The 41475-nt window shown below is 69.8% G+C and carries 28 protein-coding genes and 2 pseudogenes (1 of these 30 only partly in view); 15 read left to right on the top strand and 15 right to left on the bottom strand.

What is annotated here, in order from left to right; genetic code table 11:
- Positions 1-38: 38 nt before the first annotated feature.
- From JFB92_RS10430 to nrdR, 5 genes are all read right to left on the bottom strand, one after another.
- Positions 39-929, bottom strand: a complete 891-nt coding sequence (locus tag JFB92_RS10430) for an alpha/beta fold hydrolase (RefSeq protein WP_199037805.1) — start codon at positions 927-929, stop codon at positions 39-41.
- A gap of 20 nt (positions 930-949) precedes the next feature.
- Positions 950-1531 carry a TetR/AcrR family transcriptional regulator gene (locus JFB92_RS10425; protein ID WP_199037803.1) on the bottom strand — a complete coding sequence of 194 codons (582 nt, stop codon included), beginning with the start codon at positions 1529-1531 and terminating at the stop codon, positions 950-952.
- 66 nt (positions 1532-1597) lie between these two features.
- Positions 1598-2860 carry an Hsp70 family protein gene (locus JFB92_RS10420; protein WP_199037801.1) on the bottom strand — a complete coding sequence of 421 codons (1263 nt, stop codon included), beginning with the start codon at positions 2858-2860 and terminating at the stop codon, positions 1598-1600.
- Positions 2861-2988: 128 nt separating this feature from the next.
- Complete coding sequence (locus tag JFB92_RS25485) at positions 2989-7149, bottom strand: vitamin B12-dependent ribonucleotide reductase (protein ID WP_233162857.1); 4161 nt, start codon at positions 7147-7149, stop codon at positions 2989-2991.
- 48 nt (positions 7150-7197) lie between these two features.
- Entirely contained in the window at positions 7198-7662 is a 465-nt protein-coding gene (nrdR, locus tag JFB92_RS10400) for a transcriptional regulator NrdR (RefSeq protein WP_199037798.1), read from the bottom strand.
- A 315-nt stretch (positions 7663-7977) separates the two neighbouring features.
- Between nrdR and lexA the strand changes: the two genes are divergently transcribed.
- Positions 7978-8634, top strand: coding sequence for a transcriptional repressor LexA (gene lexA, locus JFB92_RS10395; RefSeq protein ID WP_307789102.1), 657 nt, complete (start codon positions 7978-7980; stop codon positions 8632-8634).
- A 1-nt stretch (position 8635) separates the two neighbouring features.
- Here the strand turns inward: lexA and JFB92_RS10390 are convergent, their stop codons facing one another.
- Together JFB92_RS10390 and hflX are read right to left on the bottom strand one after the other, a co-directional pair.
- Complete coding sequence (locus JFB92_RS10390) at positions 8636-10246, bottom strand: hypothetical protein (RefSeq protein WP_199037794.1); 1611 nt, start codon at positions 10244-10246, stop codon at positions 8636-8638.
- A 71-nt stretch (positions 10247-10317) separates the two neighbouring features.
- A complete protein-coding gene (gene hflX, locus JFB92_RS10385; RefSeq protein ID WP_199037792.1) occupies positions 10318-11730 on the bottom strand; it encodes a GTPase HflX in 1413 nt (470 codons plus the stop codon).
- Between the two features lie 161 nt (positions 11731-11891).
- Here hflX and JFB92_RS10380 point away from each other — a divergent pair, with 161 nt between their 5' ends.
- Entirely contained in the window at positions 11892-13280 is a 1389-nt protein-coding gene (locus tag JFB92_RS10380) for an NAD-dependent malic enzyme (RefSeq protein WP_199037790.1), read from the top strand.
- Here the strand turns inward: JFB92_RS10380 and JFB92_RS10375 are convergent.
- The gene (locus JFB92_RS10375) at positions 13277-16741 is read right to left on the bottom strand and encodes an NACHT and WD repeat domain-containing protein (RefSeq protein ID WP_199037788.1); all 3465 of its coding nucleotides are present in this window, start codon (positions 16739-16741) and stop codon (positions 13277-13279) included. The two genes, JFB92_RS10380 and JFB92_RS10375, sit on opposite strands and share 4 nt — an antisense overlap.
- Positions 16742-16775: 34 nt before the next feature.
- The gene (gene dapF, locus JFB92_RS10370; protein ID WP_307789101.1) at positions 16776-17567 is read right to left on the bottom strand and encodes a diaminopimelate epimerase; all 792 of its coding nucleotides are present in this window, start codon (positions 17565-17567) and stop codon (positions 16776-16778) included.
- 41 nt (positions 17568-17608) lie between these two features.
- On the opposite strand from dapF, the gene JFB92_RS10365 reads away from it, so the two are divergent.
- The 3 genes and pseudogenes from JFB92_RS10365 to JFB92_RS26930 all read left to right on the top strand — a co-directional run.
- Positions 17609-18637 (top strand): nicotinate-nucleotide--dimethylbenzimidazole phosphoribosyltransferase, encoded by a 1029-nt coding sequence (locus JFB92_RS10365; protein ID WP_199037784.1) that lies wholly within the window; start codon positions 17609-17611, stop codon positions 18635-18637.
- Entirely contained in the window at positions 18627-19364 is a 738-nt protein-coding gene (locus tag JFB92_RS10360) for a haloacid dehalogenase type II (RefSeq protein ID WP_199037782.1), read from the top strand. Before JFB92_RS10365 ends, JFB92_RS10360 begins: the two co-directional genes overlap by 11 nt.
- Before the next feature lie 69 nt (positions 19365-19433).
- Positions 19434-21215, top strand: a pseudogene (locus JFB92_RS26930) (thiamine pyrophosphate-requiring protein); the annotation flags it as partial.
- Between the two features lie 92 nt (positions 21216-21307).
- Here JFB92_RS26930 and JFB92_RS26925 read toward each other — a convergent pair.
- Positions 21308-23737: a glycoside hydrolase family 2 protein gene (locus JFB92_RS26925; protein ID WP_372451615.1), complete on the bottom strand. Its 2430-nt coding sequence runs from the start codon at positions 23735-23737 to the stop codon at positions 21308-21310.
- Positions 23738-24168: 431 nt separating this feature from the next.
- Here JFB92_RS26925 and JFB92_RS10350 point away from each other — a divergent pair, with 431 nt between their 5' ends.
- The 8 genes from JFB92_RS10350 (at position 24169) to JFB92_RS10315 (ending at position 33474) form a co-directional block, all read left to right on the top strand.
- The gene (locus JFB92_RS10350; protein WP_199037778.1) at positions 24169-25884 is read left to right on the top strand and encodes an ABC transporter substrate-binding protein; all 1716 of its coding nucleotides are present in this window, start codon (positions 24169-24171) and stop codon (positions 25882-25884) included.
- Between the two features lie 70 nt (positions 25885-25954).
- Complete coding sequence (locus JFB92_RS10345; RefSeq protein ID WP_199037776.1) at positions 25955-26953, top strand: ABC transporter permease; 999 nt, start codon at positions 25955-25957, stop codon at positions 26951-26953.
- Positions 26950-27831: an ABC transporter permease gene (locus JFB92_RS10340; RefSeq protein ID WP_199037774.1), complete on the top strand. Its 882-nt coding sequence runs from the start codon at positions 26950-26952 to the stop codon at positions 27829-27831. The genes JFB92_RS10345 and JFB92_RS10340 overlap by 4 nt, the downstream gene beginning before the upstream one ends.
- Positions 27832-27833: 2 nt before the next feature.
- The gene (locus tag JFB92_RS10335; protein WP_199037772.1) at positions 27834-28802 is read left to right on the top strand and encodes an ABC transporter ATP-binding protein; all 969 of its coding nucleotides are present in this window, start codon (positions 27834-27836) and stop codon (positions 28800-28802) included.
- A complete protein-coding gene (locus tag JFB92_RS10330) occupies positions 28789-29676 on the top strand; it encodes an ABC transporter ATP-binding protein (RefSeq protein WP_199037770.1) in 888 nt (295 codons plus the stop codon). Before JFB92_RS10335 ends, JFB92_RS10330 begins: the two co-directional genes overlap by 14 nt.
- A gap of 96 nt (positions 29677-29772) precedes the next feature.
- Positions 29773-30828, top strand: a complete 1056-nt coding sequence (locus JFB92_RS10325; RefSeq protein ID WP_199037768.1) for a LacI family DNA-binding transcriptional regulator — start codon at positions 29773-29775, stop codon at positions 30826-30828.
- A 139-nt stretch (positions 30829-30967) separates the two neighbouring features.
- A complete protein-coding gene (locus tag JFB92_RS10320) occupies positions 30968-31993 on the top strand; it encodes a LacI family DNA-binding transcriptional regulator (RefSeq protein WP_199037766.1) in 1026 nt (341 codons plus the stop codon).
- A gap of 86 nt (positions 31994-32079) precedes the next feature.
- On the top strand, positions 32080-33474 hold the full coding sequence (locus JFB92_RS10315; RefSeq protein ID WP_199037764.1) for a cellulase family glycosylhydrolase: 1395 nt from the start codon (positions 32080-32082) through the stop codon (positions 33472-33474).
- A gap of 59 nt (positions 33475-33533) precedes the next feature.
- Here JFB92_RS10315 and JFB92_RS10310 read toward each other — a convergent pair whose 3' ends face one another.
- Positions 33534-33725 carry a hypothetical protein gene (locus JFB92_RS10310; RefSeq protein WP_199037762.1) on the bottom strand — a complete coding sequence of 64 codons (192 nt, stop codon included), beginning with the start codon at positions 33723-33725 and terminating at the stop codon, positions 33534-33536.
- 200 nt (positions 33726-33925) lie between these two features.
- Here JFB92_RS10310 and JFB92_RS10305 point away from each other — a divergent pair, with 200 nt between their 5' ends.
- Both JFB92_RS10305 and JFB92_RS10300 read left to right on the top strand, forming a co-directional pair.
- A complete protein-coding gene (locus JFB92_RS10305; RefSeq protein WP_199037760.1) occupies positions 33926-35173 on the top strand; it encodes a transglutaminase-like domain-containing protein in 1248 nt (415 codons plus the stop codon).
- Positions 35174-35251: 78 nt separating this feature from the next.
- Positions 35252-36028, top strand: a complete 777-nt coding sequence (locus JFB92_RS10300) for a cytochrome c biogenesis CcdA family protein (protein WP_199037759.1) — start codon at positions 35252-35254, stop codon at positions 36026-36028.
- A gap of 157 nt (positions 36029-36185) precedes the next feature.
- On the opposite strand, the gene JFB92_RS10295 is transcribed toward JFB92_RS10300, so the two are convergent.
- The 4 genes and pseudogenes from JFB92_RS10295 to smc all read right to left on the bottom strand — a co-directional run.
- On the bottom strand, positions 36186-36776 hold the full coding sequence (locus tag JFB92_RS10295; protein ID WP_199037757.1) for a redoxin domain-containing protein: 591 nt from the start codon (positions 36774-36776) through the stop codon (positions 36186-36188).
- 362 nt (positions 36777-37138) lie between these two features.
- Positions 37139-37927: a phosphotransferase enzyme family protein gene (locus tag JFB92_RS10290; protein ID WP_307789100.1), complete on the bottom strand. Its 789-nt coding sequence runs from the start codon at positions 37925-37927 to the stop codon at positions 37139-37141.
- 25 nt (positions 37928-37952) lie between these two features.
- Positions 37953-39080, bottom strand: a complete 1128-nt coding sequence (ftsY, locus tag JFB92_RS10285) for a signal recognition particle-docking protein FtsY (RefSeq protein ID WP_372451618.1) — start codon at positions 39078-39080, stop codon at positions 37953-37955.
- Between the two features lie 94 nt (positions 39081-39174).
- Positions 39175-41475, bottom strand: a pseudogene (gene smc / locus JFB92_RS10280) (chromosome segregation protein SMC); its annotated part runs 1308 nt beyond the window's last position; the annotation flags it as partial.

The raw sequence follows: 41475 nt of genomic DNA, 5'->3' as shown, positions 1-41475 counted from the left end.
GACACCAACACCCCAGCCCTAACCGAACGGCATTGCGTCTACTCCCCCTTGACGAACCCGGTCACGCGCCGGTGGACCTCCGGGCTGACCAGTACCTTGCGGTGTCCCAGCCCCGAGGTGGCCATGAGCTCGGCGTTCGGCCAGGTCTCGGCCAGCGCCGCCCCGTGCCGGAAGGGGTTGGGCCGGTCCCAGGTGTCGTGCACGATCAGGGTCGGGGCCGCCGCGGTCGGCTCCATGAGCGTGAGCTTCGACAGCTCGACCTCGGCGCGCTCCTCGGCCAGCGGGATGACCCTGGAGAGGATGCGCGGCCCGACCGGGACGATCGAGCCGAGGGTGTCGCGGAAGCCGTCGGAGCCGCCGATGAACGGGGCGACGAACACCAGGCGCTCGGTCTCGGGCTCGATCCCGGCCTGGCGCATCCCCATCATCGCCGTCAGGCAGCCCAGCGAGTGCGCCACGACCGCGTGCGGCGGACCGAACTTGTCGATCACCGTCTCGAACGCGTCGGCCATGTGGACGCCCGAGGTGTAGTGCTCGCCCCAGGGCCCGGGCCCGGAGTTGCCGTGGCTCGGGGAGTCGAAGGCGACCACGCGGAAGCCCTCGGCGGCCAGGGAGGCGCCGATGTACTCGAAGTCGCCGGTCGAGCCGCCCCAGCCGTGGACCAGGTAGACCAGCGGACCGTCGCCCCAGTCGTAGCCCCACAGGCGGACGCCTCCGGCGTCGAGATCGAACACCTGGGCACCGGCCGGGGCCCGGCCCCGCAGGCGGCGCTCGGGGCCGCCTGGGACCTTGAACCACCGGCTGCCGAGCAGCTTCGCGGCCGGGGCGGGCGCGAAGCGCTCGGCGGCGAGGAAGGCGGCGCGGAGATACCAAGGAGCACGAACGGTCGTGCTTTTCTTGCGACCACCGCCGGTCGGGTTTTCAGCCATTTCGCATCAGGCCTTTCGGGTCAGACTCGGTAGCTTTCGATCAGCCGGTTGAACGCCGTCCAAGCGCGCTCGGCTGCGTCGGGATAGGAGAGAATGCGGCTCATCCAGTTGTAGGACAACAGGACGCCGAAGACCTCCTGGCCCACCTGGAAGACGTCGGTGTCCTCGCGGAGCTCGCCCTCGTCGACCGCGGTCGCGGCGATCCGGGCCAGGGAGTCGAGCAGGCGGCGCTGGTCGCTCACCATCTGGTCGTGCAGCGGACCGGTCATGTCGTCGAACTCGGCCCCGGCGGCCAGGAACAGGCAGCCGCCCGGGTGGGCGTACCACTGCATCCAGAACTCGACCAGGGCCTGGAGGCGGGCGACGCCGCGGGGCTTGGCCAGCGCAGGCCGCACGACCTCCTCGCTGAACTGCTCCGAGTTGCGCTCCATGACCGCCAGCTGGAGGGCCTCCTTGGACCTGAAGTGGGCGTACAGACCCGACTTCGACATGTCGCAGGCGCTGGCCAGGGACCCGATCGTCAGCCCGGACAGCCCGTTGAAGCGGGCCATGCGGACGGCGACGTCGAGGATCGCCTGCCTGGTGAGTTCGCCTTTGCGCACCCTCCGAAAATAGCACGATCGTGCTTTCAAGTGTCGGCCGCCGGTCCCGGGCCTCGGCCGGGCGGGCTACTCGAAGCAGCCGGAACCGTCGCTGTCGGTGTGGGAGAAGGTGACCGTGATCGTCTCACCGAAGGGCTCCGCGGAACCGGGGCCGGGGTCCTGCCCGACGACCTCGCAGTTCTCGTGGGAGAAGTCGAAGATCGACCGCTCCTCGACCGCGTACTCGACCTCGGCGAACCCGGCCGCCGAGAGCTCCTCGCCGGCCTCGGCGGCGGACAGGCCGATGAGGTCGGGCACCGCCCCTTCCGGGGCCGCCTCCGATGAAGAATCCTCCTGCTCGCCGGAAGGCGTCGAGCTCGCCTCGGGAGATCCGTGCTCGCCGGCCGGCCCGCTCAGGCCCTCGGGCCGCGGGGACTCCTGACCGCCGCTCCCACTCGAATCGGCGTCGTCCGGGGTGCGCGACTCCTCGCCGCCGGCCTCCGACCGCTCGTCCTCCTCCGGGGCCGCGCCACCGGTCTCGGACTGGGCCTGCGGCGACTCGTGGTCCCCCAGCCGCGTCCCGAAGACAGCCCCCGCCGCCACCAGCGCCAGGAGCGCCACGGCGAGCACGCCCGCACGCGCGAGAACGCGCCTGCGACCGGGCGGCGGCCCATCGATGGCAGCAACGGCCGCCGGTTCGCCCTCGGACCCGTCGCCGCGGTACGGCGGCGGCCCGTCCGAGAAGACCGCCTCGATCCCGAACCGACGGCCCAACTCGGCCGCCACCAGCGGCGTGCGCGCGGCCCCGCCGACCAGGAGCAGCCCGGACAGGTCGCCGACCGAGACGCTCGCGTCCCGGAGGACCTCCTCGACCAGGTCCACGGTCTGCTCGACCAGGTCGCGGATGCGGGCCTCGAGCTCGAAGCGGCCGATACTCGGCTCCATGGCCGCGCCGGGGATGGCGATCGCGGCCTCGGTGACGTCGGAGAGCCGCTCCCTGGCCCGCCGGATCTCCTCCAGCAGCCCGGCCCGAAGCGCTTCGTCGTCGGCGCCGGCCGGACCGTCGATCCGATCCCAGAACCCCGGGTCGGCGTCGCGGTGCCGACCGGATTCGTAGGCGAGCAGCAGCTCGTCGAAGTCGCGGCCGCCGATCTCGGCCCTCAGCTCCGAGGCGACCAGCCACCGGTCCCCCGCCTCCCGGAGCACGGCGACGTGGAAGGCTTCCGCTCCGAGCCGGTAGACCACCAGAGTGGCGCCGGTTTCGAGCTCACCGCCCCCGGCCTCGGTGTATCGGGCCGCGGCGGCCCCGGGATCCAATTCGGCCCCGGGAGATGTCGAGACGGCTTGCATAGACCTGAGTCTATGGGGTCGATTCGGGCCGACCCGACTCGTATCGGGCCCATGCGCAGACGCGGTTCCCTTGGGAGACGAGAAGGGGCCGGGCTCACGCCCGACCCCTTCACCGGCTGACGTTTCCTCTAGCTGCAACCGCTGGTGGCTCCGCAGCCCTCGCAGGCGTAGCAGGAGCCGGCCGGCCGCATCTTGGTGCCGCAGTTCATGCACAGCGGCGCGTCGTCACTGCGAGTCTGAGCCGAGTGCAGGAGGTCCAGACGCGAGCCGGTCGACTCGGCCTCGGCCCGCTCCCGGACCGCCTCCTCGATCGGCGCCGAGGACCGGAGCGCGTCGAAGTCCACGTCGTCCTCGTCGCTCGCGCGCACCTTGGACGGGTCCTCGCCGTTGACCTCGGCGGTCCGCTCCGCGGTGGTCATGATGCCCAGCGCCGCGCGCTCCTCGAACGGCAGGTAGTCGAGGGCCAGGCGGCGGAAGACGTAGTCGACCACCGAGGACGCCATGCGGATGTCCGGATCGTCGGTCATGCCGGCGGGCTCGAAGCGCATGTTGGTGAACTTCTCGACGTACTTCTCGAGCGGGACGCCGTACTGGAGGGCGATCGAGATCGCCACCGAGAGCGCGTCCATCACTCCGGCGAGCGTCGACCCCTGCTTGGACATCTTGAGGAAGACCTCGCCGAGGCCGTCGTCCGGGTACGACGAGGAGGTGATGTACCCCTCGGCCCCGCCGACGCTGAACGACGTGGTCTGGCTGGGACGCCGCTTGGGGAGCTTGCGCCGCACCGGAGCGTGCGCGGCCTCCTCGACGACCTTCTCCACGGCCTCCTCGACCGCCTTGTCGATCTCCTTCTTCTTGGCCGACAAGGGCTGTCCGACCTTGCAGTTGTCCCGGTAGACCGCCAGCGCCTTGAGGCCGAGCTTCCAGCCCTCGAAGTAGACCTGCTCGATGTCCTCGACCGTGGCCTGCTCGGGGAGGTTCACGGTCTTGCTGACCGAACCGCTGAGGAACGGCTGCACCGCGGCCATCATGTGGACGTGGCCCATAGGCGAGATGGAGCGCTCGCCCATGGCGCAGTCGAACACCGAGTAGTGCTCCTCCGCGAGCGCGGGGGCGCCGATGACGTGGCCGTGCTCGGCGATGTAGTCGACGATCGCCTTGCCGTCGCTCTCGATGTAGCCCAGGCGGGCCAGGGCTCGCGGAACCGTCTGGTTGACGATCTCCATCGAGCCGCCGCCGACCAGCTTCTTGTGCTTGACCAGCGCCAGGTCCGGTTCGATTCCCGTGGTGTCGCAGTCCATCATGAACGAGATGGTGTTGTGAGAGACCATTCCGTTCGCCACATAGGTGACGTTCTCCGGCACCGAGAGGTCGTAGGTGGGGACGATGCCGCCGTCCTCGTTGGCCTCGACACGCTCGAAGAGGTAACCGAGCGCGTGTAGTAGACGCTCATCCCGAGTGTGCGCGTAGAGATCCTGCACAACTTGCCGGGCCACCCCACCATGCTTACGGAGTGACTGGATGACCCTGCCGCGGTACTGGTGGTCGACCGGGACGAGTTCTTCCCAGACCTCGCGCGGCAGGAAAACTCGGTCGCGCTTCGCCGAACGGGCGGGCTCTTCCCACGCCTGGAGCTCATTCTTGCGATTGCCGATGAAACCGATGCGCTCGGCGAAGTTGAGCGCGTGGTCGATGTTCCGGAGTCGGACCACCGAGGCGTCACCGCCCCATCCGGTGGCTGTGGTGCGGGTCGTCGTTGAGAATCCGAGCACGAGCAGAAGTGTCCGAATCTCGTCGGCGAACTCAGGAGTGCAGGTGCAGACGCTCTGCACGCCTTCTCCAACGGTCCCGTCTGCCTCGAAAAGACCGCGGAGGAACGACTCATAGACGGATTCGGCGTTGGTCTCGAGGATCGCGGCGGGGACTCGCGGCTTCCATCCTTTGCCGCTGTGCTCTTCAGACGGTCGGCCCTTCGCGAACCCGGCCGCCTGCCACCAGCGCGCGAGACGGACCGACTGGAGCGTGACCTCGGAGTACCCCTGCTGCGCGGTGACTCGCGGTGTGAGATTGAAGAGCTTCTCACTGAGACTGCAGAGGTGGTCGACGACGTCCTGATCCTCCTGCGCCACGCACAGCCGGATACCCTTGGCGTGCAGGCTTCCGTCACCCATGAAGTACCCGACGAGCTCGGCAAGCTCCTCGCGGACTTCGTCGGGAACGGTGAGCTGGCCGTCTTCGGTGTAGTACGCCTGGTCGAGGACCGGGAGCGGAACACGGTTCGGCTCGCCGACGAGGGTCCGCATCTGTATCGGTACCAGATCTCCGGAGTTGATGTCGGCCAGACGCTTCCACTCCCATTGTCCGGTGGCCTCCTCCACGACCTTGATTCGGTGTGCGAGTGTGCCCTGGATGCGGTAACCGGACTCGGTCGAGATCCGGCGTGTCGGTTCCTCTCCGTTGACGAAGAACTTGGTGGTCTGCTTCGGCCCGTCATCGGTGGAGACCGTCGCATCGAGGTCTTGCCATTTGGCACCGAACGGATCACCGAGCGACTCGAGGCGTGTGAGCCCTCGATCAGTGGTGATGAGCGTGTCGCCGATGAGGCAGCCGGTCGGAGCGAGCACCGAGGCCTGCGCGTTGCGCCAGCCGTTCTGGGCGCCGATCGCGTTCCCGCTAGCCCATTCGGACCTCGCCGCTTCGAGGATCGTGGCGTCCACGTCGCCGAAGGTCTCGACCCGGTCGGCGGCCTCGGCGTGCTTGCGCATGACCCGCTGGTGCGGTTCGGCGTTGAGCTCGTAGCCAGCGTAGGGCCCGACCGCCCCGGCGATCTCGGCGGAGCGCCGATACGAGACTCCGGTCATCAACGCGGTGATGGAGGCGGCCAGCGCGCGGCCCTCTTCGGAGTCGTAGGCGTGCCCGGAGGCCATGAGCAGGGCGCCGAGGTTGGAGTACCCGATGCCGAGCTGGCGGTAGTCGCGGGTCGTCTGGCCGATCTTCTCGGTCGGGAAGTCCGCGAAGGAGATCGAGATCTCCATGGCGGTGATGACGAATTCGACGCACTTGACGAACCGCTCGACGTCGAACGAGCCCTCTTCGCCGAGGAACTTCATCAGGTTCAGGCTGGCGAGGTTGCACGAAGAGTCGTTAAGTGAAAGATATTCACTGCACGGGTTGGATGCGTAGATCCTGTCGGTATTGGTGTTGGTGTGCCAGTCGTTGATGGTGTCGTCGTACTGGATGCCCGGGTCGGCGCACTCCCAGGCGGCTTCGGCCATCTTGCGGAAGACTTCGCGGGCGTCGCGGCGGGAGATCTCCTTGCCGTCCATGCGGGCGGTCAGGGCGTAGTCGGTGCCCTCCTCGACCGCGCGCATGAACGTGTCGGAGACGCGCACCGAGTTGTTGGCGTTCTGGTACTGGACACTGAACATGTCCTCGCCGCCGAGGTCGACGTCGAAGCCGGCGTCGCGCAATGCCCGGATCTTGTCCTCTTCGCGGGCCTTGGTGTCGATGAACTCCTCGATGTCGGGGTGGTCGACGTCGAGCACGACCATCTTGGCCGCCCTGCGGGTCGCGCCGCCGGACTTGATGGTCCCGGCGGATGCGTCGGCGCCGCGCATGAAGCTGATCGGCCCGGAGGCGTTGCCGCCCGAGGAGAGCAGCTCGGCCGAGGCGCGGATCTTCGAGAGGTTGACTCCGGCCCCGGAGCCGCCCTTGAAGATCATCCCCTCTTCCTTGTACCAGTCGAGGATCGACTCCATGGTGTCGTCCACGCTGAGGATAAAGCACGCTGACACTTGTTGTGCTGCTTCGGTTCCGACGTTGAACCAGACCGGGGAGTTGAAGCTGAAGTACTGGTGGAGCAGGAGCCAGGTCAGTTCTTCGGCGAATATCTGGGCGTCTTGGCTGGACGCGAAGTAGTCGTGTTCCTCGCCGGCCTTCCGGTAGGTGTGGACGACGCGGTCGATCAGCTGCTTGAGGCTGGACTCGCGTTGCGGGGTTCCCACCGCGCCCCGGAAGTACTTCGAGGTCACGATCTGGGTGGCGTTCTGGCTCCAGAACTCCGGGAACTCGACGCCGCGCTGCTCGAAGTTGACCGAGCCGTCGCGCCAGTTGGTCATGACGACGTCGCGCCGCTCCCACTCCACCTCGTCGTACGGGTGCACACCCTCCGTTGTGAACACGCGTTCGATACTAAGTCGTTCTCCGCCGGCCTTGGCCGGCTTCTCGGCGGTCTTCTTCGCCGCGGACCCTGCGCCCGCGCCGCCGGTGGCCTTGGTGGTCTTCGGCATGTCTCCTCGCCCTGTTAGTTCGGTTTCCTGGCTGGTCGAGAGGGGGATCTAGCCGCTGTGGTTGGCGGCGTGCTGCTCGCGCAGCTGGCGGATGGCGGACTCGAAGTCCTCCAGGGACTCGAAGCTGCGGTAGACGCTGGCGAAGCGGAGGTAGGCGACCTCGTCGAGCTGGCGCAGCGGCTCGAGGACCGCCACGCCGACCTCGTTCGCGGGAATCTCGGCCACGCCTCTGGAGCGGATCTCGTCCTCCACGTTCTGGGCCAGCTTCTGGACGTCGTCGGCGTCCACCGGCCTGCCCTGGCAGGCCTTCATGACCCCCTGGGCGACCTTGGCCCGGCTGAACGGCTCGGTGGCGCCGCTGCGCTTGACCACGGCCATCACCGATTCCTCGACCGTGGTGAAACGCCGCTCGCACTTCTGGCAGACTCGGCGGCGGCGGATGATCTTGCCGTCCTCGCCCTCACGGGAATCGACCACGCGGCTGTCGGGATGGCGACAGTATGGGCATCGCATCGCTAGTCTCCTCTACGGCGATCATCTTCCCGGGGTCCGACAGTTCCGCGGCGGCGCCGCGCCGGGGCCGGTCTGCACCGCGAACCTCCGCGCAGCTCGCCAACCCCAACACCTAGTGAACGACGATACATCACACCACTAGATCTTGTGTCGATCCTAGCTCGAATTGGCACGTTCGTGATCTTGGACCGGACCCGGACGCGAGTGATGACCCCGCGACACGCCGAACTCGCACGAATGTTTGACTTGACGCAGAGCCTGAGTTACATTGTCGGAATCAGACATACCGTCCCATTTGTCATACAGGAGCTCCCTGTGACTAGCGAGACCACTACAGCCCGAACGAAGACGCGCAAGCTGACCCGTCGGCAACAGCAAGTCCTCGAGTACATCGAGGAGTTCATCAACAACAAGGGGTACCCCCCCAGCGTCCGGGAGATCGGCGCCGAGGTCGGCCTCGCGTCGGCCTCCAGCGTCGCCTACCAGATGAAGCAGCTCGAACGGAAGGGCTACCTCAACCGCCTGGCCGGGCGGCCGCGCGCGGTCGGGGTCAAGCAGTCCACGCCGGGGGGCGTCCAGACCTGCTCGCAGCACCCGCGTCCCCGCTACGTCCCGATGGTCGGCGAGATCGCCGCGGGGCAGCCGATCCTGGCCGAGGAGCGCGACTACGACGTGATGCCGCTGCCGGCGGAGTTCGTCGGCGAGGGCGTGCACTTCCTGCTGCGGGTCAAGGGCGACTCGATGGTCGAGGCGGCCATCACCGACGGCGACTGGGTCGTGGTGCGTCAGCAGCCCGACGCGCTGAACGGCGAGATCGTGGCGGCCATGATCGACGGCGAGGCGACCGTCAAGACCTGGAAGCGCAAGGGCGGCAAGCCGTGGCTGATGCCCGCCAACGCGCTGTACGATCCGATCGACGCCTCCGAGGCGGAGATCCTCGGCCGCGTCGTGGCCGTGCTCCGGAAGATCTGAGTCAGCGCCCCCGGCCGTTAACGTCAGGCGGACCCCAGTAGTCGTCATCCGACTCCGGGGTCCGTTCGCCGTTTCCGGCCCCGTACACGTTTCCGCCCGCGTCGCGCGTGGCGCCGTAGACGCCGGCCTGCTCGCGCGCGGCGCCGTAGGTCGTCCCGGCCGCGTTCCGCCGGGGTTCGGCCGCGAAGGACCGCCCGGCCTCGCCGTAGACGCTTCCCTGGCCGGCCGACTCGAACGCGCCGTACTGCGGCGGATCCTCTCGCGGGGGCCGGGGCGGCGGTTCCTCCTTGGGCGCGCCGTAGACCGCTCCGCCGCCGGGGCGCGGCTTGGGCGCGCCGTAGACGTTGCCGGAGGGCTCCTGTCGTGCAGCGCCGTACACCGAGCCCTGGGCGAGCTGGCCGACCTCGGGGTCGGGTTGCCCGGCGTCGAGTCCGATGTCGACGGGGTCTCGCCCGGGCGGGTCGTCCTTGAAGTCGTCGAAGGCCGGCTCTTCGGCGGCCCCCAGCTCCTCGCCGTCGTCGGCGGCCTCGCGGCGCCGGCGGCGGTGCTTGCGGATCACGAGGATGCCGCCGAGCATGACGCCGAAGCCGACTACGGCGATCCCGGTGAGGATTCGGATGATGTTGGTGAAGCCGAGGTCCAGGAGCCAGTCGACGATGCCGCCGTCGTCTTCGGAGTCCGAGGAGCCGCCGCCGGAGTCCGCGGCGTCGTCTCCGCCGTCCTCGGCGGGCGGGGCCGCCGGGGTGTAGGTGGTGATGGATCCGAGCGGGTCGCCGCCGTCGAGGGAGGCGAGTGTGACGAAGTTGCCGTCGGCGTCGTAGGTGATGTCCTGGGCCTGGCCCTCGTCGGCCAGGGGCGTGACGAGCGGTTCGCCTTCGGTCACGGCGGCGGCGACGTCGCCTTCGTCGACGTCGTACTCGTAGGCGGCGCTCTCGGTGCGCAGCACGATCTTGGTGGCGTCGTCGTTCAGGGCCGCGCCAGTGACCGTGCCGCCCTCGGGCAGGGTCGCGGTCCCGACCTCGTCCATCGGGGTGTTCTCGACGAGGTTCTCGCCCGGTGGGGAGTAGAGGGTGGTCTCGCCGTCGGCGGCCGAGAAGAACACCGGTTTCCGGTCGTCGCCGGGGAGGATGACGAATGCCTCCACGTCCACGGGCGAATCGGGGAAGACGTAGCGGAAGATGACGTTGTTGCCCGTCTGGTCCACCTCGATCTGGTTGAGGGTGATCCACGGGCGCTCGCTCGCGCCGCCGGTGTCGCCGACCCAGAGGAAGCCGTCGGAGACCAGCAGGGACTGGGGGTCGAGGGGCGTGTGGTCGACCCAGACTTCGCCGGACTGCTGCGGGTTGCAGTCGGTGCCCACGTGCTGGATCGACAGGGTCGAGTCCTGGTTCTCGCCGCTGGGGACGACCCACCAGCCGCCGTCTTCGGCGGCGGCGATCCCCGCCGGGCTCTGGAGGCGCGGGTCGTGGAGATCGCAGAGCTTCTCTCCGCCGCCGGACTCCTCGTCCTGGGCCCAGACAGGGGCCCCTACGGTCATCGCCAGGACAGCGCCGGTCGCTCCAGCGGCGAGGCGCGCTGCCCAGGCGTCATGTCCCCCATGGCGCTCTCGCATCAGGCAAGTGTTCCAGAACACGCCCACTCGATGGAGCGACCCCCGTGAGACATGTTCGGGACCACGGAAATTCACTCGCTTTCAAGGATGAATGGGCGCAATTCACCCGCCAGGGCCTCGTCGACCCGGGCGGACATGACCGTGCCCTCGCTCCGGTGCTCGGTCGACAGGACCTCTCCGCGCTCCCGGATCTTGGAGACCAGGTCGCCGCGCACATAGGGGACGCAGACGCGGAGCGTGACATCCGGTCGCGGCAGGGCCCGCTCGATGGCGTCGCGCAGTTTGTCGATGCCCTCGCCGCCGCGCGCGGAGGCGAACACCGCGTCCGGCCAGTCCGAGCGCAGTTGCAGGAGCCGGTCGGGCTCGACCGCGTCGAGCTTGTTGACCACCAGCAGCTCGGGGATGTCCTCGGCGCCGACCTCGGCGAGCACCTCGCGGACCGCGTCGGCCTGCCCGACCGGGTCGGGGTCGGAGCCGTCGACCACGTGCACGATCAGGTCGGCCTCGGCGACCTCCTCGAGCGTGGAGCGGAACGCCTCGACCAGCTGGTGCGGCAGGTGGCGGACGAAACCGACGGTGTCCGAGATCGTGTACTCGCGGCCCTCCTCGGTGCGGGCGCGCCGCGTGGTGGTGTCGAGGGTGGCGAACAGGGCGTCCTGGACCAGGATGCCGGCGCCGGTCAGGGCGTTGAGGAGGCTGGACTTCCCGGCGTTGGTGTAGCCGGCGATGGCCACGGCCGGAACCCGGTTGCGGCCGCGCTCCAGCCGCAGGGTCTCCCGGGTGACGGTGAGTTTGGCCAGGTCGCGGCGGAGCTTGGCGACCTTCGCGCGGATGCGGCGGCGGTCGGTCTCGAGCTTGGTCTCACCGGGGCCGCGCAGGCCCACGCCGCCGTTGGAGCCGCCTGCGCGGCCGCCGCCCTGACGGCTCATCGCGTCGCCCCAGCCGCGCAGGCGCGGCAGGAGGTACTGGAGCTGGGCCAGCTCGACCTGGGCCTTGCCCTCGGCGCTCTTGGCGTGCTGGGCGAAGATGTCCAGGATCAGGGCGGTGCGGTCGATGACCTTGACGTTGACGGCCTTCTCCAGGGCGATCAGCTGCCCCGGGGAGAGTTCGCCGTCGCAGATGACGGTGTCGGCGCCGAGCGCCTCGACGGTGTCCCTGACCTCGCGGACCTTGCCGGAGCCGATGTAGGTGCCCGGGTCGGGCTTGGAGCGGCGCTGGAGGAGCCCGTCGGCGACCTCGGACCCGGCCGTCTCGGCCAGGGCGGCCAGTTCGGTCAGGGAGTTCTCGGCGTCCTCCGCGGTGCCCTCGGTCCAGACCCCGACCAGGACGACGCGCTCGAGGCGCAGCCGCCGGTACTCGGCGTCGGTGACGTCGGCCAGTTCGGTCGAGGCGAGACCGGACACGCGCCGCAGCGCCTGGCGGGCCTCGAGGTCCAGTTCGCCGGTCGACGGGGACTCAGCGGTGGGACGTTCTTCGTTCTGCATTGCCTCAAGCTTGACACGGGGACGCGACCGGGGAGAAACGAATATTCGGTGTCGTGCCCAACGCCGGGGTCGGCAGTGGTGCCGACGCGCGGGGCCGGTGGCAGAATTACCGGTATTCGAACCGCTTTTCCACGATGATGTGGTGTTCTGCAAGGAGTGGCATGACTACTGCGCGACTGACCAGCGCCGGATTCTCCATCACGGTCCGCTTGGCGCTCTCGGCGGACCCCGGGGCGGCGGGTCGGCTCGCGACCGTCGTGGGGCAGGCCGGAGCGATCGTGACCGCCCTCGACGTGGTCTCCTCCGACTCCAAGCGGATGGTCGTCGACCTCACCTGCGACACCTCCGACTCCTCGCACGCCGAACAGGTCACCCAGATCCTGGAGTCGATGCCGGACTTCGAGGTCAAGAAGGTCTCGGACCGGACGTTCCTGCTGCACCTGGGCGGCAAGATCGAAATCCAGCCGAAGGTTCCGCTGAAGAACCGCGACGACCTGTCGATGGCCTACACCCCGGGCGTGGCGCGGGTGTGCATGGCGATCGCCGACAACCCCGACGACGCGCGGCGGCTGACGATCAAGCGCAACACCGTGGCCGTGGTCAGCGACGGCTCGGCCGTGCTCGGCCTGGGCAACATCGGTCCCGAGGCGGCCATGCCGGTCATGGAGGGCAAGGCGGCCCTGTTCAAGAAGTTCGCCGACGTCGACGCGTGGCCGGTGTGCCTGGACACCCAGGACACCGACCAGATCGTCGACATCGTGACCGCGCTGGCCCCCACCTACGGCGGCATCAACCTGGAGGACATCGCCGCGCCGCGCTGCTTCGAGATCGAGCGGCGGCTGCGCGAGCGACTGGACATCCCGGTCTTCCACGACGACCAGCACGGCACCGCGATCGTGGTGCTGGCGGCGCTGACGAACGCGCTGCGCGTGGTCGGCAAGGACTTCTCCTCGGTGCGGGCGACCGTGGTCGGCTGCGGCGCGGCCGGGACGGCGATCATGCGGCTGCTGGCCAAGGCCGGTATCGGCGACATCGTGCCGGTCGACCGGGACGGGGCCCTGTACCGGGGCATGGACACCGAGCACGAGACCTGGAAGGTCCTGGCCGAGGAATTCAACAAGGAGAACTACTCCGGGGACCTCTCGGGCGCGGTGGCGGGCTCGGACGTCTTCATCGGTGTGAGCGCGCCGAACATCCTCAAGGGCTCGGATGTGGCCAAGATGGCCAAGGACCCGATCGTGTTCGCGCTGGCCAACCCGGACCCGGAGATCAGCCCGACCGAGGCGGCCCGCTACGCGGCGATCGTGGCCACGGGCCGGTCGGACCAGCCGAACCAGATCAACAACGTGCTGGCCTTCCCCGGGGTCTTCCGGGGCCTGCTCGACGCCCAGGCGCGCGGCTGGAGCGACGACGCCGCGGTGGCCGCGGCCGGGGCGATCGCCGACTGCGTGGGCGCCGACAAGGTCAACGCGACCTACATCGTCCCCAGCGTGTTCGACCCGCACGTGGCTCCGGCGGTGGCGGCCGCGGTCAAGGAAGCGATGCGCTAGCAGATCTCGCGGCTGTCGATTCCCGGCAGGTACTCGCTCCACTCGGTGTCGGTGAGTTCGCGGCCGGTCCGCTCGCACAACGCTGCGTGGGGGTCGTCGAGGAACCCGAGGTCGAATCGGTAGCCGACGCCGTCCTCGCCCACGCCGAGCACCGCACTGGCGCTCGGTAGGTGCGTCTGGATGAGCGGGCCGCCTGTCATCGCGAGGGTGCCGACGTGGGCTCGGGTGTCGGCGTCCCAGACTTCCACGGATCTGCGGTTGCCGCTCAAGTTGAGGACGTACCGGCCGTCGGCGGTGATGCCGGGCGAAGCCGAGATGTCGAACAGCGCGCCGGAGGAGGGTTCGTCCATGACGCGCAGTTCGTCGTCGCCCAGGTCGTAGACGATCGGCGCGTCGTCGCCCAGGCCGACGACGCGCTCCGCGTTGAGGCTGAACGCGACCGGAGTGACCCCCGAGTAGTCGCCGGTGGCCTCGGCGACCATCGCTCCTTCCTCGACGTTCCAGATCCGCAGCCGCTGATCCATCGCCGAGGCGACGAGGGATCCGTCCGAGCTAAAGGCGATCGCGTCGTACCCGAACACCGCGACCTCGCCGTTGATCGGCTCGATGACCAGTTGCTCTCGGCCCGTCTCGGCGTCGATGATGGTGGCGTGGTCGTCGAGTTCAAGGGTGACGTCTTCTCCCCTGGAGAGGTTCTCACCGTCGACGACCGTGGTCCAGCGCCCGTCGGGGCTGAAGCCGACGTGCGTCATCCAGTCGTCGGCCTCCCAGGCGACGTCGCGCTCCTGTCCGGAGGCGATGTCGAAGAGCCGGTAGGTGCCGGCGTCCACGATCATGACCGTGGACTCGTCGGGGAGGATGCGGACGAGGCGCCCGGGCAGCTCCGGCTCGGCGAACAGCGGCTCCTCGGCGAGTTCGGTTCCGTCAAGCTCCCATATCCGAGTCCCTTCCTCGCCGGTGACCGCGAGCAGGGTGCCGTCTGCGTTGAAGCTCGCGTCGATTCGGCCCTCGTAGCCGGTATCGAACGATTCGACCGGGGTCATCGATTCTGTTTCGATGTAGTGGACCCCGACTTCGCTTGAAAGGGCGATCGTGGACCCGTCCGCGTCGACCGCGGCACCGGAGAAGCCGATGTCCACCGTGGCCGTGCGGATCGGCGCACCGGATTCGAGGTCGTAGAGGGTGAGGGCCCCGTGTGCCCATTCGACGACGAAGCGGCCTCCCGGGGCGACCCTGTAGTAGCCCGACGAGGAGGTCCAGGTCTGCTCGGCCTCGGCTTCGGGGCCCGCGCTGGACCAGAGCCCGCCGTCGCCGCTGATGAGGAACCGACCGGAGGCGACCTGGAAGCCGAAGTCTTCGACTCCTTCGATGCCCCAGGCGGGCGGGGACGTGCGTTCACCGGTTGCGAGGTCGAAGCGGATCAACTCCTCGTCGGTCGCGGCGAGGAGCGAACCGGAGCCGTCGAAGCCGACGGTGCGGAATGCTTCGGTGGACCTCTCTCGCTCGAGTAGGATCGGCTCCTTCGAGAAGTCCGCGGTTTCGACGACTTGGATCTGGCCGACGCCCGCCACGGCCAGACGTCCTCCGTCCGGGCTGAACGCGATCGACTCGGAGCCGTCGACCCCTTCGAGCCGGTCGGTCTCCTCCCGCTCGGCCAGGTCCCACAGCACGAGGTCGCTGTCCGCCCCGAAACTCGCGAGGTAGTCGCCGTCCGGACTGAACGCGATCGACTCGGCGCCGCCGACGTGGGGTTCGCCGGTGTATCGGACCGGATCGGTCACGGCGGTGACCATGGCGTCGAAGTTCGCCTCAGACGGGTCCATCTGCCAGGCCGCGGCCGCGAGCAGGCGGGAGAGGTCGCCGTCGAGTCCGGCGTTCTCGGCGCTGGCCTCGGCGAGGTCCTCGGCCAGCAGGCGGTCGCGTTCTTCGGTCAGCTCTTCATTGGCATCGGCGGCGATCCGGTTGAGGTTGAGGGCGATTCCGGTCGCGGTGAGCGAGACGACCAGCAGGACTGCTAGGGAGGCGGTCACGGTCCGCCGGACGCGGGCGCGGCGTGTGGCGGCCGCTCGGGACGCGTCCAGGAACGACTCGACCCCGGAGTTCCACTCCCGGTAGGTGTCGGGATTGGAGTTCCAGGCGGCCCTGGTGGCTTCGGCGGCGGTGAACTTGGCGCCGCGGTACAGGAACGAGGGGTCCTTGCCGTGTTCGAGCCAGGCGGCGGCGTCGTCGGCGACCTCGGTGAGCAGGGCCCGGTGCATCCGGTCCTCGAGCAGCCAGTCGTCGAGCCGCTTCCAGGAGCGCAGCAGCACGTCGTGGGCGATCTCGACGGTGTCGCCGACCATGACGACCAGTCGGGCGGCGGTGAACGCCTCCAGCACCGGCGCCAGGCCGGGCAGTTCGGCCAGCATCCGGGAGCGGCGGGCGCGGCGGCGGGAGACCTCGCCGCGGCGGTCGACGACGGTCAGGCGGCGGAACAGTTCGGCGGCCCGCGCCTGCTGCGGCGGGTCGAGCCGCTGGAATACCTGCTCGGCGGAGGCCTCGATGGCGCGGCCGACGCCGCCGATGCGCTCGTAGGCGGCGCGGGTGAGGCGGTCGCCGTCGCGGTGCTGCCAGATCGAGAGCATCGTCTGCGACAGCAGCGGGAGCGCCCCGGCGGTGTAGGCGCCGGTGGAGGCGCTGCGCAGGTCGGCGAGGATGTCGTCGGCCAGGCCCTGGTCGAGGGCGAGCCCGGCCGCGGCCGCGGGGCCGGTGATGACCTGGCGGAGCTCCTCGGGTTCGGGCGGGCCGACGACGAAGGCGTGTCGGCGCAGGACCGGGATCAGTTCCGGGATCGCCGAGCACCGATCGATGAAGTCGCCGCGGACGCCGATGACGACCACGCCCGACCGCTCGTCGCCGCCGGAGGCGATCGCGAACAGGGCGGCGGTGAACGCGCCGCGCTCGGCCTCGTCGCGGCAGAGGGTGAACAGCTCCTCGAACTGGTCGATGAACAGCAGCAGGCGGCCGGATTCGCGGACGCGGTCGCGGCGTTCGGGCTCCATGCCGTCGGTGTGGGTGAAGACGGCCTGCCTGGCGTAGAGGTAGGCCTCGCGAGGGCGGGCGGCGAGGGTGTTGCGGATCGATCCGGCGTCGGTGCCGCTGAGCTGGGACAGGCGCTGGGCGAGCGCTTCCAGCGGCCGGGGACCGGGAGTGACGATGGCGACCGGCCAGTCCGTCGAGCCTTCGACCGGCATGCGTCCGTCGGCGATGGCGGGTATGAGTCCCGCCCTGATCAGGGAGGACTTGCCGGCCCCGGAGGCGCCGGTGACCAGGGCCATGCCGGTGTCGGTCAGGCAGGCTTCGACGTGAGCGGTGAGTTCGGCGGTGAGGCGGGTCCGGCCGTAGAAGACCTCGGACTGGTCGGCTTGGAAGGGCCACAGTCCGCGGTATGGAGGTTCGTCGACGGGGGTGGAGGGTGGCATGCCTTGAGCATGGCAGACCGCGTCAAGCGGGCTTCTAGAGGCGGGCGGTGCCTTCGGCGACGATCACGGCCGGGCCGGCGAGGTGGACCGTGCGGTCGGTGACGGTGACGGTGAGGGTGCCTCCGGGGACCGCTACTTCGCAGGTGCCGGTTGGGGTTCCGGCGTGGCGCAGGGCGACGGCCCCGACGGCGCAGGCGCCGGTGCCGCAGGAGAGGGTCTCGCCGACGCCGCGTTCGTGGACGCGCATGCGGACCCGGGGCGCGGTGCCGACGACGAATTCGACGTTGATGCCTTCGGGGAAGAGCACGGTGTCGTAGCGCGGCTGCCGGTGCAGGTCCAGGGCGTCGAGCCGCTCCTCGTCCTCGAGCCGGCACACCAGGTGCGGGTTGCCCATGGAGACTGCCCGGCCGGTCCAGGTGGCGCCTTCGACGGTCGTCTGCGATTCGGGGCCGAACTCGGCCGGGCCCATGTCGACGCTGAGGCCGTCGCGGGTGACGGAGACGGTCTTGACGCCCGCGCGGGTGTCGACCGGGATCCGGTCACCGTCGGCCATGCCCTGTTCGAGCAGGTAGCGGGCGAAGACGCGCACGCCGTTGCCGCACATCTCGGCGATCGAGCCGTCGGCGTTGCGGTAGTCCATGAACCATTTGGCTTCGCCCTGCTCAGAGGGCGCGACGCGCAGCAGGCCGTCGGCGCCGATGCCGCGGTGGCGGTCGCACAGGGCCGCGACCTGGGCGGCGCCGAGCTCGAGGCGGTCTGCGGGGTCGGGGACGATGATGAAGTCGTTGCCGGTCCCGTGGCCCTTGGCGAAGTCGATGGCGGTCACATCGCAATTGTGCCGCACACCGGACGCGCTAGCCTTATCGCGTGACTGATTCGACCGATGCCGGACCCCTCGACGACCTGAAAGCGAAGTTCCCCAACGGGGTGTGGACCACGCGGGCCAACGCGCGGCTGCAGAACGCGTTGATCGAAGGCTCCGGGTTCGGAAGCCTCCAGCCCGGGGTCGGGTGGTCGGCGCGGGTGCAGGCCACCGACGCGCCGGAGCCGTTCTCGTCGCCGCGGATGCTGCTGTTCGCGGGCGAGTACCCGGAGGGCTGGGCGGCCGGCGAGTCCGAGCCGCTGGCCGATCAGGTCGCGGCCGCGCGGCGCGGCGAGGGCCTGGTGGTCGGGGAGGCCATGCGGGCCGGGTTGACCGTCGAGGTCGTCGAGACCGGCGCGAGCGGCGGAGAAGAGGGCCCTCTGCTGGACGAGGCGGAGCTGGCCGACTGCCTCCGGCTGGGGCGGGAGACCGCCGACCGGGCGATCGACGGCGGCGCGGACGTGCTGCTGGTCGCTGGTATGGGCGCGGGCGCGGCCACTGCCGCGGTGGCGATCTGCTCGTTCATCGTCAAGGACGACATCACCTCGTTCATGCCGCAGCTGCATGCGCCCGGCGGGATGGTCGACGACGCCTCCTGGATGGCGCGGGTGGCGGCGCTGCGCGACCACCTGGCCTTCAACCACGGTTTCCGCCGCAAGTCCGACGCGCTGGTGGCGCGGCTCGGCGGGGCCGAGCTCGGCGCGATGGCGGCGACGATCCTGACCGCCGCGACCCGCTCGACGCCGGTGGTCCTGGACGGCCCGGCCGCGGCGGCAGCGATGATGATCGCCCGCGACTTCGGCCTGGCGTCCCCGAAGTGGTGCTACATGCCCAACCGCTCCCCGCACCCGGTGATCGGCAAGCTCGCCAAGCAGGGCGGCCTGGCCGACGACTTCGGGCTCGGGCTCGACCTGGGCGAGGGCACGGGCCTGGTGGTCGGCTGGTCGCTCCTCCAGGAGTCGCTGCGCCTGACCCGGGACGTTCCGCTGGCCGACGCCGAACGGGACGAGGACGACGAACCCGATGAGGACTGACCGGGGTCTCGGGTCCGCTCCGGTCGGGATCGAGGCGATCGTCTTCGACGTCCTGGGCACGATGGTCGACGAACCGGCCGGACTCCGGGCCGCCATCGGCGGCGCCGCCCCCGAGGCCGACGACGCTGCGGTGGAGGACCTGCTCGCGGTGTGGCGGCGGCACGTCGAACGCGAACAGGACCGCATGGCGCGAGGCGAGCGGGCCTACGCCGACACCGCGGTGCTCGACCGCGAGGCCGCCGAGGCGGTGGCCGAGCGGGCCGGGATCGCCGAGGCGGAGGCCGTCGCCGCCTTGGCCGAGGCCGGGCGGTGCCTGCCGGCCTGGGACGACTCGGCCGCCGGCCTGGAGCGGCTCTCGCGGCTTTTCCCGGTGCTGGGGCTGTCCAACGCCTGCCGCGCCGCGCTGCTGCGGCTGAACGCCCATGCCGGGCTGCGCTGGCACCAGGTGCTGTCGGCCGACCAGGCGCGGGCCTACAAGCCGGCCCCGGAGGTCTACCGGCTGGCCGTGGACGCGGTCGGGTGTCCGCCCGAGCGGCTGCTGATGGTCGCCGCGCACGCCTGGGACCTGCGCGGGGCGCAGAAGGCGGGCATGCGCACCGCCTACGTCGAGCGGCCGGTCGGCGACCCGCCGACCACCGGTGACGCCTTCGACCTGCACTGCGACGGCCTCGACGAACTGGCGGCACTGCTGGAGCGGGCCGAGGCGCCGTTCACCGGCCACGGCTGAGCGGTTGACCGCATCGGCGCTGGGTACTCCCCGGTCCACGCGTCCGCGAAGCGATCAAGGGGGCCGACCATGGCGGCGACAGTGGGAGACTACGCACTCGAACGCCTGCGAGACTGGGGAGTCGAGCAGGTCTTCGGTTATCCGGGCGACGGGATCAACGGCATCCTCGTGGCCCTCGGCGAGGCCGACAACCGGCCCAGGTTCGTCCAGTCCCGGCACGAGGAGATGTCGGCCTTCGAGGCGGTCGGCTACGCCAAGTTCTCCGGCCGGACCGGGGTGTGCCTGGCGACCTCCGGGCCCGGCGCGGTCCATCTGCTCAACGGTCTCTACGACGCCAAGCTGGACCACGTGCCGGTGGTCGCGATCGTCGGGCAGGTCGCCCGCTCCGCCATGGGCGGGAACTACCAGCAGGAAGTCGACCTGCACACCCTCTACAAGGACGTCGCCTCCGACTACCTCGCCGAGGTCGAGGTCCCCGAGCAGCTGCCGCTGGCGATCGACCGGGCCTTCCGCACCGCCGAGGCCCACCGCGCGCCCACGGCGGTCATCATCCCGGCCGACCTCCAGGAGGAGCCCTACTCGCCGCCGAGGCACGAGTTCAAGCACGTGCCCTCCTCCGAACCCGACCACGTGAGCCGGACGGTCGTGCCGTCCGCAGAGGAGCTCGCCCGCGCCGCCGAGGTCATCGACGCCGGGGAGCGGGTCGCGATCCTGGTCGGCCAGGGCGCGCGCGGCGCGGACGCCGAGATCAGGTCGATCGCCGACGTCACCGACGCGGGCGTGGCCAAGGCGCTGCTGGGCAAGGACGTCCTGGACGACGACCTGCCGTACGTCACCGGCGCGATCGGCCTGCTCGGCACCCGGCCGAGCTATGAGCTCATGCGCGACTGCGACACCCTGCTCATCGTCGGCTCCAACCTTCCCTACACCCAGTTCTACCCGGAGTTCGGCCAGGCCCGCGCCGTCCAGATCGACCTCGACGGCTCGATGATCGGCATGCGCTACCCGACCGAGGTCAACCTCGTCGGCGACGCGGGGGCCACGCTGTCAGCGCTCATCCCGAAGCTCGACCGCCGCGGCCGCCGCGGCTGGAGGGAGAAGATCGAGCGGAACGTCGCCTCCTGGGAGGAGACGATGGAGCAGCAGGCGATGGTCGAGGCCGACCCGGTCAACCCGATCCGCGTGGTCCACGAGCTGTCCCAGCGCATCCCCGACGACGCGATCGTCACCGCGGACTCGGGCTCCTCCACCAACTGGTACGCCCGCAACCTCAAGTTCCGCGGCACCATGCGCGGGTCGCTGTCGGGGACCCTCGCCACGATGGGGTGCGCGGTCCCCTACGCGATCGGCGCGAAGTTCGCGCACCCGCAGCGCCCGGCGATCGCCCTCGTAGGCGACGGCGCGATGCAGATGAACGGCCTGGCCGAACTCATCACCATCGGCCGCTACCGCCACCTGTGGGAGGACCCGCGCCTGGTCGTGTGCGTGTTCAACAACGGCGACCTCAACCAGGTCACGTGGGAGCTGCGCGCCATGGGCGGCGCACCGAAGTTCGAGGAGTCGCAGACGCTACCGCGGATCTCCTACGCCGAGTTCGCCCGCACCGCCGGGCTCGAGGGCATCACCGTCGACCGGCCCGAGCAGCTCGGCGGGGCCTGGGACCGCGCGCTCGCGGCCGAGAAACCGGTGGTCCTCGACGTCCACTGCGACCCGAACGTGCCGCCTATCCCGCCGCACGCCACCCTCGAGCAGATCAAGTCCACCACGCAGGCCCTGCTCAAGGGCGACCCCGACGCCTGGAAGGTGTTCATACAGGGCGCCAAGACCAAGGCGCAGGAGATGATGCCCGGCCGCTCGTTACTCCGCACCGGACGTCGCGATCAGGCGGTTGCGGCCCGATCGGGCCGGGCGCGGGAGGGGTGCCGCGCCCGGCACTCGGCGCTTCAGTCGTTGACGGCCCGCAGGACCGGCTTGGCGCACAGGGCTTTGGCCAGGTCGGGGTCGTCGTGGAGCCGGTCGCTGGTGACGGTGAAGGTGGCCTTCTCCCCCGGTATCAGGGTCAGCATCGCCTTGTCGACTTCGGCGTCCGGGTCGAGGCGGTCGGCGAACAGGCACAGGTCCCGCAGGACGGTCTCGGCCTCGACGGTGACGGCCACGCCGCCCTCCACCGGCTCGACCTCGGCGCCGAAGCGAGCCTCGGCCCACTCCATGTCCTTGTCCTCCTTGGTGAACCAGGTGGCCCTCGGCATGTCGTGCGGTCCGGTGACGAGGAATTCCCCGTCGACCGGGACCACTTCCTCGCCCAGTTCGGCCTCGGCCGCCTCTCTCGGGCCGATCTCCAGCCCGAGCATCGCGCGCCCGAGGATCCTGCCCTCGCCGCTGCACTTCCAGAACCCGACCGTCTCGTTCCAGTCCTGGTCGGTGTCGTTGATCGCCACCAGCTTCACGCCCTCGCCGGCGGGCTGGAAGGTCACCAGCCGGTCGGCGAAGGCGTCCCGCAGCGCGTACCACAGCGGCTTGAGCCGCTCCTCGCTGTCGACGGCGGCCCAGGAGGTCACCGGCCAGCAGTCGTTGAGCTGCCACATCACCGCCCCGGAGCAGTACGGTTGCAGCGAGCGGAAGTACTCGATGCCCAGCCGCAGCGCCCGGGCCTGGTTGAGCTGGGTGAAGTACAGCCAGTCGTCGAAGTCGCGCGGCTCGGGCAGGTGCGCGTCCAGGCCGCGCTGGAGTTTGCCCTGGCCGTTCTGGGCCTTCTGGTGCCACAGCATGTTGTCCGAGGCGATCTGGAGCGGTTCGTCGGTGACCATGCGCCGCACCGTCGCCCACGTGGCCGGGGCCTGGTAGCCGAATTCGCCGACGAAGCGGGGCTTCCAGTCGCGGTAGTGGGAGTAGTCCAGCTCGTTCCACACGTCCCAGACGTGGACCGAGCCGTTGGCCTGGTCGTTGGGGTGGATCGAGCGCTCGCCGGAGTAGGGGCTGCCGGGCCAGTACGGCCGGGTGCCGTCGACCTCCTCGACAAGTTTGGGGAGCAGTTCGAGGTAGTAGCCCTCGCCCCAGGTGCGGTCGCCCAGGCGCGGGCGCCAGAACCAGTCGTGCCAGCCCCAGATGTTCTCGTTGTTGCCGTTCCAGGTCACCAGGCTGGGGTGGGGCGCGAGGCGGGCCAGGTTGTCACGGGCCTCGGCCTCGACCTCGGACCAGAACGGCTCCTCCTCGGGGTAGGCCGCGCAGGAGAACAGGAAGTCCTGGGCCGCCATCAGGCCGAGCCGGTCGCAGGCCTCGTAGAACTCCTCGGCCTCGTACAGGCCGCCGCCCCAGACGCGCACGTAGTTGACGTTGGCCTCGGCCGCCTGCCGCAGGCGGCGCTCGTAGCGGGCGGCGTCGACGCGGGTGTGGAGGGTGTCGTCGGGGATCCAGTTGACGCCGCGGACCCAGACAGTCTTCCCGTTGACCTTGAGGTTGTAGGGGCGGCCGTCGGCGTCGGGCTCGGTGTCGAGTTCGACGGTGCGGAACCCGATCCGCTTGCGCCAGGAGTCGAGTTCGGCGCCGTGGGCGCGCACCGCGACCGAGGCGTCGTAGAGGGGCTGGTCGCCGAAGCCGCGGGGCCACCACAGTTCGGGGTCGTCGATGTCGAGGCGCACCACGGCCTCGGAGGCGTCCGCGGCGATCCGCACGGTCTTCTCCGCGTCGCCGACCGAGCAGTGGAGTTCCACGTCGGTGTCGACGGCGCGGTGCAGCCGCACCTCCAGTTCGACCACGCCGCGTCCGTCCTCGACCCCGACGCGCGGGACGACCTGGTCGAGGCGCGCGATGTTCCAGGTCTCCAGCCGGACCGGACGCCAGATCCCGGCCCCGGCCAGGTTGGGGCCCCAGTCCCAGCCGAAGTCGCTGGGGGCCTTGCGGATGAAGTTGTTCGGCTCGGGGGCGTAGGAGTTGGGCCGGTCGCCGAGCCGGTCCCGCTGGGCCTCGGCGTAGGCGTAGGGGCTGGTGAAGGCCACCTCCAGCTCGTTGGCGCCGTCCCTGATCGCCTCGCGCGCGTCGAAGCGGTAGCGGCGGTGCATGTTGGCGGTCTCTCCGAGCACCCGGCCGTTGAGGGTCACGCGGGCGACGGTGTCGAGGCCGTCGAAGCACAGTTCGACGCCGTCGCGCGGTTCGGCGCGGTATTCGAAGGCGGTCCGGTAGGTCCAGTCGGTCCGTCCGATCCAGGACAGGTCACGTTCGTTCCGGTCGACGTAGGGGTCGGGGATCAGCCCGGCCTCCAGCAGGGCGGTGTGCACGCTGCCCGGCACGTCCGCGGGCAGGTCGTCGACGTCCAGCCGGCTGCCGCCGCCCGCCGTCACGCTCCAGCCTTCGTGCAGGGTTCGCTTGGCGCTCAATGGGACTCCTTATCGACTCTGAGGTCGTGTTGCTTGATCGGCCGCGCGTCATCGTTCGGTTCAGGGTAAGGGGTCGCTCCGGCCCAGACTTAACCGGATAAGTTGACCGCAAACCTATGATCAGCAGCGATGCCTGTCAATATTCAATTTTGTTCGTAATGGAATCGTGATGATGTGTGTCTATATCGTTGCCGCCCGTCGTTATCGGTAGACCACGCATGGGAGCGATGGCATTTTCCAGCGCCAACAGCCTGATAACCGCTTGACATCCGGCCGGGAATTCCTCATTTCCAGCGCTTGACAGTCAGATTAAGGCATGGTTCAGTGTCAAAACTGACCCGGTTAAGTTGTGGTTCGTCACAGAAGCGCCATCGCTTCACGACCTCTCCAGGACCGCACCCGGTCATCCCTCGACACGAAAGCGGAGCACCATGAGACACCCACGCACCGCGGTCGCCATTGCGGCGGCCGCCGTCATGGCACTCGCCGCCTGCACCGATGACGGTGGCGGCGGCGAAGACCCCGACGACCTCTCGATCGACCAGTTCCCGCGCGACGAGACCCTATACACCACGGGCGCGGCCTGGGGCCCGCCCGCGGACTGGAACCCGGTGTCCGGTGGCGAGGTCACCGGACTGCGCGGGCTCGGCTACGAGCCCCTGTACCTGTTCAACCCGAACACGCAGGAGATGGAGCCCTGGCTCGCCGAGTCCGGCGAATGGACCGGGGACCTGACCTACCAGGCGACCCTGCGCGACGGCATCACCTGGAGCGACGGCGAGCAGCTCACCGCCGAGGACGTCAAGTACACCGTCGAGCTCGGACAGCTCGACGGCGTCCCCTACTCCAACGTCTGGGACTGGCTCGAGTCGGTCGAGGTCGTCGACGATCTGACCGTCGAGTTCACCTTCCTCGAGGCGCGGCACCAGGAATGGGACAACTTCCTGTTCAACACCACGATCGTGCCCGAGCACGTGTTCTCCGAGTACTCCGAGGACGACATCGTCACCGGCGCCAACGAGGATCCGGTGGTGTCGGGCCCCTACACCGTCCACAGCCACGACCAGGACCGGATCGCCTGGGTCAAGCGGGACGACTGGTGGGCCACCGAAGCGCTCGGCCTGGAGGTCCAGCCGACCTACATCGTCGACATCGTCAACACCAGCAACGAGGTCACTCTCAACATGCTGATGCAGGGCGAGGTCGACCTGTCCAACAACTTCCTACCCGGCATCTCCGACCTGCTCGAGGGCGACCCGAACCTGAGCACCTACTTCTCCGAGCCGCCGTACATGGCCCCGGCCAACACGGCGATGCTCATCCCCAACACCACGATGGAGCCGCTGGACGACGCCGAGTTCCGCCGGGCGATGGCCTTCGCGATCAGCCCCGGCGAGATCGTCGACTCGGTCTACTCCGGCATCGTCGCCGAGGCCAACCCGACCGGCCTGCTGCCGATCTGGGAGAACTACTACGACCAGGAGGCGATCAGCGAGTCCGGCTTCCAGTTCGAGCCCTCCGAGGCGGTCTCCGTCCTCGAGGAGGCCGGTTACGAGGACAGCGACGGAGACGGATTCGTCGAGACGCTCTCGGGCGACCCGGTGGAACTGACGCTCAACGTGCCGGCCGGCTGGACCGACTGGGAGGAGGCCGCCAGGGCGATCGCCAGCGACCTGCGCGACGTCGGCATCAACGTCACCGAGGAGTTCCTCGACGCCGGCGCCGTCGACGAGGCGCGCGACTCCGGCGAGTTCGAACTGGTCCTGAACAACCAGAGCGGCATCACCAACTCCCCGTGGGGCCACTACCGGTACCTGTTCCAACTGCCGGTGCAGGACGTCCAGACCGGTGCCAACTTCGCCCGCTTCGAGAGCCAGGAGGCGTGGGACCTGACCCAGCAGTTGGCGGCGACCGCGACCGACGATCCCGAGTACGCCGAGATCATCGCCGACCTGCAGCGGATCTCCCTGGAGGAGATGCCCTCCATCCCGATCTGGTACAACGGCGCCTGGGCCCAGGCCAGCAACGCGGTCTGGACCAACTGGCCGACCCAGGAGGGCGACAACAACGCCTACCCGGTCACCTGGAATGGTTTCTGGACCATGGGCTCGATCTACATGCTCACCGAGCTCGAGCCCGCCGGATAGTAAGCCCCGCGGCCGGGGCGCCCTCCCGTGGAAGGGGCGCCCCGGCCCGATTCGACTGCAAGGAGCACCGATGGGCCGCTATTTCCGGCGCAAACTCCTCATCTACGGCGTCACCTTCGTCATCGCCGTCACCATCAACTTCGCCATTCCCCGAATGATGCCCGGCGATCCGATCGCCCGCATGCTCGCGCAGAACAAAGTGTCCAACGTGGAGTCAGCGGCACGGATGCACGCCTACTACAACGACCTCTTCGGGCTCGACGTCCCGCTGTGGCAGCAGTACCTCAACTACTGGGGAGCGCTGTTCCAGGGCGACCTCGGGGTGAGCCTCTTCGCGTTCCCCTCCCCGGTCTCCTCGGTCGTCCTCGACGCCCTGCCCTACACGCTCGGGCTGCTGCTGCCGGCCATCCTGCTCAGCTGGTTCGTCGGCAACGGTCTCGGGGCGATCGCGGCCCGCAGCAAGTGGCTCGACAACACCGCGCTGCCGGTCAGCTACCTGCTCACCGCCGTCCCCTACATGTGGCTGGCGATCCTGCTCGCCTGGGTCGGCGGGGTCATCCTGGGCTGGTTCCCCGTCGCGGGCGGCTACAGCTTCTCGTTCAGCGGGCCGCAGTTCAGCTGGAACTTCATCGTCGACGCGCTGCACCACTGGTTCCTGCCGTTCCTGTCGCTGTTCCTGGTCGCGCTCGGCGGCTGGGCCATCGGCATGCGGAACCTGGTCATCTACGAGCTGGAGTCCGACTACTCGAACTACATGCAGACCCTCGGGGCGCCGCGCCGCCTGGTGCGCCGCTACGCCTTCCGCAACGCCATGCTCCCCCAGATCAGCGGGCTGGCGCTCCAACTGGGTGTCGTCGTCGGCGGCGCCCTGGTCACCGAGGTGGTCTTCGCCTACCCCGGGCTGGGCAGCCTCGTGCTCGACGCCATCCAGAACCAGGACTTCTTCCTGCTCCAGGGCATCCTGCTGTTCATCGTCATCGGGGTGCTGGTGTTCAACTTCCTGGCCGACGTGGTCTACGTCCTGGTCGACCCCCGCACCCGGCTCGGTCTCGAAGGAGGGGCCTCATGACCACCGACGCCACCCTCAAGTCCGACTCGGTCGGCGAAAGCCGCGAGCGCCTCTACTTCGCCTTCCGCAACCCGAAGGTCGTCATCGGCCTGGCGATCGTGCTCGGCCTGCTGCTGGTGGGCCTGATCGCCCCGCTGCTGCTCTCGGCCGAACCGACCCAGCAGTTCGACGCCAAGTCCGCATCGCCCTCGGGCGAGCACTGGTTCGGCACGACGTACTTCGGGAACGACGTGTTCACCCAGTTCGCCTACGGCATCCGCTCATCGTTCATGGTGGGCGCCCTCGGCGGCGGCATCGCCTTCGTGATCGGACTGACCGTCGGCTTCACCGCCGGATACCGCGGCGGCCTGGTCGACGAGTTCCTCAACATGCTCACCAACGTGGTGCTGGTCCTGCCGGCGCTGGTGGTGCTCATCGTCCTCAGCACCTACCTCGAGAACCGCGGACCCGTCAGCCAGGCGATCATCATCGGGGTGTTCTCCTGGCCGTGGGTGGCCAGGGCCGTCAGGGCCCAGACGTTCACGCTGCGCAACCGCGACTACGTGGACCTCGCCAAGCTCTCCGGGAAGCGGGCCCCGCAGATCATCGTGCGCGAGGTCATGCCGAACATGGCCTCGTACCTGCTGATGTCGGTGATCCTCCTGTTCGGCGGGGCGATCCTGTTCGCCGCCATGCTCGACTTCATCGGCCTGGGACCCACCGACTCGATCTCGCTGGGATCGATGATGCAGCAGTCGATGGCGTGGAGCGCGCTCCACCTCGGGCTCTGGTGGTGGTTCGTGCCGCCGGGCCTCGCGATCACCGCGATCGTCGGCGGCCTCTACATCACCAACGTCGGGCTCGACGAGGTCTTCAACCCCAAGCTGAGGGAGATGTAGCCATGTCGCTGGAAGTGAACGATCTGCGGGTCCACTACCGGACCCTCAAGGGCGACGTGCGGGCCCTCGACGGGGTCAGCTTCGACGTCGCCGACGGCGAGATCGTCGGTCTGGCCGGCGAGTCCGGGTGCGGGAAGACCACGCTCGGCAAGAGCCTGATCCGGCTCGACGGGCGCATGCGCCATGTCGGCGGCACCGTCGCCCTCGACGGCGAGGAGCTGCCGATCGGCGACGACCGCGCCATGAACAAGCGCCGGTTCAAGGACGTGTCGATCATCCCCCAGTACTCGATGAGCGCGATGAACCCCACCCGCAGGATCGGCAGGATGATCGCCGACCTGCTGGGCTCCCGGGGCATCGCCTACCGGGACCTCAAGCGCGAGCTCGTGCAGCGCCTGGAGCTGGTGGGCCTGCCCGAGAAGGTCCTCGACAACTACCCGATCGAGCTGTCCGGCGGGATGAAGCAGCGCATGGTCATGGTCATCTCGACCCTGCTGGACCCGAGCCTGCTGATCGCCGACGAGGTCACCTCGGCGCTGGACGTGTCGAACCAGAAGGCCGTGGCCGAGACCCTGGTGCGCTTCCGCGACATGGGTTTCGTCAAGAGCATGATCGTGGTCACCCACGACCTGTCGCTGGTCTACCAGATCGCCGACACGATCATGGTCATGTACGCCGGGCGCATCGTCGAGAAGGCCTCGGCCGAGACGATCGTCAAGGCTCCCCAGCACCCCTACACCAAGGCGCTGATCTCGGCGCTGCCCGAGGTCGGCCTCGAGTACGGCGACCGGAAGCTCAAGTCCATCCCCGGCAAACCGCCGCAGCTGCTCAACCCGCCGACCGGCTGCCGGTTCCGGGCCCGCTGCCCGCTCGCCGGCGACGAATGCGCCGAGCAGCCCCCGCTGGTCGGCATCGACCGCGGGCACGAGGCCGCCTGCTGGAAGCTGGAGGAGTCGAATGCTCGAGCTTGAGAACGTGTGGAAGTCCTACCGGGTCGGCTCGCTGGGCTCGAAGCGCCTGACGGCGGTGCGGGACGTCAGCTTCACCATCGCCCCCGGCGAGGTGCTGTCGGTGGTCGGCGAGTCCGGCTCCGGCAAGACCACGGTCGGGAAGATGGTGCTCCAACTGATCTCGGTCACCCGCGGCACCATCCGCCTCGACGGCCGGGACATCACCGCCGCCGGCAAGCGCGGCCTGAGGGAGTACTACCGGAAGGTCCAGGGGGTCTTCCAGGACCCCTTCAGCAGCTACAACCCGATCTTCAAGGCCGACCGGGTCCTGGAGATGGTCAGGCAGACCTACTTCCCGCGGGTCGGCCGCTCGGAGTGGCAGGCCAAGGTCGAGGAGTCCCTCCAGTCGGTGGGCCTCGACCCGGGCGCGGTGCTGGGCAAGTACCCCCACCAGCTCAGCGGCGGGCAGTTGCAGCGGATGCTCATCGCCCGGGCGCTGCTGCTGGACATCGAGGTGCTGGTGGCCGACGAGATCATCAGCATGCTCGACGCCTCCACCCGCATCGACGTGCTCAACCTGCTGGGCGAGCTCAAGGAGCGCGGCCTGGCAGTGCTCTTCGTCACCCACGACCTGTCGCTGGCGAACTACATTTCCGAACGTGTGATCATCATGCGGCACGGCGCGGTGGTGGAGACCGGTGCGACCGCGAAGGTGTTCGGCGACCCGCGGCACCCGTATTCGCGGAATCTGCTCGCCTCGGTCCCGCAGTTGCACACAAAGTGGGCTGACAACCAATTCCACGCCGAGGAGCTCGAACCGGACGGCGACCGCGACCGTCCGCCGGCGCCGCTGACGAAGGTCGACGAGAACCATTGGGCGGCGGCCGCCGGCTGACCGACCACGGGGCCGCCGCGCGGCGTTCTCGGTGATGCCCGCGGAGCCGAGGACGGCACGCGGCGGCCCGCCCGACCCCCTCCAAGAGGAGCGACCATGTCCAGACGCCCGACCATCGCCGACATCGCCGAGGCCGCAGGGGTCTCCAAGGGCGCCGTGTCGTACGCGTTGAACGGGCGTCCGGGCGTCTCCAAGGCCACCCGCGAGAAGATCCTGGCCATCGCCACCGAGATGGGCTTCGTCCCCAACCGGGCCGCCCGCTCGCTGTCGGTGGCCTCGGCCCAGGCGGTGGGGATCGCGCTGCGCCGTTCGGCCCGCACGCTGGGGATCGAGCCGTTCTTCATGGAGTTGATCAGCGGCATCGAGGTGGCCCTGTCGGCCGAGTCCTATGGCCTGACCCTCCAGATCGTCGGCTCGCTCGAGGAGGAGCTGGAGGTGTACCGGCGCTGGTGGGGCGAGCGGCGCGTCGACGGGGTCCTGCTGTGCGACGTGGGCGTGGACGACCGCAGGCTCGAATGGGTCGCGGACCTCGGGCTCCCGGCGGTGGCCATCGGCGGCCCGGTCGAGAACACGAGCGTCCCGACGGTGTGGAACGACCAGTCCGAGCCGTGCCGGGAGGCGCTGGACTACCTGTTCGCGCTGGGGCACCGCCGGATAGGGCGGGTCGGAGGGATGCCGCGGCTGCTGCACACCGCCGTGCGCGACGAGGCGTTCGACTCGGCCTCGGTGGCGCTGAACTTCAAGTCGGTCACCACGATCCACGGCGACTTCACCGGCGAGCAGGGCGCCCGCATCACCAGGCGCCTGCTGACCCTGCCGGAGCGGCCGACCGCGATCGTCTACGACAACGACGTGATGGCGATCGCCGGGCTCGGGGTCGCGCACGAACTGGGCTTCGAACTGCCGCGCGACCTGTCGATCGTGTCCTGGGACGACTCGCCGCTGTGCCGCCTGACCCATCCGGCGCTGACGGCGCTGAGCCGCGACATCCACGGCCACGGCTCCACGGCCGCCGAGATCCTGCTGCGGATCATCACCGCCGGATCGACTGCGGTCGATCCAGCGGCGCTCTCGGTGCAGTGCCCGCAGTCGCACCTGACGCCGCGGGCGTCGACCGGATCGGCGCCCGAGTCGGTTTCGGCCGGTTCCTAATCCGCGTAGGATCTGCGCGGACCGTCGCCGCGGATCTGGGAGCGATGCCTGTCGTGCCGGTCGCACGGGTCGGAGAGAATCGCACCATGCCGAGACGCGGACCCGGCCCGGCAGACCGATGCGCAGACGAGGAGCCACCATGTCGAGACGCCCGACGATCGCCGACATCGCCAGGGCCGCCGGGGTGTCCAAAGGCGCCGTCTCCTACGCGTTGAACGGGCGGCCGGGCGTCTCCGAGGCCACCCGCGAGCGCATTCTGGCCATCGCCGCCGAGATGGGCTTCGTCCCCAACCGGGCCGCCCGGTCCCTGTCGGTGGCCTCGGCCCAGGCGGTGGGGATCGCGCTGCGCCGTTCGGCCCGCACGCTGGGGATCGAGCCGTTCTACATGGAGCTCATCAGCGGCATCGAGGCGGCTCTGTCGGCCGAGTCCTACGGCCTGACCCTCCAGATCGTCAGCTCGTCGGAGGAGGAGCTGGAGGTGTACCGGCGCTGGTGGGCCGAGCGGCGCGTCGACGGCGTGCTGCTGTGCGATCTCCGCATCCGCGACGAGCGTATGCCGGAGCTGACCGGCATGGGGATGCCGACGGTGGCGATCGGCGGGCCGCTGGAGCGGGAGGGGGTCTCGGCGGTGTGGCACGACGAGGTCGAACCGGTCGTGGAGCTGCTGCGCTACCTGCACGCGCTCGGGCACCGGCGGCTGGTGCGGGTGGCGGGCCTGTCGGGACTGCTGCACACCGCGACCCGCAACGGGGCCTTCGCCGAGGTGCCGGACCTGGACTTCGAGAAGGTCACGATCTATCCGAGCGACTACACCGGCGAGGAGGCCGCGCGGCTGACCCGCAAGGTCCTGACGACGCGGCCGCGGCCGACGGCGATCCTGTACGACAACGACATCATGGCGGTGGCCGGGCTGGGCGTGGCGCACGAGCTGGGCCTGGACGTGCCCGGCGAGCTGTCCATGGTGTCGTGGGAGGACACGCCGCTGTGCCGGTTGACCCATCCTTCGCTGACCGCCTTCAGCCGCGACATACCGGGCTACGGCAAGCGGGCCGCCGAGATGCTGCTGTCGCTGATGGGCGAGGCGGAGGGGGCGCCGGTGCGGTCGGAGCAGATCCCTTCGGCGCGGCTGATCCCCCGCGGTTCCACGGGTCCGGCCTCCCATTAGGCCGGTAGGTTGACATTCATAATTATCTATGATTGCCTATCCATGAGCTCATATTAACCGGTTCACCAATGGATAGGAGGAAGTACATGGACGACAAGAATCCGGCGCACCCCACCGGCCGCCGGAAGCGGCCGCTGCGCCGCCTGCTGGCGGCCGCAGTCGCGGTCGCCGCGGTCGCTGCAACCGGGCTGTGGCAGCTGATGCCCGCCGGCGCGCAGCAGCAGGAGGGCGGTTTCCACATCGACGGCACACAGCTGATCGACGGCAACGGCAATCCCTTCATCATGCGCGGTTCGACCCACCCGGACGTCTGGTACGAGCAGGAGTTCGAGAGCTTCGGCGAGCTGAGCGACCTGGGCGCCAACACCGTCCGCGTCGTGCTCGGCTCCGGGCACCGCGACTGGGGCACCACCACGCCCGAGCGGGTCGCCCAGATAGTCGAGGAATGCAAGGCGCAGCAGCTGATCTGCGTCCTGGAGGTGCACGACACCACCGGCTACGGCGAGGAAAGCGGCGCGGCCAGCCTCGACGAGGCCGTCGACTTCTGGGAGGGCATGTACGACGTGCTCGACGGAGAGGAGCGGTACGTCCTGGTCAACATCGGCAACGAGCCGATCGGCAACAACGACGCCGCGCAGTGGACTCAGGCCACGGCCGACGCGGTCGAGCGGATGCGCTCGATCGGTTTCGAGCACACGCTCGTCGTCGACGCGCCGAACTGGGGCCAGGACTGGGAGCAGGTCATGCTCAACACCGCTCCCGAGGTGGCCGCGGCCGACCCGGACGGCAACACCCTCTTCTCGGTCCACATGTACCAGGTCTACAGCGAACCGCAGACCGTCGTCGACTACTTCGACACGTTCGAGCAGATGGGACTGCCGCTGATCGTCGGCGAGTACGCCGACGCCCACCAGGGCGAGGACGTCGCCTGGGAGACCATCCAGACAGAGGCCCACGAGCGCGGCATCGGCTGGATCGCCTGGTCCTACTCGGGCAACACCGATCCCGTCATCGACCAGTTCCTCAACTTCGACCCGGCACAGAAGACATCCTGGGGAGAGCACGCGTTCGATTCCGAATTCGGCATCGTCAACACCGCCGAGCGCGCCAGCGTCTACGACGGCGACGAGCCGCCGGAGACGACCACGCCCGGAGAGGAGACCACCACGCCCGACGACGGCGACGGCGAATGCACCGCCGAGATCAACGTCGCCAGCGACTGGGGCTCCGGCTGGCAGGGCAACGTCACCGTCACTGCCGGCTCGTCCGACCTGAGCGGCTGGGAAGTGACCTGGGACTGGCCGGGAGGCCAATCCATCACCAGCCACTGGAACGCCGACCTGACCGAATCCGGAGGCCAGGTCAACGCCGGCGACGTCGGCTGGAACGGCTCGATCGCCGGCGGCGAAAGCCGCGAGGTCTTCGGGTTCATCGCCTCCGGCGGCGGGGCCTCCCCGGAGGTCTCCTGCGAAGCCGCTTAAGACAACTCGATAGGCGAAGAGCGGCGGGGATAACCCCGCCGCCCTTCGACCCGGATGCTTCAGCCGTTCTTGGTCGGCAGCTGGAACTTTCCGACCGCGCCGGTCGGAAGCTGCGACCGGAGCTTGCCCTTCTTGCCGGCCACCGGCTGCTTGGCGACGCTCTTGCCCTTCTTGCCGCGGGCGAGCGCGCGGCGCTGCTCCCGGTTGAGCGGCTCTTCGGGCTCGTGATGTTCGGAGGATTCAGCGGTCATGGGAGACCCCTTCTCGGGTGAAGTCTGGACGACGCGAGCGCGCGACGGAGCCTGGCTCGACGTCGGAAAACGGAAAAGCGCACTCAGCCGCTGCGGAAAGCGGCAATCGCATCTAAAGGATCATGGTCCATACTCTAGCGGTCCCCGGTGCCGAAGGCAACGGGGTTTTCGCCGTCGCGCCCAGTGATTACCCTCATGGCATGACCACACCAGCTCGGCGAGTCTCCCGCGCCGACCACCGATCCGGCACCGCCAAGATCGCCCGGGTCCGCACCATCGCGCAGGACGCGATGAGCGGGGCCCGCTGGTGGACGCTCATCGACCTCGAGTCCACACTGCGGTCCGACACCGAGTTCTGGAGGGACCTGTGGGCGCCGTGCCTGGCGATCGCCGCCCGCAAGGTCGGGCTGCCCGACGCCCGGCGGCACCTGGAAGAGGCCATCGACGAGGGCTTCCACCAGCTCGACCAGTTCGAGCCGGAGCTGGGCAGGGCCTTCGGCGCCGACCCGGACTGGGACGAGGTGGTCGAGCGCGCCCGCGCCAACGTGCCCGGGCCTCCCCTGCGCATCACGGACTGGCCCGAGCCGGCCCCGGCCGCGCCCCTCGAACTCGACCGCGTCGAGCCCCACCGCGAGGAGTCCCTGCGGCGCCGCCTGCCTCGGCCCGCCTCCGGCGCGTGGATCACGGCCCGGATGATGACCGACTGGGTCGCGGGGCTGTGGCGGCACGCGAACGTCCGCATCAACGCCGGCGACTCGCTCGACATCCTCGAGCAGGTCGCGCTCGGCGCCAGGTACTCGTGCGTGGAGTTCTCGGCGGTGCTGGCCCAGGGCCTGAACGCCCTGCGCATACCGGCCCGCCGGGTGTACCTGCGGCGCGGGGACTACCACGACGGGGTAGGCAAGGGCCACGTCGTGGCCGAGGCGTGGATCGACGACCTGGACTCCTGGGTGGTCCTGGACGGCCAGCACGGCGCGTACTGGGTCGACGAGGAGGCCCGGCCGCTCGGGCTGCCCGAGCTTCAGGCCCGCGAGGCTCCGGCGCGTCCGGTCGCGGCGGGCCAGCGGGGCGGCATCAAGGAGCCGGGGATGTGGTTCGCCTACTTCAGTCATGCCTCGGTCACCGGCGCCACCTGGGCGCCGAAGGGCTTCGTCCCGACCTTCCAGCGCCGCTTCGTGCTCGAGACGGACCGGCTCCTGCGCGACTCGGCCGCGGCCTATCCGCGGCTGTCGGACATGGCCGTCGCGGTCGCCACGGTCGACGCCGCCCCCGCGATCCGGATCAGCCCGTGCCACCCGTACGCCACCGGCGGGGCGATGGACGGCAAGGAGCGGAACGAGGCCACCTGGCCGCTGTCGCTGACCGGCGGCGAGCACCGCGCCGAATTGGCCACGCGCACCCCGTACGGGCTCCTGACGCCCCGCGAGCTGCGCTGGGTCGCCTCCTGAGGCCCCGGGGCGCGAAGTAAGCGAATTGTAAGCGCGGTCGCAGACCGATTCGGGCCGTGTGATGCCAGTCTGGTTCCCATGCAAGAACTCCCTTTCGCGCTCGCCCTGGTCGCCGGCGCCGTGGCCGCGGTCAACCCCTGCGGGTTCGCGCTGCTGCCGATCTACGCCGGGTTCCTGATCACCGGGGAGGCCGACGAGGAGGTCTCGACGTGGCGAGCCCTGGGCCGTGCCGGCATGTTCACCCTGGCGATGACCATCGGCTTCGTGGCCGTCTTCGGCGCCTTCGGCCTCATCGTCTCCACCGCCGCGGTCGGCATCAGCTCGCTGCTGCCGTGGATCACCATCGTCGTCGGCGTGGCGGTGGCCGCGGCCGGGGTCTGGCTGCTGCTGGGCCGCGAACTGCCCACGTTCATGCCCAAGCTCGGCGGGCGGGAGGTCAAGCGGTCGCTCGGCTCGATGACGGTCTTCGGGCTGTTCTTCGCGCTCGCCTCGCTCTCGTGCACGATCGCCCCGTTCCTGGCACTGGTCGCCCAGACCTTCCGGTCGACCTCGATCCTGGGCGGGACGGCCATGTTCCTGGCCTACGCGCTGGGGATGGCCCTGGTGATCGGGGTGCTCTCGCTGGCGATCGCCCTGGCCAGGGAGGGCATGGTCACCTGGATGAAGCGCCACTTCCCCAAGATCCTGCGCGGGGTCGGCGCCCTGCTTCTGGTCGCGGGCGCCTATGTGGCCTACTACGGCTGGTGGGACCTGCGGGTGATCAGCGGCGGCGACCCGAACGACCCGGTCATCGAGGCGGCGATGTCGGTCCAGAGGTTCCTGGAGGACCTGGTGAAATCGGTCTTCGGCCGCTGAGGCGACCCGGGTGGGGCGCATGTCCGGTGGGGTGGCCCGGGCTCCCCTTGCCCCTTCTACCCACCCTGGGTGGGTAATGAATGAAGAGGCGGCAGCGCCCACGATCCCGGCCGGGTGTGACGATCTCCGCCCGGGATCGCACGCGCTGTAGCGAGGTTCACAAGGTGGAGGCCACCGCGTCGTTGAGGTCCGATTCGCTCAGCGAGCCGTTCTCGACGACCTCGCCGTCGGCGTCGAGCACGACGTAGACGCTCTGGCTGACCACTTCGAAGGAAGTGCGCAGCTCGTAGTCCACGTCCTCAAGATGGACGAGAGAGCCGGTGCCGGTCTGGTCCACGAAGCCCTGCCGGTCCTCGGTGCTGCCGGTGGCGTAGAGGCCGGCGCCGGCGACGCCGACGATGTCGACCTGGTCGCCGTAGGTCTCGAACAGGCCCGAGACGGCGCCGCCCTGGCCCTGGCAGACCGGGCAGTCGTGCTCCCAGAACCACAGGACGGTCGGGTCGCCCGCCAGCGAGGAGCCCTCGAAGTCCTCGCCGTCGAGGGTGACCGCGGTGAAGTCGAGGAGTTCGGGGACCGCCATGTCGGCTTCGGTCGTCTCCTCCTCGCCGGTCGTCTCCTCGGCGTCCTCGGTCGCCGCCTCGGAGGTCGTCGGGTCCGGCTCGGCGGGCTCCTCCTCCGCGCCGCAGGCGGAAAGGGAGAAGGCGGCGGCCAGTCCGGCCGCGGCGATCGCGATCCCAGTGTGTTTCAAGGGGGTGTTCCTTTCAGAAAAGTTCGCTGTCCGCCCCCAATGTTCCAGCCATCGGAGGCGAAAACCGCCGGTCTAGGGCTTACAGAATGATGAAATCGTGGCAGCAAGCGCTCCCATCGGGTGATTTCCGGACCACAAGGCATATTGATCTACGACGATGTATTGACAGGCAAACGCTAACCCGATAGGTTCAGTGGCAAATCCCTCGAAATCCTTCCACACCAACGAAGCCACTGGGGCGATCATCCCGGCACTGGGAGCGCTCCAGTTGCGGCGCGGCACATCTGGTTCCCATTCACCAGCGGTGTCACGCGCCCCGAGGTGCGGGCTCCGGCGGCTCCCGGCTCGTCGTCGGAGCCCGCTTACCTGAGGGCCTCGTCCAACTTGTAGCGCTCGGCGTCCAGCAGCCGCAGGTCGCGCGCCGGGCGCCGCAGGTGCCCCTTCTGGACGATCCGCTCGAAGGTCGGGTCCCCGGCCTGCGCCATGCGGCGGATGCCCTCGATGTGGTCGACCACGCGCTTGCGGATCACCTTGATGAACCGGGCCCGGTCCCGCTCCGACAGCCCGTAGGCGTCGGCGAACAGCCGCAGCCGCCGCGGCCGGTCGGGCTTCTTCCAGCCCAGGGTCATCGAGTCGCGGTCGGTGAAGATCGGCACCCAGGTCCAAGCCGCGTACGCGACGTCGTAGATGCGCGCCCCCGGGCTGGCCAGGTCGAAGTCGATCAGCGACAGCGTCCCGTCCGGCCGCCAGACCACGTTGTGCGGAGCGGCGTCGTGGTGGCAGATGACCTCGGTGTCCGGCGGCGGGGGCCCGAATGACCGCCACCTGGCCCCGGGCGGGGGCTGGAAGCTGTACTGCGCGTCATGGAACATCCGCAGCATCTTCCCGACCGCCACCAGGGTCTCGTCGGTGGTCCAGTGCGGCGCGAGGGGGTACTTGCCGGGTTCGCCCTCGACGAACGACAGCACCTCGCGGTCGTGCTCGTCGATGCCCAGCGGCCGCGGCGCACCGGTGAACCCCGCCGTGTGCAGGTGGCGCAGCAGCGCGTGGACCGCGGGCGTCCAGGGCCCGGTATTGCGCCGGACCGTGTCGCCCAAGCGGACCACGGTGCTCGTGTTGCCGCCGATCAGCGGAATCTCGTCTTGGCTCACCGGTCTCCGCCGTGCCCGTCCCTAGTCAGTCCTCGGTGCCATCGACGATGGCGTCGACGAACTCCCCTACCTCGAAGGGGGCCAGGTCGTCCGGACCCTCACCGAGTCCGACCAGCTTAACCGGTACTCCCAACTGCCGTTGAACCGCGATGACGATCCCGCCCTTGGCGGTTCCGTCGAGCTTGGTGAGGACGACGCCGGTGATGTCGGCGACCTCGCCGAAGACCTTGGCCTGCTGGAGCCCGTTCTGGCCGGTCGTGGCGTCCAGGACCAGCAGCGTCTCGGCCACCGGCCCCTGCTTCTCGACCACCCGCTTGACCTTGCCGAGCTCGTCCATCAGGCCGGTCTTGTTCTGGAGCCGCCCGGCGGTGTCGACCAGGACCACGTCCGTCCCGGTCTCGGCCCCGGTCTTGACCGCCTCGAAGGCCACCGACGCCGGGTCGGCCCCCTCGTCGCGGCGCACGACTCTGGCCCCGACGCGGCCGCCCCAGGTCTCCAGCTGGTCGGCGGCGGCCGCGCGGAAGGTGTCGGCCGCCCCGAGGATGACCGAGCTGCCGTCGGCGATGAGCACGCGCGCGATCTTGCCGCAGGTGGTGGTCTTTCCCGAGCCGTTGACGCCCACGACCATGAACACGGCCGGGCCGTCACCGGAGGGCGATCTGGTGGCCAGGGACCGGTCGAGCCCCGGGTCGAGCACGGCCGTCAGCTCCTCGGTCAGCAGGCTCCGCAGCTCGGAGGTGGTGCGGGTGCCGAGGACCTTGACCCGCTCGCGCAGGCGCTCGACGATCTCGGTGGTGTCGGCGATGCCGACGTCGGCGGTCAGGAGCGTGTCCTCGACCTCCTCCCAGACGTCGTCGTCGAGCTTGTCGCTGGCGAGCAGCGCCAGCAGGCCCTTGCCGAGGGCGTTGTTCGAGCGCGACAGGCGCGAGCGCAGGCGCACCAGTCGGCCGGCGGTGGGGGCGGGGACCTCGACCTCGGGCGACTCCTGAGCGCTCGGAGCCGCCTCGGCCTCGGGCTCGACTTCGGGTTCGTCCTCCGGCCGCTGCTCGGCGGGCGCGGCGATCCGTTTCGCCTTCGCCCGGAAATAGGCGATCAGTGCGCCGCCTGCGGCGGCCACCACGACGGCGATGGCCACGATCAGCCAGATGGACAGGTCGTTCACGGGGCACCCTCCAGTAAGTCTCAATGCACCACCACTGTACTGACAGGGCGCGGGAGCGCTTCGCGAGCTTCACGCGGTGCGGTAAGTCCTCCTCGCGGGAGAACTTCTGGCTGATCACCTGCGTCACGCCCGATCGCATGGTGACCCCGTAGAGGGCGTCGGCGATCTCCATGGTGCGCTTCTGGTGGGTGATGACCAGCAGCTGCGAGTTCTCCTTGAGCTGCCGCAGCAGGTCGAGCAGGCGCCCCAGGTTGACGTCGTCGAGGGCGGCCTCGACCTCGTCCATCAGGTAGAACGGGCTGGGGCGGGCGCGGAAGATCGCGCACAGCAGCGCCAGGGCGGTCAGGGACCGCTCGCCGCCGGACAGGAGCGAGAGCCGCTTGACCTTCTTGCCGGGCGGGCGGGCCTCGACCTCGACGCCGGTCGAGAGCAGGTCGTCCGGTTCGGTGAGGATGATCCGCCCCTCGCCGCCGGGGAAGACGGTCTGGAAGACGTGCTCGAACTCCCGGGCGGTGTCGGCGAAGGCCTCGGCGAAGACGTCCTGGATGCGCTCGTCGACCTCCTTGACGACGGTCTGGAGGTCGGCGCGCGTCTGCTTGACGTCCTCGAGCTGCTCGTTGAGAAACTTGTAGCGCTCCTCGAGCGCGGCGAACTCCTCGAGCGCGAGCGGGTTGACCTTGCCGAGGAGCTTGAGTTCGCGCTCGCCCCGGGCGGCGCGCTTCTCCATGATGGCGCGGTCGAAGGGGGCCGGGCCGGGCTCGGGCCTCCCCTTCTCCTCGGCCTTGGTGATCTCCTCGGTGGCGGGCGGCACGGGCTGGTCGGGCCCGTACTCGTTCAGCAGGGTCTCGATGTCGACGCCGAAGTCGGCTCCGGCCTTCTCCTCAAGCTGCTCGATGCGCAGTCGCTGCTCGGCGCGGGCGACCTCGTCGCGGTGCGCGGCCGAGGTGATGCGTTCGAGTTCGGCGGCGGTGGTGGAGGCGCGTTCGCGCAGCTCGGTGAGGGCGGCCTCGCGTCGGGTCTGCTCGGCGGCGAGGCGGTCGCGCTCGATCGCGGCGGCCTCCAGCGAGTCGGTCAGGCGCACGCCGGTCTGCTCGGCGGCCTCGGCGACCAGTTCGGCGACGGCGGCCCCGCGGGCGCGGGCGGCGCGGCGGGCCTCGGCGCGGGCGCGGGCGGCGCGCTCGGACTGGGCCTGGCGGGCCAGGGCGTCGGCGCGGCCGGCGAGCGCGGAGGCGCGCTCCTCGGCGGTGCGGACGGCCAGGCGGGTCTCCATCTCGTTCTGGCGGGCGGCCTCGAGCTGGCGGGTGAGCTGGTCGCGCTCGTCGGTGGAGGGCTCTTCGATCTCCGGTTCGGCTTCGAGGGCCTCGAGCTGCGCTTCGAGTTCGGCGAGCCCGGCGGTGTCGGCTTCGCGGGCGGTTTCGGCGCGCTCCTTGGCCTGGGCGAGGCGGGCGACCTCGGCCTCGGCCGAGCGGGCGGCGGCGCCGAGTTCGGCCTGGCGGCGGTTGACGGCGCCGAGGGCGGCCTCGGCCTGTCGCTGCGCGGCGCGGACCTCTTCGGCGCCGCCTTCGGCCTCAGTGAGGGCGTCGCGCGCCTGGTCGAGGCGGTCGCGCAGCTCGGCGGCCTGGGATTCGGCGGCGCTCTTGCGGTCGCGGGCCTCGTCGACGGCGGCTTGGATCTCGATGTAGGACTGGGCCTTCGCCGAGCCGCCGTGGGCGGTGGCGGCGCCGATGACGTCGCCTTCGCGGGTGACGGCGGTCAGTTCGGGATAGGCGGCCACGATGTCGCGGGCGGCGGCGAGGTCGTCGGCGACGACCATGCCGGACAGGACGGCGCGGACGGTCCCGGCCAGTTCGGGCGGGGCGGCGACGGTGTCGGCCACGGCCCGGTGTCCCGGCGGGACCGCCGTCTCGGTGGCGGCCCCGGCCACCAGGAAGGACGCCTGGCCGCCGTCCTCGTCGCGAAGGAACCGGATCGCGGCGGCGGCGCTGCCCGCGTCGGTGACGGCCACGGCGTCGGCCAGGCGGCCGAGCGCGGCGGCCAGGACGGCCTCGTAGCCGGGTTCGACGGTCAGCAGCGCGGCCACACTTCCGAGGACGGAGTCCGAGGAAATATTGGCTCGGTCGAGGACGGAGTCCGAGGAGAGATCGGCTCTGTCCAGTTCGCCCGGCTCGCCGGAGGCGAGGGCGAGCAGGGCGGCCGCGCCGTCCTTGCGGCGCAGGCCCATCGCGAGCGCCTCTTCGCGGGCGGCCCAGTGGGAGGCGTCGCGGTCGGCCTCGCGCTCAGCCTCGGTGAGGCGGTCGACCTCGGCCTTGGCTGCCTGGACGCGGGCCTTGGCGACTTCCAGCCGCTCGTCGAACTCGGAGTCGGCCTCGGCGGCCTCGCCTTCGGC

Origin of the sequence: Glycomyces salinus, from assembly GCF_016428645.1 — a bacterium.
Lineage (GTDB): Bacteria > Actinomycetota > Actinomycetes > Mycobacteriales > Micromonosporaceae > Glycomyces > Glycomyces salinus.
The sequence above is the reverse complement of the archived record's forward strand: the minus strand, read 5'-3'. Positions and strand labels throughout refer to the sequence as shown.

What these genes read in the sequence shown, in the direction of transcription:
- JFB92_RS10390 (WP_199037794.1), bottom strand. Translation starts at nt 10,246, where the DNA reads ATGCGAGAGCGCCATGGGGGACATGACGCCTGGGCAGCGCGCCTCGCC.
- hflX (WP_199037792.1), bottom strand. Translation starts at nt 11,730, where the DNA reads ATGCAGAACGAAGAACGTCCCACCGCTGAGTCCCCGTCGACCGGCGAA.
- JFB92_RS10350 (WP_199037778.1), top strand. Translation starts at nt 24,169, where the DNA reads ATGAGACACCCACGCACCGCGGTCGCCATTGCGGCGGCCGCCGTCATG.
- JFB92_RS10325 (WP_199037768.1), top strand. Translation starts at nt 29,773, where the DNA reads ATGTCCAGACGCCCGACCATCGCCGACATCGCCGAGGCCGCAGGGGTC.
- JFB92_RS25485 (WP_233162857.1), bottom strand. Translation starts at nt 7,149, where the DNA reads ATGCCGAAGACCACCAAGGCCACCGGCGGCGCGGGCGCAGGGTCCGCG.
- JFB92_RS10310 (WP_199037762.1), bottom strand. Translation starts at nt 33,725, where the DNA reads ATGACCGCTGAATCCTCCGAACATCACGAGCCCGAAGAGCCGCTCAAC.
- JFB92_RS10340 (WP_199037774.1), top strand. Translation starts at nt 26,950, where the DNA reads ATGACCACCGACGCCACCCTCAAGTCCGACTCGGTCGGCGAAAGCCGC.
- JFB92_RS10360 (WP_199037782.1), top strand. Translation starts at nt 18,627, where the DNA reads ATGAGGACTGACCGGGGTCTCGGGTCCGCTCCGGTCGGGATCGAGGCG.
- JFB92_RS10420 (WP_199037801.1), bottom strand. Translation starts at nt 2,860, where the DNA reads ATGCAAGCCGTCTCGACATCTCCCGGGGCCGAATTGGATCCCGGGGCC.
- JFB92_RS10430 (WP_199037805.1), bottom strand. Translation starts at nt 929, where the DNA reads ATGGCTGAAAACCCGACCGGCGGTGGTCGCAAGAAAAGCACGACCGTT.
- nrdR (WP_199037798.1), bottom strand. Translation starts at nt 7,662, where the DNA reads ATGCGATGCCCATACTGTCGCCATCCCGACAGCCGCGTGGTCGATTCC.
- JFB92_RS10330 (WP_199037770.1), top strand. Translation starts at nt 28,789, where the DNA reads ATGCTCGAGCTTGAGAACGTGTGGAAGTCCTACCGGGTCGGCTCGCTG.
- JFB92_RS10345 (WP_199037776.1), top strand. Translation starts at nt 25,955, where the DNA reads ATGGGCCGCTATTTCCGGCGCAAACTCCTCATCTACGGCGTCACCTTC.
- JFB92_RS10335 (WP_199037772.1), top strand. Translation starts at nt 27,834, where the DNA reads ATGTCGCTGGAAGTGAACGATCTGCGGGTCCACTACCGGACCCTCAAG.
- JFB92_RS10375 (WP_199037788.1), bottom strand. Translation starts at nt 16,741, where the DNA reads ATGCCACCCTCCACCCCCGTCGACGAACCTCCATACCGCGGACTGTGG.
- JFB92_RS10315 (WP_199037764.1), top strand. Translation starts at nt 32,080, where the DNA reads ATGGACGACAAGAATCCGGCGCACCCCACCGGCCGCCGGAAGCGGCCG.
- JFB92_RS10320 (WP_199037766.1), top strand. Translation starts at nt 30,968, where the DNA reads ATGTCGAGACGCCCGACGATCGCCGACATCGCCAGGGCCGCCGGGGTG.
- JFB92_RS10380 (WP_199037790.1), top strand. Translation starts at nt 11,892, where the DNA reads ATGACTACTGCGCGACTGACCAGCGCCGGATTCTCCATCACGGTCCGC.
- JFB92_RS10305 (WP_199037760.1), top strand. Translation starts at nt 33,926, where the DNA reads ATGACCACACCAGCTCGGCGAGTCTCCCGCGCCGACCACCGATCCGGC.
- JFB92_RS10300 (WP_199037759.1), top strand. Translation starts at nt 35,252, where the DNA reads ATGCAAGAACTCCCTTTCGCGCTCGCCCTGGTCGCCGGCGCCGTGGCC.